The organism is Mesorhizobium metallidurans STM 2683, assembly GCF_000350085.1.
GTDB lineage: Bacteria > Pseudomonadota > Alphaproteobacteria > Rhizobiales > Rhizobiaceae > Mesorhizobium > Mesorhizobium metallidurans.
The window spans coordinates 1-56690 of record NZ_CAUM01000134.1 but is presented as its reverse complement, the minus strand read 5'-3'; the positions used below and the strand labels follow the sequence as shown (position 1 = coordinate 56690).

The 56690-nt window shown below is 63.7% G+C and carries 52 protein-coding genes, 1 other RNA gene and 2 pseudogenes (1 of these 55 running past the window's edge); 41 read left to right on the top strand and 14 right to left on the bottom strand.

Annotated elements, in window-relative coordinates:
* From ettA to MESS2_RS22175, 6 genes are all read left to right on the top strand, one after another.
* Positions 1 to 1639, top strand: the 3' portion of a protein-coding gene (gene ettA / locus MESS2_RS22200) for an energy-dependent translational throttle protein EttA (RefSeq protein ID WP_008876710.1). Its footprint begins 11 nt before the window's first position; only the last 1639 of its 1650 coding nucleotides appear in the window; the start codon falls outside the window, past its left edge; it ends in the stop codon at positions 1637 to 1639.
* Between the two features lie 58 nt (positions 1640 to 1697).
* Positions 1698 to 1934, top strand: a complete 237-nt coding sequence (gene relB / locus MESS2_RS22195; protein WP_008876709.1) for a type II toxin-antitoxin system RelB family antitoxin — start codon at positions 1698 to 1700, stop codon at positions 1932 to 1934.
* A gap of 2 nt (positions 1935 to 1936) precedes the next feature.
* Positions 1937 to 2200 carry a type II toxin-antitoxin system RelE family toxin gene (locus tag MESS2_RS22190; RefSeq protein ID WP_008876707.1) on the top strand — a complete coding sequence of 88 codons (264 nt, stop codon included), beginning with the start codon at positions 1937 to 1939 and terminating at the stop codon, positions 2198 to 2200.
* The gene (gene tam / locus MESS2_RS22185) at positions 2197 to 2988 is read left to right on the top strand and encodes a trans-aconitate 2-methyltransferase (RefSeq protein ID WP_008876706.1); all 792 of its coding nucleotides are present in this window, start codon (positions 2197 to 2199) and stop codon (positions 2986 to 2988) included. Before MESS2_RS22190 ends, tam begins: the two co-directional genes overlap by 4 nt.
* A 40-nt stretch (positions 2989 to 3028) precedes the next feature.
* Positions 3029 to 3439 carry a hypothetical protein gene (locus tag MESS2_RS22180; protein WP_244440045.1) on the top strand — a complete coding sequence of 137 codons (411 nt, stop codon included), beginning with the start codon at positions 3029 to 3031 and terminating at the stop codon, positions 3437 to 3439.
* Between the two features lie 120 nt (positions 3440 to 3559).
* Positions 3560 to 4681: a beta-ketoacyl-ACP synthase III gene (locus MESS2_RS22175; RefSeq protein ID WP_008876704.1), complete on the top strand. Its 1122-nt coding sequence runs from the start codon at positions 3560 to 3562 to the stop codon at positions 4679 to 4681.
* Here the strand turns inward: MESS2_RS22175 and MESS2_RS22170 are convergent.
* Positions 4645 to 4851 (bottom strand): hypothetical protein, encoded by a 207-nt coding sequence (locus MESS2_RS22170; protein ID WP_008876703.1) that lies wholly within the window; start codon positions 4849 to 4851, stop codon positions 4645 to 4647. The genes MESS2_RS22175 and MESS2_RS22170 overlap by 37 nt on opposite strands.
* A gap of 17 nt (positions 4852 to 4868) precedes the next feature.
* Here MESS2_RS22170 and MESS2_RS22165 point away from each other — a divergent pair, with 17 nt between their 5' ends.
* On the top strand, positions 4869 to 5504 hold the full coding sequence (locus MESS2_RS22165; protein ID WP_008876702.1) for an MOSC domain-containing protein: 636 nt from the start codon (positions 4869 to 4871) through the stop codon (positions 5502 to 5504).
* Positions 5505 to 5557: 53 nt separating this feature from the next.
* On the opposite strand, the gene MESS2_RS22160 is transcribed toward MESS2_RS22165, so the two are convergent.
* Positions 5558 to 5869 carry a DUF2293 domain-containing protein gene (locus MESS2_RS22160; RefSeq protein WP_008876701.1) on the bottom strand — a complete coding sequence of 104 codons (312 nt, stop codon included), beginning with the start codon at positions 5867 to 5869 and terminating at the stop codon, positions 5558 to 5560.
* On the bottom strand, positions 5866 to 6408 hold the full coding sequence (gene tsaA / locus MESS2_RS22155) for a tRNA (N6-threonylcarbamoyladenosine(37)-N6)-methyltransferase TrmO (RefSeq protein WP_008876700.1): 543 nt from the start codon (positions 6406 to 6408) through the stop codon (positions 5866 to 5868). Before tsaA ends, MESS2_RS22160 begins: the two co-directional genes overlap by 4 nt.
* A gap of 181 nt (positions 6409 to 6589) precedes the next feature.
* On the opposite strand from tsaA, the gene MESS2_RS22150 reads away from it, so the two are divergent.
* Together MESS2_RS22150 and metF are read left to right on the top strand one after the other, a co-directional pair.
* Complete coding sequence (locus MESS2_RS22150) at positions 6590 to 7612, top strand: ArsR/SmtB family transcription factor (RefSeq protein WP_008876699.1); 1023 nt, start codon at positions 6590 to 6592, stop codon at positions 7610 to 7612.
* On the top strand, positions 7612 to 8529 hold the full coding sequence (gene metF, locus MESS2_RS22145; RefSeq protein WP_008876698.1) for a methylenetetrahydrofolate reductase [NAD(P)H]: 918 nt from the start codon (positions 7612 to 7614) through the stop codon (positions 8527 to 8529). The genes MESS2_RS22150 and metF overlap by 1 nt, the downstream gene beginning before the upstream one ends.
* A 439-nt stretch (positions 8530 to 8968) precedes the next feature.
* Here the strand turns inward: metF and MESS2_RS22140 are convergent, their stop codons facing one another.
* A complete protein-coding gene (locus tag MESS2_RS22140; protein ID WP_008876697.1) occupies positions 8969 to 9907 on the bottom strand; it encodes a DMT family transporter in 939 nt (312 codons plus the stop codon).
* A 198-nt stretch (positions 9908 to 10105) separates the two neighbouring features.
* On the opposite strand from MESS2_RS22140, the gene MESS2_RS22135 reads away from it, so the two are divergent.
* Positions 10106 to 11326 carry an alanine racemase gene (locus tag MESS2_RS22135; protein ID WP_008876696.1) on the top strand — a complete coding sequence of 407 codons (1221 nt, stop codon included), beginning with the start codon at positions 10106 to 10108 and terminating at the stop codon, positions 11324 to 11326.
* Positions 11327 to 11418: 92 nt separating this feature from the next.
* Here the strand turns inward: MESS2_RS22135 and MESS2_RS22130 are convergent, their stop codons facing one another.
* Both MESS2_RS22130 and MESS2_RS22125 read right to left on the bottom strand, forming a co-directional pair.
* A complete protein-coding gene (locus MESS2_RS22130) occupies positions 11419 to 12597 on the bottom strand; it encodes a lytic murein transglycosylase (RefSeq protein ID WP_008876695.1) in 1179 nt (392 codons plus the stop codon).
* Between the two features lie 111 nt (positions 12598 to 12708).
* On the bottom strand, positions 12709 to 13503 hold the full coding sequence (locus MESS2_RS22125; protein ID WP_008876694.1) for a glycoside hydrolase family 25 protein: 795 nt from the start codon (positions 13501 to 13503) through the stop codon (positions 12709 to 12711).
* A gap of 301 nt (positions 13504 to 13804) precedes the next feature.
* On the opposite strand from MESS2_RS22125, the gene MESS2_RS22120 reads away from it, so the two are divergent.
* Positions 13805 to 15184, top strand: coding sequence for a serine hydrolase domain-containing protein (locus tag MESS2_RS22120; RefSeq protein ID WP_008876693.1), 1380 nt, complete (start codon positions 13805 to 13807; stop codon positions 15182 to 15184).
* A gap of 25 nt (positions 15185 to 15209) precedes the next feature.
* On the opposite strand, the pseudogene MESS2_RS33490 reads toward MESS2_RS22120, so the two are convergent.
* The 5 genes and pseudogenes from MESS2_RS33490 to MESS2_RS22105 all read right to left on the bottom strand — a co-directional run.
* Positions 15210 to 15317: pseudogene (locus MESS2_RS33490) on the bottom strand (HigA family addiction module antitoxin); the annotation flags it as partial.
* A gap of 115 nt (positions 15318 to 15432) precedes the next feature.
* Positions 15433 to 15759 carry a GFA family protein gene (locus MESS2_RS33485; RefSeq protein WP_482805270.1) on the bottom strand — a complete coding sequence of 109 codons (327 nt, stop codon included), beginning with the start codon at positions 15757 to 15759 and terminating at the stop codon, positions 15433 to 15435.
* Positions 15760 to 16064: 305 nt separating this feature from the next.
* The gene (locus tag MESS2_RS22115) at positions 16065 to 16751 is read right to left on the bottom strand and encodes a class I SAM-dependent methyltransferase (RefSeq protein ID WP_008876689.1); all 687 of its coding nucleotides are present in this window, start codon (positions 16749 to 16751) and stop codon (positions 16065 to 16067) included.
* On the bottom strand, positions 16748 to 18046 hold the full coding sequence (locus MESS2_RS22110; RefSeq protein WP_008876688.1) for a BtaA family protein: 1299 nt from the start codon (positions 18044 to 18046) through the stop codon (positions 16748 to 16750). Before MESS2_RS22110 ends, MESS2_RS22115 begins: the two co-directional genes overlap by 4 nt.
* Positions 18047 to 18205: 159 nt before the next feature.
* The gene (locus tag MESS2_RS22105) at positions 18206 to 21958 is read right to left on the bottom strand and encodes a hydantoinase B/oxoprolinase family protein (RefSeq protein WP_008876687.1); all 3753 of its coding nucleotides are present in this window, start codon (positions 21956 to 21958) and stop codon (positions 18206 to 18208) included.
* 200 nt (positions 21959 to 22158) lie between these two features.
* Here MESS2_RS22105 and MESS2_RS31345 point away from each other — a divergent pair, with 200 nt between their 5' ends.
* The 7 genes and pseudogenes from MESS2_RS31345 to MESS2_RS33480 all read left to right on the top strand — a co-directional run.
* Positions 22159 to 22359 carry a hypothetical protein gene (locus MESS2_RS31345; protein ID WP_083918660.1) on the top strand — a complete coding sequence of 67 codons (201 nt, stop codon included), beginning with the start codon at positions 22159 to 22161 and terminating at the stop codon, positions 22357 to 22359.
* 245 nt (positions 22360 to 22604) lie between these two features.
* Positions 22605 to 23324 carry a J domain-containing protein gene (locus MESS2_RS22100; protein WP_008876685.1) on the top strand — a complete coding sequence of 240 codons (720 nt, stop codon included), beginning with the start codon at positions 22605 to 22607 and terminating at the stop codon, positions 23322 to 23324.
* Positions 23321 to 24088 carry an N-acetylmuramoyl-L-alanine amidase gene (locus tag MESS2_RS22095; protein ID WP_008876684.1) on the top strand — a complete coding sequence of 256 codons (768 nt, stop codon included), beginning with the start codon at positions 23321 to 23323 and terminating at the stop codon, positions 24086 to 24088. Before MESS2_RS22100 ends, MESS2_RS22095 begins: the two co-directional genes overlap by 4 nt.
* 185 nt (positions 24089 to 24273) lie before the next feature.
* A complete protein-coding gene (locus tag MESS2_RS22090) occupies positions 24274 to 25020 on the top strand; it encodes a lytic transglycosylase domain-containing protein (RefSeq protein ID WP_008876682.1) in 747 nt (248 codons plus the stop codon).
* A 63-nt stretch (positions 25021 to 25083) separates the two neighbouring features.
* Positions 25084 to 25493, top strand: an RNA gene (rnpB, locus tag MESS2_RS30280) — RNase P RNA component class A.
* 153 nt (positions 25494 to 25646) lie between these two features.
* The gene (locus tag MESS2_RS22085; protein ID WP_008876680.1) at positions 25647 to 25922 is read left to right on the top strand and encodes a type II toxin-antitoxin system ParD family antitoxin; all 276 of its coding nucleotides are present in this window, start codon (positions 25647 to 25649) and stop codon (positions 25920 to 25922) included.
* Positions 25919 to 26074, top strand: a pseudogene (locus tag MESS2_RS33480) (type II toxin-antitoxin system RelE/ParE family toxin); the annotation flags it as partial. The gene MESS2_RS22085 and the pseudogene MESS2_RS33480, both read left to right, overlap by 4 nt.
* Positions 26075 to 26232: 158 nt before the next feature.
* Here MESS2_RS33480 and MESS2_RS22080 read toward each other — a convergent pair.
* The gene (locus tag MESS2_RS22080) at positions 26233 to 27345 is read right to left on the bottom strand and encodes a cystathionine gamma-lyase (protein ID WP_040593741.1); all 1113 of its coding nucleotides are present in this window, start codon (positions 27343 to 27345) and stop codon (positions 26233 to 26235) included.
* A gap of 407 nt (positions 27346 to 27752) precedes the next feature.
* On the opposite strand from MESS2_RS22080, the gene mraZ reads away from it, so the two are divergent.
* From mraZ to MESS2_RS21975, 21 genes are all read left to right on the top strand, one after another.
* A complete protein-coding gene (mraZ, locus tag MESS2_RS22075; RefSeq protein WP_008876678.1) occupies positions 27753 to 28211 on the top strand; it encodes a division/cell wall cluster transcriptional repressor MraZ in 459 nt (152 codons plus the stop codon).
* Positions 28208 to 29239 (top strand): 16S rRNA (cytosine(1402)-N(4))-methyltransferase RsmH, encoded by a 1032-nt coding sequence (gene rsmH / locus MESS2_RS22070; RefSeq protein ID WP_008876677.1) that lies wholly within the window; start codon positions 28208 to 28210, stop codon positions 29237 to 29239. Before mraZ ends, rsmH begins: the two co-directional genes overlap by 4 nt.
* Before the next feature lie 4 nt (positions 29240 to 29243).
* Positions 29244 to 29639, top strand: a complete 396-nt coding sequence (gene ftsL / locus MESS2_RS22065; RefSeq protein ID WP_008876676.1) for a cell division protein FtsL — start codon at positions 29244 to 29246, stop codon at positions 29637 to 29639.
* A 35-nt stretch (positions 29640 to 29674) separates the two neighbouring features.
* Positions 29675 to 31399 (top strand): peptidoglycan D,D-transpeptidase FtsI family protein, encoded by a 1725-nt coding sequence (locus MESS2_RS22060; RefSeq protein ID WP_425277759.1) that lies wholly within the window; start codon positions 29675 to 29677, stop codon positions 31397 to 31399.
* Between the two features lie 54 nt (positions 31400 to 31453).
* Positions 31454 to 32908 carry a UDP-N-acetylmuramoyl-L-alanyl-D-glutamate--2,6-diaminopimelate ligase gene (locus MESS2_RS22055; RefSeq protein WP_040593738.1) on the top strand — a complete coding sequence of 485 codons (1455 nt, stop codon included), beginning with the start codon at positions 31454 to 31456 and terminating at the stop codon, positions 32906 to 32908.
* Positions 32905 to 34338, top strand: a complete 1434-nt coding sequence (locus MESS2_RS22050; RefSeq protein WP_008876673.1) for a UDP-N-acetylmuramoylalanyl-D-glutamyl-2,6-diaminopimelate--D-alanyl-D-alanine ligase — start codon at positions 32905 to 32907, stop codon at positions 34336 to 34338. Before MESS2_RS22055 ends, MESS2_RS22050 begins: the two co-directional genes overlap by 4 nt.
* Before the next feature lie 21 nt (positions 34339 to 34359).
* On the top strand, positions 34360 to 35442 hold the full coding sequence (mraY, locus tag MESS2_RS22045) for a phospho-N-acetylmuramoyl-pentapeptide-transferase (protein WP_008876672.1): 1083 nt from the start codon (positions 34360 to 34362) through the stop codon (positions 35440 to 35442).
* A gap of 8 nt (positions 35443 to 35450) precedes the next feature.
* Positions 35451 to 36851: a UDP-N-acetylmuramoyl-L-alanine--D-glutamate ligase gene (gene murD, locus MESS2_RS22040; RefSeq protein WP_008876671.1), complete on the top strand. Its 1401-nt coding sequence runs from the start codon at positions 35451 to 35453 to the stop codon at positions 36849 to 36851.
* The gene (gene ftsW, locus MESS2_RS22035) at positions 36851 to 38002 is read left to right on the top strand and encodes a putative lipid II flippase FtsW (protein WP_008876670.1); all 1152 of its coding nucleotides are present in this window, start codon (positions 36851 to 36853) and stop codon (positions 38000 to 38002) included. The genes murD and ftsW overlap by 1 nt, the downstream gene beginning before the upstream one ends.
* Position 38003: 1 nt before the next feature.
* Positions 38004 to 39128, top strand: a complete 1125-nt coding sequence (gene murG, locus MESS2_RS22030; RefSeq protein WP_008876669.1) for an undecaprenyldiphospho-muramoylpentapeptide beta-N-acetylglucosaminyltransferase — start codon at positions 38004 to 38006, stop codon at positions 39126 to 39128.
* A complete protein-coding gene (murC, locus tag MESS2_RS22025; protein ID WP_008876668.1) occupies positions 39128 to 40534 on the top strand; it encodes a UDP-N-acetylmuramate--L-alanine ligase in 1407 nt (468 codons plus the stop codon). The genes murG and murC overlap by 1 nt, the downstream gene beginning before the upstream one ends.
* Positions 40531 to 41496 carry a UDP-N-acetylmuramate dehydrogenase gene (murB, locus tag MESS2_RS22020; protein ID WP_008876667.1) on the top strand — a complete coding sequence of 322 codons (966 nt, stop codon included), beginning with the start codon at positions 40531 to 40533 and terminating at the stop codon, positions 41494 to 41496. The genes murC and murB overlap by 4 nt, the downstream gene beginning before the upstream one ends.
* A 323-nt stretch (positions 41497 to 41819) precedes the next feature.
* On the top strand, positions 41820 to 42746 hold the full coding sequence (locus MESS2_RS22015) for a D-alanine--D-alanine ligase (protein WP_008876666.1): 927 nt from the start codon (positions 41820 to 41822) through the stop codon (positions 42744 to 42746).
* The gene (locus MESS2_RS22010; protein ID WP_008876665.1) at positions 42734 to 43675 is read left to right on the top strand and encodes a cell division protein FtsQ/DivIB; all 942 of its coding nucleotides are present in this window, start codon (positions 42734 to 42736) and stop codon (positions 43673 to 43675) included. The genes MESS2_RS22015 and MESS2_RS22010 overlap by 13 nt, the downstream gene beginning before the upstream one ends.
* The gene (gene ftsA, locus MESS2_RS22005; RefSeq protein WP_008876664.1) at positions 43672 to 44979 is read left to right on the top strand and encodes a cell division protein FtsA; all 1308 of its coding nucleotides are present in this window, start codon (positions 43672 to 43674) and stop codon (positions 44977 to 44979) included. The genes MESS2_RS22010 and ftsA overlap by 4 nt, the downstream gene beginning before the upstream one ends.
* 66 nt (positions 44980 to 45045) lie before the next feature.
* On the top strand, positions 45046 to 46686 hold the full coding sequence (gene ftsZ / locus MESS2_RS22000) for a cell division protein FtsZ (RefSeq protein ID WP_008876663.1): 1641 nt from the start codon (positions 45046 to 45048) through the stop codon (positions 46684 to 46686).
* Positions 46687 to 46962: 276 nt separating this feature from the next.
* The gene (lpxC, locus tag MESS2_RS21995; RefSeq protein WP_008876662.1) at positions 46963 to 47910 is read left to right on the top strand and encodes a UDP-3-O-acyl-N-acetylglucosamine deacetylase; all 948 of its coding nucleotides are present in this window, start codon (positions 46963 to 46965) and stop codon (positions 47908 to 47910) included.
* Positions 47911 to 48171: 261 nt separating this feature from the next.
* The gene (locus MESS2_RS21990; protein ID WP_008876661.1) at positions 48172 to 49041 is read left to right on the top strand and encodes an outer membrane protein assembly factor BamD; all 870 of its coding nucleotides are present in this window, start codon (positions 48172 to 48174) and stop codon (positions 49039 to 49041) included.
* 13 nt (positions 49042 to 49054) lie between these two features.
* Complete coding sequence (gene recN, locus MESS2_RS21985) at positions 49055 to 50728, top strand: DNA repair protein RecN (RefSeq protein WP_008876660.1); 1674 nt, start codon at positions 49055 to 49057, stop codon at positions 50726 to 50728.
* 150 nt (positions 50729 to 50878) lie between these two features.
* Entirely contained in the window at positions 50879 to 53083 is a 2205-nt protein-coding gene (gene ligA / locus MESS2_RS21980; RefSeq protein ID WP_008876659.1) for an NAD-dependent DNA ligase LigA, read from the top strand.
* The gene (locus MESS2_RS21975; protein WP_040593735.1) at positions 53083 to 53775 is read left to right on the top strand and encodes a DUF2461 domain-containing protein; all 693 of its coding nucleotides are present in this window, start codon (positions 53083 to 53085) and stop codon (positions 53773 to 53775) included. The genes ligA and MESS2_RS21975 overlap by 1 nt, the downstream gene beginning before the upstream one ends.
* Before the next feature lie 30 nt (positions 53776 to 53805).
* Here the strand turns inward: MESS2_RS21975 and MESS2_RS21970 are convergent, their stop codons facing one another.
* Both MESS2_RS21970 and MESS2_RS32425 read right to left on the bottom strand, forming a co-directional pair.
* Entirely contained in the window at positions 53806 to 54564 is a 759-nt protein-coding gene (locus MESS2_RS21970; RefSeq protein ID WP_008876657.1) for an SDR family NAD(P)-dependent oxidoreductase, read from the bottom strand.
* Positions 54551 to 54718, bottom strand: coding sequence for a hypothetical protein (locus MESS2_RS32425; protein ID WP_008876656.1), 168 nt, complete (start codon positions 54716 to 54718; stop codon positions 54551 to 54553). Before MESS2_RS32425 ends, MESS2_RS21970 begins: the two co-directional genes overlap by 14 nt.
* On the opposite strand from MESS2_RS32425, the gene MESS2_RS21965 reads away from it, so the two are divergent.
* Positions 54717 to 56126, top strand: coding sequence for an aldehyde dehydrogenase family protein (locus MESS2_RS21965; protein ID WP_008876655.1), 1410 nt, complete (start codon positions 54717 to 54719; stop codon positions 56124 to 56126). The two genes, MESS2_RS32425 and MESS2_RS21965, sit on opposite strands and share 2 nt — an antisense overlap.
* A 15-nt stretch (positions 56127 to 56141) precedes the next feature.
* A partial coding sequence (locus tag MESS2_RS21960) for an N-formylglutamate amidohydrolase (protein ID WP_209436124.1) occupies positions 56142 to 56690 on the top strand: 549 nt, incomplete at its 3' end.

Sequence of the window (56690 nt, the reverse complement as noted above, 5' to 3'; positions counted from 1 at the left end):
GTTCATCTATCACATGGCCGGCCTCAACAAGGCCTATGGCACCAAGAAGGTGCTCGAGAACATCCATCTGTCCTTCTACCCCGACGCCAAGATCGGCATCCTCGGCCCCAACGGCGCCGGCAAGTCGACGATCCTCAAGATCATGGCCGGCATCGACAAGGACTGGAATGGCGAGGCGTGGCTGGCCGAGGGTGCCACCGTCGGCTACCTGGCGCAGGAGCCGGCGCTCGACCCGAAGAAGACCGTGTTCGAAAACGTCATGGAAGGCGTTGCCGCCAAGACCGCCATCATCGAGCGCTACAACGAATTGATGATGAACTATTCCGATGAGACGGCCGACGAGTCGGCCAAGCTGCAGGACGAGATGGACCGGCTCAACCTGTGGGACCTCGAACAGCAGGTCGAGATGGCCATGGAGGCGCTGGGCTGCCCACCCAAGGATGCCGAGGTGACCAAGCTGTCGGGCGGCGAGCGCCGCCGCGTCGCGCTCTGCCAGCTTCTGCTGCGCCAGCCCGATCTTCTGCTGCTCGACGAGCCGACCAACCACCTCGACGCCGAAACCACGGCGTGGCTGGAAAAGCATCTGCGCGCCTATCCGGGCGCGGTGATGATCATCACCCACGACCGCTACTTCCTCGACAATGTCACCGGCTGGATTCTCGAACTCGACCGCGGCCGCGGCATCCCCTATGAGGGCAACTACACCAAATATCTCGAAGCCAAGGCCAAGCGCCTCAAGCAGGAGGGCCGCGAGGACGACGCCCGCCAGCGCGCGATCGGCCGCGAGCGCGAGTGGATCCAGTCCAGCCCGAAGGCAAGGCAGACCAAGTCGAAGGCCCGTATCCAGGCGTTCCAGGATCTGCTGGACGCGGCAGACAAGCGGCGTCCGACAGACACCCAGATCGTCATTCCGCATGGCGAGCGGCTCGGCAATGTGGTGATCGAGGTCGACGGGTTGTCGAAGGGCTTTGGCGATACGCTGCTGATCGAGGGCCTGGAATTCAAGCTGCCGCCCGGCGGCATCGTCGGCGTCATCGGCCCGAACGGCGCCGGCAAGACGACGCTGTTTCGCATGATCACCGGCCAGGAGAAGCCGGATGCCGGCACGGTCCGCGTCGGCGAGACGGTGAAGCTCGGCTATGTCGATCAGAGCCGCGACGCACTCGATCCGTCAAAGACCGTTTGGGAAGAGATTTCGGGCGGCGCCGAAGTGGTCAAGCTCGGCAAGTTCGAGGCAAATACGCGCGCCTACTGCGCGTCGTTCAACTTCCGTGGCGGCGACCAGCAACAGAAGGTCGGCAATCTGTCCGGCGGCCAGCGCAACCGCGTGCACCTGGCCAAGATGCTGAAGACCGGCGGCAATGTGCTGCTGCTCGACGAACCGACCAACGATCTTGACACGGAAACGCTTGCCGCACTCGAAGACGCGCTGGAAAACTTCGGCGGCTGTGCGGTCATCATCTCGCACGATCGCATGTTCCTCGACCGTCTGGCGACGCACATCCTCGCCTTCGAGGGCGACAGCCATGTCGAATGGTTCGAAGGCAATTTCGAGGATTACGAGCAGGACAAGATCCGTAGGCTCGGGCCGGAAGCGGTCAATCCGCACAGGATGACGTACAAGCGACTGACGCGGTAGGAACGGATTGGTTGCAAGCGTTCCAGGCTGCTCGTACAATCACCGGAAGGAGATAAACATGCTGAATGTGGAGCTTCCTGTCGCGCTGGAAAAACGTCTTGAGATCGTGGCAAGGAAAACAGGCCGGACAAAACACGACGTAGTCGTTGAGGCCATTGTCGAGCAAATCCAGGACTTGGAGGACGGACTAATTGCTCTCGAACGCCTTAACGATAGCGAAGGTGAATGGCTTTCTCTGGACCAAGTTAAGGAACGACTGGGATTGGACGATGCAAGCGACCGCAGTGACGGTTGATCGTGTGGACAATTCGTGTCGAGAAGCGTGCGCTGAAGGATATCTCCAGATTGCAAAGGTCCGATCAGCGTCGGATTTTGGATTTCCTGGAGAACAGGCTCGCCCAGCGCGATAATCCGCGTGAACTCGGCGAAGCGCTAACAGGACCGCTGGCAGGTCTCTGGAAATATCGTGTGGGCTCATTCCGGATTCTGACAAGAATCGACGATAGCGCCATCGCAATTTGGGTGGTTCAAGTGGGCGACCGTCGCGAGGTTTATCGATGAATACGGCCGCAAGAGAAAAGCCCGACTGGTCCGCCGCCCAATATCTGAAATTCGAGGATGAGCGCACGCGGCCGGCGCGTGATCTCGTCGCGCAGGTGCCGGTGGATTTCCCGCGCCGGGTCGTCGACATCGGCTGCGGGCCGGGCAATTCGACCGAGCTTCTGGTCGAGCGCTGGCCTGATGCCGAGGTCAGCGGTTTCGACACCTCGCCCGATATGATCGAGAAGGCGAGGGCGCGGCTGCCCGGCGTCACCTTCGCGCTGGCGGATGCGGCGGCGTGGCAGCCTGAAAAGCCGGTCGACGTCATCTTCGCCAATGCGGTGTTCCAGTGGCTGCCAGAGCATCCGGCGATCTTCCTGCGGTTGATGGGCTTCCTGGCGCCCGGCGGCGCGCTTGCCGTGCAGATGCCCGACAACATGGCCGAGGATTCGCACCGGCTGATGCGCGAGACGGCGGCGGATGCGCCGTTCAAGAAAAAGCTCGAGAGGGCGGCACGCGCACCGCTGCCGCCGGTCTCGTTCTATTACGATCTCCTGTCGCCATTTTCCGACCGGCTCGACATCTGGCATATCATCTACAATCATCCGCTGGCCGATGCCGAAGCTATCGTCGAATGGGTGAAGTCGACCGGGCTGAAGCCGTTCCTCGATCCGCTGGAAGAGGATGAGCGGCAGCTTTTCCTGCGGCGCTACACAGCCGGGATTGCCGAGGCTTATCCGAAGACGGCGAACGGCAAGGTGCTGCTGCGCTTTCCACGCCTCTTCATCGTTGCCAAGCGGGCTGCTTAGAAACTTTTATCCACGCCGACAGGGCAGTGCGCTGCAGCGCTTGACCCGGTTTCTCCACCATGCGCATTTCAGCGGCGCGAGGTTCTTTGGCCGTGACGAGGCCTATGGGGTGGTGATGACACTGAAGAAGATGGTTTTGGGCGTCAGCGTTTGCATGGCTGCCATACTTACCTTCTCGATGGCGGCGGAGGCCAAGCGGGCGCGCTGCTTCACCACCGACGACGGCTATTTCTCCTGCAACTACCGGGCTCTGGACAGCGACGGCACCTTCCGCATATCGGCGCCGGGATATCCCGCCTACGTCCTGGAGGTCGACGGACCGGGCTTTGCCTATGGCTATGTCAATCTCGGGCGCCGCAATGTGCCGCTGCCAGGGCAGTTCGTGCGCAGCCGCGACGATGGCGCGTGCTGGAACAATCCGCAGACCAACACCAAGCTCTGCGCCTGGTAGCGGCCGCCCGGACACTCGATTTAAGCCGGCGTAAACCGACCGGGGACGAAAACTGTTGCGCCGAGCCTTCGCGGCGCCCAAATGAAAGCCGCAAAGCCTGCGCACGGGGACGGACCGGAAATGCATCGCGTCATCATCAGCGGCCTCGGCGTTGAAATCCCCGAGCCTTCGATCACCAATGAAGAATTGGTCGCAAGCTTCAATAGCTGGGTCGATACCGAAAATGTGCGTCGGCAGGCTTCCGGCGAGGCGCCGCTGGCGAAATCGGACAGCGCCTTCATCGTCCATGCCTCGGGCGTGCAGACCCGCCATGTGATCGAGCGGGAAGGCATTCTCGACCCGACCCGCATGGCGCCGCGCATTCCGGCGCGGCCGGACGACGCGCTGTCGCTGCAGGCCGAGTTCGGCATCGCGTCGGCGAGGAAGGCGCTCGACCATGCCGACCTGAAGCCATCCGACATCGACCTGGTGATCTGCTCGTCCTCGCATCAGCAAAGGCCATATCCGGCCATCGCCATTGAAATGCAGCAGGCGCTCGGCACCAAGGGAGCTGGCTTCGACATGGGGCTCGGCTGCTCGTCGGCGGCGGCGGCATTGCACATGGCGGTCAATCTGGTGCGCTCGGGCGCGCACAAGCGCGTCTTGGTGACGACGCCCGAGATCATCACCGGGCATCTGAATTTCCGCGACCGGCAGACGCATTTCATCTTCGGAGATGCTTCGGTGGCGATGGTCGTCGAGGGGCTTGCCCGGGGCGAGAAGCGGCCGGGCCGCTTCGAGGTGCTCGACACCCGGATCTGGACGCAGATGTCCAACAACATCCGCACCAATCTCGGTTACCACACGCGCACCGCTCAGGACGATCCCTACATGATCAACCTCGAAGGCAATCTGATCAAGCAGGTCGGCAACAAGGTGTTCAAGGAAGTCACCGTCGCCGGCCACAAGTTCATCGTCGAATTCCTAGCCGAGCACGGGCTGACGCCGGAAGCGATCCGCCGCTTCTGGCTGCACCAGGCCAATGCGCGCATGAATGCCATGATCCTGAAATTGTCGTTCGGCCATGAGGTCGGCCATGACCGTGCGCCGATGGTGCTGGAACGGCTGGGCAACACCGCCGGCGCCGGCGCCATCGTCGCGCTGTCGGAGAACCACGCCGACATGAAGCCCGGCGACTACGGCCTGCTGTGTGCCTTCGGCGCCGGCTATTCGATCGGCGGCGCCTTGTTGCGGATGCTATAACTGTTGGGTGCGAACGGCACCAGCATCGGAACGCGGCTGGCATAGTCGTCACAGGCGGCGCCCAATTCACCGCGCAGGAACTCTTCCTCCAGTCTGGTCTTGATGCCGATGCCAATTAACCCGGTTGATTGGATCATCAGTGCTTTCGACTGGACCCCGTCCTGCGACATCGGCTAGATCCCAAGGCATGCAACAGACGACAACCACACCGGATCTGTTTCCCGAAGCGGAGACGCCCATCGAAATTATCCCGGCGCGCAAGCTCGCCGCGAAGGTGACGGCGCTTTACGTGGCGCCGTTCGATCACTTCGAGACGCGCGCGGTGGACGAACTGCGGCTCGGGTTCGACGGCATCGACGGTGATTTCCACGCCGGTGCGACACGGCGCTCCGGCGGGCGCGAACCCTGGTATCCGCGCGGCACCGAGATGCGCAACGAGCGGCAATTGTCTGTTGTGGCGGCGGACGAACTGGCGATCGTGGCAGCGCGGATGGGACTGGCGGAAATCAAGCCGGAATGGATCGGCGCCAATCTCCTGATCGAAGGCCTGCCGCATCTCTCCATGCTGCCGTCCGGCACGCTGCTGTTCTTCAGGGGTGGCGTCACCGTCAAGGTCGACGCGCAGAACGGGCCTTGCCGCATCGCCGGTCGATCGGTCGCCGAACATGCAGGGATGGCCGACCAGGAAGCTGGCGCGCTGGCGTTCCCCAAGGCTGCGAAGCGGCTGCGCGGCCTCGTCGCCTGGGTCGAGAAACCAGGCTGCATTGTCGCCGGCGAGGAGATTTCGGTGCGGGTGCCCGAGCAGTGGATTTATCGGGCTTGAGATCCGGATGCCGTGCATGCCCTTGCGGACACGGCAGTTGCAGATGCTTCACCTCACCCGTCATCGTCGTCGTCGAGCAGGCGGGTGGCGCGCCAGCGGGTCAGCACAATGTTGGTCTGTTCGATAACGAAGAAACGCGCCGCGTCGCGGTCATAGCCTTCGGCCAACAGCCTTTCGTAATCGGTGTGGGCGTGGCGGATATGGGCAATGGTCGCCAGCCAGACGGCAATGGTCGGCGGCAAGGTCTTCATATGCACCGCGCCGGCATCGGCGCGGATCCTTTCCATGTCGGCATAAGGGGCCAGCGGCAGAAGCGCGGTCAGCGCCTTGGCGATGGCGCGGCGGCGGCCGGTCGGCGCGCTCATTGTTCGTTTCGTCCGGAGGGTTCGTTCCGCCCGGAGGACTCGTCGCGTCCGGCAATGGTTGCCTCGGCAAAGGCATCGGTCGAGGCGAAATAGGGCTTGATGTCGATGACCGGCGTGCCGTCGAGCACGTCGATGGCGTCGAGATCGATGCGGCCGCTTTCGATATCGACGGCGACGAGCCCGGCGACATGCAGCCCGACCGGGTTCGGCCGGGCAGGGGAGCGCAGCGAAAAAACACCTTTCGGTTCAGCGGCATGGCGCGGTTTCTGGACAATCAGAGTTCGCGGCGCGTGGTGCAGCCAGGACAGGATGACGATGTGGCTGGCGCGCTCCAGCCCGAGCAGGCCGTCGCGGTAGGGCTGGTCGACCATGAGGATCGCCGGCTGGCCGGTTTCCCGCGCCACCCTCATATTCTTCGGACAGGTCTCACGCGTCTGCCACGGCGAGGCGATGCGGCCGATGAAGACGACATGGCCGTCCGGCGGCATATCGGCCGGGTCGGTCTCCAGAAGCTTTTCACCGCCACGCGTCTCGAACATGGTTTTCGCCTCTATCATGTTTCCCGACAATGGTGAGCGAAAACCGGTTCTCCGCTTGGAACCCGGTCCATGCTTAGGATCACGCATGCGCCACTTTTTTGTCCGAAAGCGACATAGTGCTTGCAAGGCGATGAAAATCGACATAAACATATGTTTATATCTTTTTCAAAGAGAATCGCCGATGCATGTCGCGCTCGATACGATGGTGGATACGTTGAAGGCGGCGGCTGAATCCAGCCGGTTGCGCATCCTGGCGCTGCTGTCGCGCGGCGATCTCACCGTTTCCGATCTCACTGAAATCCTCGGCCAGTCGCAGCCGCGTGTGTCGCGCCACCTCAAGCTTTTGCTGGAGGCGGGGCTGATCGGCCGTTACCAGGAGGGCTCATGGGCCTTCTTCCGGCTGTCGGATTCGGATGCGGCGCGCGATTTCGTGCTCAGGCTGGTCTCCGGCATCCGTGGCGCCGACCCGCAGGTCGAGCGCGATCTCGAACGGCTGGCTTCGGTCAAGCGCAAGCGGCAGGACCGCGCCGCCGAATATTTCTCCGAAAACGCCGCAAGCTGGGATCAAATCCGCTCGCTGCATGTGCCGGACCGCGCCGTCGAGACAGCCTTGCTGAAGCTGGTCGGCAAGCGGCCGTTCCAGTCGATGCTCGATCTCGGCACCGGCACCGGGCGGCTGCTCGAAATCTTCTCGCCGCTCTACCGGCGCGGCGTCGGCATCGACATGTCGCGCGAGATGCTGACGGTGGCGCGCGCCAATCTCGACAAGGCCGGCATTTCGAACGCACAGGTGCGGCAGGGCGACATTTTTGCGCCGCCGGTCGAGCGCGACGCCTTCGATCTCGTCACCATCCACCAGGTGCTGCACTATCTCGATGATCCCGCCCGCGCCATTCGCGAGGCGGCAAGGCTGCTGCGCCCGGCCGGCCGGCTGCTGATCGTCGATTTCGCGCCGCACGCACTGGAATTCCTGCGCGACGCGCATGCTCACGTGCGGCTCGGCTTTTCCGACCGGCAGATCGCCGACTGGTTTTCCGAAGCCGGGATCGAGATCGAGGACAGCCAGGAATTCGAACCGCGCGGCGGCAACGAGGCCAGGCTCACGGTGAAACTGTGGCTCGGCCGCGACCGCCGCATGCTGATTGCCGATCCTTCCAACGACCGACAACCGGTCAATGCATATCCAATAGGGGAAACCGCCTGATGAACCAGTTCCGCTTTTCCCGCCGTCCCGACATCGGCGACAAAATCAGGGTCTCGTTCGAGTTCTTCCCGCCGAAGAACGACGAGATGGAAGCAAGGCTGTGGGACACCGTCACCCGGCTGGAGCCGCTCAGGCCGAAATTCGTCTCCGTCACCTATGGCGCCGGCGGCTCGACCCGCGAGCGCACGGCCCGCACGGTCAAGCGCATCCTCAACGAGACGGCACTCACGCCGGCCGCGCACATGACCTGCGTCAACGCCGCGCGTCACGAGGTCGACGCGGTGGTCCAGGAATTCGCCGATATGGGCGTCAAGCGTTTCGTGGCTCTGCGCGGCGACCCGGCCGAGGGCGTCGGCGCGGCCTATCGGCCGCATCCGGACGGCTATGCCAATGGCGCCGAACTGGTCGGGGCGTTGAAGGGGATCGGCGAGTTCGACATCTCGGTCTCCGCCTATCCGGAAAAGCATCCGGAAAGCCCGGACTTCGCCACCGACTTCGACATGCTGAAGCGCAAGGCCGACAATGGCGCGACGCGGGCGATCACCCAGTTCTTCTTCGACAACGATCTGTACGAACGCTATGTCGAGAAGGCGCGGCGGGCCGGCATCTATATCCCCATCGTGCCGGGCATATTGCCGGTGCATAATTTCACCCAGGTCGCCAATTTCTCGTCGCGCTGCGGCGCGCTGGTGCCGGCATGGCTGGCCGAGCGCTTCGACGGGCTGCAGAACGACCCGCAGACGCATGCGCTGGTGGCGTCGGCGGTTGCGGCCGAGCAGGTGCTTGACCTTGTCGAGCGCGGCGTCGGCGATTTCCACTTCTACACCATGAACCGCGCCGACCTGGTCTTTGCCATCTGCCACATGATCGGCATCCGCTCGCATGAGGTGGAGGCGGCGGGCTCAGCGGCGGCATAGATTCTGGCGAAATCCTTGGACACGCAAAAAGGCCGGGTAAAAACCCGGCCTTTTCAATAATTTGGACTATAAGTGCTGGTCTCTCCCCGCTCTGGCGGGTCTACGGAAGAAAGCCCATAATGAGGGCTCCGATGAAGGCAAACGCAGCACAAATCATCAGTGCGTTGATTGGCCTCGTGAGTCCCATTCCATAGCCTCCTCTTAAAGAGCTATGTCCGAGAGTCTAGGTTCATTTGTGCCACAGGCAAGCGGAAAATGTGCTGCAATGCGACGAGATTGTGGAAATTGCGACCCGCTTTCTGCTCTTAATCATTGAAACTCTTCGGCAAAAGCCGGCTTCGGCCTTGTGAATAAATTGTGGCGAAGCCTAGGCCATATTGAGGATGACAACGCCATCGCGGCCCGAAATCAGAATCGATTTTCGGGCCGATGCGACGATTCAAGGTGTTGGAGCAGTTCCAATTCGACGCGCGGCGAACAGGCGCCCGTCGATGGTGACGAGGCCGAATGCGATCAGCGCCATGCCGCCGAGCTCGAACAATTCGAGCCGTTCGCCGAGGAACAGGAAGCCGAGCAGGATGGCGCTGGCCGGCACGATCAGCGTGACCAGCGAGGCGTTGGTGGCGCCGGCCGAGGCAACGAGGTTGAAATAGAGGATGTAGGCGAAGGCGGTGGACAGCAATGCCAGCGCCAGCACCGCCGCCCAGATCGGCGGCGAGGCAGAAAACAGGCCGGTCGGGCCGTAACCGACGAGGACGACCGGGATCATGATGATGGTCGAGGCGGTCAACTGTCCGGTGGCGATGACCGGCGAGGGCACACCCTTGAAGCGGCGGGCGATCATCAGGGCGATCGCATAGGATATCGATGCACCGATCAGCGCGAATTTCGCCCAGACCGGGCCGCCCAGCCCGGCAATCAGGCCGGGGCCGATCATCACCGCGGTGCCGGCGATGCCAAGCGCGATGCCGGCAAGCTTGTTCCACGACAGCTTTTCATCTGATGTCAGCGCGTTGGCAAGGATCAGCGTCCAGAATGGCGTCGTCGAATTGAGCACGGAGGCGACACCGGCGCCAAGCTCGGTCTGGCCGGCGAAGATCAGCGAGAAGGGAATGACATTGTTGGCAAGCGCCAGCAGGAAGAACAGGCCGGCATGCGGCAAGGCAAGGCGGAAGGAGGGACCGCGCAGGGCGAGATAGAGCTGTAGCGCCATTGCCGCGATGGCGACGCGAAACAGCACCAGCACCAGCGGAGGAAGCTCGGCAACCGCAATGCGGGCAAAGAAGAACGAGCCACCCCAGATCGCGCCGAGCAGCAGAAGCTGCCCCCAGTCCTTCAGCACCATGGGGCCGCGTGTCGTGTTGGCAGCTATCGCCATGTGAATTGTCCCTCCAGACGGCTCTGCGGACCAGTCAGGCACCTGTGAAGCCATACCGGTTCCGGCGACAAGAGCCACCCGAAACCTGATCGGTGGGCTAGCCGTCGCTTCTGGCGTCAGGGGTACGAGACACAGAATTGTTTTCATTCGCGCACAGCTTGGATTAATTGTGCGCAGCCTCAGTCAAGGGATTCGTCCATGCAGCGATTCGAAAATGCCCGCGAAGCGGCGCTGGCGCTTCGCCCGGACGATCCGGTCTATTGCTTTCGCCCACAGGTGCTGAAGGCCGACGCCGGGCAGTTCATGGGGATGTTTCCCGGCAAGACCGCCTATGCGGTCAAGACCAATGGCGAGCAGATCGTGCTGAAGGCGCTGGTCGAAGCCGGGGTCGGCGCCTTCGACGTCGCCTCGCCGGGGGAGTTCGCCGCCGTGCGCGCGGTCTCGCCCGATGCCGAAATGCTCTACATGCACCCGGTCAAGGCGCAGTCGGATATCAAGCTGGCGCTGGAGAAATACGCCATCCGCGTCATTTCGGTGGACCATGAGGACGAGATCACCAAGCTGACGCGCGTGGTGCGGGCGCTCGACATCGATCCGGGCGCGATCACCGTGTTCGTGCGCATCCAGACCAAGGGATCGGCGGCGTATGAGCTGTCGAAGAAATTCGGCGCCGGACCGGCCTATGCGGTGGAACTCGCCGAACGGCTGAACCGGACCGGCTACAAGGTCGGCCTGTGCTTCCATGTCGGCAGCCAGATCGAGGATCCAGACACTTATGAGCGGGCGCTGGCCTCGGCCGACTGGGTGCGCAACCGGCTGACCTTCGACATTGCGGGGCTCGACGTCGGCGGCGGCTTTCCGGCCGAATACGGCCATGATCCCAACCGCAAGCAGATCGAGATGCCGTCGCTCGGCCAGATCATGTCGCGGCTTTCCGGCGACCTGAAGGAGTATCAGTTCGACCAGATGCCGCTGGTGGCGGAGCCGGGCAGGGTGATCGTGGCGCGCTGCCTGTCGCTGATCGTGCGCGTGTTGCTGCGCAAGGGCAAGCGGCTCTACATCAATGACGGCATCTGGGCGTCGCTGTCGGATTCATGGACCGGCAAGATCACCCTGCCGGCGCGCTTCATCCCCGACCCCGCGATCCGCTCGCGCAATGGCGAGGAAAAGAACATCGTGCCGTTCAAGGTCTGCGGCGCGACCTGCGATTCCGTCGATATACTGTCGCGGCCATTCTGGCTGCCGGAAACCGTCGACACCGGCGACTGGATCGAGATCGGCCATATCGGCGCCTATTCGCTGTCGCTGAGGACGCGCTTCAACGGCTTTTATCCCGACACATTCGTCGAGGTGGCGACGCCGTTCGACGAAGGAGACGCGCCGCAGGGGTTTGCGAGCCTGGAGACGATGGCGGGGTAGTGAATAGTGAATAGTGAATAGTGAATAGTAGTAACTCTTGCGTTCCGTGCACTTCGGTGAATTTTCACCATTCACCATTCACCATTCACCATTCACAACTTCCCTAAAAGCTCCGGCGTAGGCCAGCCATCGACGGGCAGGCCGAGCCGCTTCTGTTCCTTGCGGATCGCCTCGCGGGTGTTGGTGCCGAGAATGCCGTCGACCGAGCCCACGTCATAGCCTTTGGCCTCGAGCTTGGTCTGCAGCGCCTTCATCTGGTCGCCACTGAGGCCGGGTTCTGGATTGCGTGGGTCGATCTGCGGGGCGCCCGCCAGCCTTGCTGCGAGATTGGCTGCGGTCAGCGCATAGGTGAAAGACTGGTTCCACTCGAGGTAGACGTCGAAATTGTCGTAGGCGAGGAAGGCTGGTCCCTTGCGGCCCATGGGCAGTGCCAGCCCCGCCTTCAGGCCATTGCCGACAAGCGGTGTGCCGTCGGGGTTGGTGACGCCCAACTGCGCCCACTGCGTCAGCGGCAGCTTGTTTGTGCGCCCCGTCTGGTCCCACGGCATGTCGTCGGGCACGCGGACTTCCTCGATCCAGGGCTGGTCGCGTTTCCAGCCGCGCGACATGATCTTGCTGGCCGTGGTCATGATGACATCGGGCGCGCTGCCGCGCAGGTCGACCACTTCGTCGCCGTCGCCATCGACGCCGCGAGTGAGATAGTCGGAAGGCAGCATCTGCGTCTGGCCGATCTCGCCGGCCCAGGCGCCGGTGACGTCGGCCGGCAGGACGCCGCGGTCGATCAGCGTCAGCAGCGGCACGATCTGCGGCCGGAACAGCTGCGGGCGGCGGCAGTCATGCGAGAGGGTCACCAGCGCATTCAGCGTGTGGAAATCGCCCTGCACGGCGCCGAAATCTGTCTCCAGCGCCCAGAAGGCGGCGATGACCGGCGCCTGGACGCCGAATTCGCGATCGGCGCGACCAAAGACATCGGCATATTTCTTCAGATTGATCGCGCCCTGCTTCAGCCGGTGGGACGAGATCATGCGGTTCGAGAATTCGAGGAAGGTCTGGGTGAACACGCCCTGGGAGCGGTCGCGCGCCAGCACCTTATCGTCGATGGTGGCTTTCTCCAGCGCATCGAGGCCGGCGCTGCCGACGCCTGCCGCCCTGGCTTCCGCCGCCACGCCTTGCTTCCAGGCCTCGAAATCGCCGCCGCATTGCTGCGCCGCGGCCGGCAAGGCCGAAGCGGTCAGCAACAGCGCCGCGAGAATTTCAAAGCGCAATCGCATCGCGATCCTTTCGAGACAAGAGCGGGCTTCCGAGACAAGTGCAGTCTTCCAGGACAGGGCGTCGCAGAAATCCGCTAGCGGCAGTGTCGAAAGCAGGCGGCAGGCCCGGTGTCAACGGGTGTTCTGCCGCAGCCATTTGTTCCAGGCTGCTTCGGTGCCGTTGAAGACATTGATGTCGGCCTTGCCCGGCATGCCCGGCACGATGCCGGTTCCCGTGTACTGCCAGAAGGTGAAGGGATGGCTGCCGTATTTCTCGCGCGGGTGGCCTGCCACCGAGCGCAGCCAATAGGGATAACCGCGGAAGGTCGACAGATCGTTGTCGTCGAAGAAATCGATCGAGGTGTAGATGATCGGCTTCTTGCCATAGTGTTTTTCGACGATCCCGAGGAAAATGCTCATCTCGCTGCGCACGGTGGCAGCATCGGGGCGCAGCCTGCAGGTCGGCGATTTCGGATTCCATTCCATGTCGAGAACCGGCGGCATGGCGGAGCGGTCAACAGGCACGTTGGCGATGAACCAGCGCGCCTGCGTGGCGGCAGGCGTGCAGAAATAGTAGAAATGATAGGCCGCGCGCGGGATCCCGGCGGCCTTTGTGCGGCTCCAGTGCTCGTTGAAATACTCGTCGAAACGGTCGCCGCCTTCGGTCGCCTTGATGAAGGCGAAGGAGATGCCGCTGGCCCTGGCCGCCGGCCAATCGATCGAGGTCTGGTATTTGGAGACGTCGGTGCCGTGGACGGCGTAATTCCATGGCGCGCCACTTTCCCATTCATGCGGATCGGAGTCAGCGAAACGGGGCGCGCGCACCGCGACCGTCGGGGCGCTGGATGAGGACAGCGGCGCAAGATCGTCGACCGTCGAGCAGGCGCCCAGCAGCGTCAGCATGATGAGGGCCGCGAAACGGCGCATCGCTAGTTCCCGAGCCGGTTTCAGCCGGCCGCTGATGGGTGATTGCTACGGGCGGCCCCTCGACCGACCCATCGAGCGATCGCCCCACAGGATCGCCCGGTATCTCTGTTTTTATGCATGTCGTTATCCCAAAACCGCCGGGCACTTTTGGGCGACATGCATCAGTGATCGCCGATCATGGTTGATAACAGGTTGACGGCGCTCGACAAGGTCAGGGATTTTGCCGAAGCAATGGCGGCAAATCGATGACATAAATCGAGCCGGAAAATCCCAGGCGGTGCAAAAGGGGGGACGCAAAAAGATGCGGATCGTCGTGAAGATCGTCAAATGGCTGCTCGGCCTTGTTGTGCTGGCAATAGCTGCCCTGTTTGCCTGGCTCTATTTCGCGCCGCCGGAACTGATCCGCGTCGGCTCGGGCTATTCGGCCAAGATCGTCTGCTCGAATGTCTTCATCGCCGGACGCGATGCCGACGACGTGCTCGCCGTCGACGTGCAGGCGCCGGGCCATCCGCTGTTGAGGCTGATGCGGGTGTCGGTGGACAAGGAGAAGGGCACGGTTTCGGCGGGGCTGTTCGGCGTGTTTGGCAGAACTGTCGCGGTGGCCCGCGACGGTCTCGGCTGCGCGGCGGTTCCGGACGGCAACATCGCCGCTGCCAAGACCATCACCGGGGCGGCGCTGACGCCGGCGCCGCCGCCCGAAGCGCTCTGGCCGGAAGGCGACAGGCTCGACCCCTCGCAGAACCCCGAAATCGCTGATATCCTCGACGATGCCGCGCTCACCGGTTCCGGCATGCGCGCCGTGGTGGCGGTCAAGAACGGCCGCATCGTCGCCGAGCGCTATGGCGCCGGCTTTTCCCAGAAGACGCCGCTGCTCGGCTGGTCGATGACCAAGACAGTGAATGCCGCCATCGTCGGCACGGTGGTAAAGGACGGCAAGATGGCGGTGGCCAACCAGGGCCTGTTCGGATCCTGGAAAGCCGATGGCCGTGCGGCCATCAGCCTCGCCGACATGATGGCGATGTCGAGCGGGCTCGAATTCAACGAGGACTATGGCGACGTCGCCGACGTGACGCGCATGCTCTATCTCGAGCCCGACATGGCGGTCTTTGCCGAATCCAAGCCGCTGACCGGCGATGTCGGCAAGGTGTTCTCCTATTCGAGCGGCACGGCGGTGATGCTGTCCAGGCTCTGGCAGGATGCGATCGGCGACAAGGACAAGGCGCTGGCCTGGCCAAGGGTCGCCCTGTTCAATCCGCTTGGCATGCAGAGCGCGGTGCTCGAGGCCGACGAGCACGGCACCTTCGTCGGTTCGTCATATCTCTACGCCACGGCGCGCGACTGGGCGCGCTTCGGCCTGTTCCTGCTGCAGGATGGCGTTTGGAACGGCAAGGAGATCCTGCCAGCCGGCTTCGTCGGCTGGATGCGGGAACAGGCACCCACCACGAAAGTCTACGGCAAGGGCCAATTGTGGATCGAGGCTCCGGGCGACGAGGAGAGCCCCGGCGCCGGCGTCGCTGCTGGCCTGCCCGGGGATACCTACTGGATGGAGGGGCATGACGGGCAGACGGTCGCCATCATTCCCTCAGAGAAGCTGGTGGTGGTGCGGCTCGGCCTGACGCCGGCCAAGCTCGGCTACCGGCCGCAGACGATGGTGGCGGCGCTGGTGAAGGCGCTGCATTAGAGGAACGCGGCGATCGCAGTCTCGTCTATGCGGCTGTCGCCAAAGGCTTGGCACGATCGATACGCGCCCGCTCGTCGGGCGAATTCATAACCCCCCAAAGATCGCTGCGGCGTTGGACGTTCAACCAGAAATCAAGGCAAGCACATCCGACACGTCAAACTTCTGCGCCCAGGAACTATTCTTTCGTATAGTCAGGCCCGAAACGTGTCGGCAGACCATCGGCGAGTTTCAACCAAGGGAGCTTTTCCTCAAAAGCGACATGTAGCGTAGGTGCAAACTTTTCCGGCTCCTCCATCGCTGCGGCAAAAAAAATGCACGACACCGGACATGTTCTTTGAGCGGAAGGACAGCGGCGAGCCACATTTATCGCAAAATGTTCTTTCCACACCGGGAGAAGAGTTGAATACCTTCGGTAGCTGGCCCAGCCATCGCCATTGGCTGTCCAAGACGCCAATGTAGGTGGTCATCGGCGCAGAACATTGCCGCCGACAACTTTCGCAATGACAGACCACGCAGGCCTGTGCCGGGCCATCGACTTCAAAAGCAATAGCGCCACATAAGCAATGACCACGCATGCAAATTCTCCTTGAGTCAACAAGGACAGCTTCATGCCTGGGCGTGCGGGAGGCGCCATGAAATGCGCCGAGCTGGCGCCCAATTCCGACATTCGGCGCTAGCGATTGTCCTCGCGTGCGCGAGGCGTTGCCTCCGAGCTGCCTTCACTACCGCCTTTGCGGCATATTGAAATGTTCGTAGAGTTTCTCCGCCGGACCGCTGGCGCCAAAGCCCATCATACCGATGAAAGTGCCAGCGGCGGCCTCTTGTCGAGCATGGCCTTGGCGGTCATCAGATCGTCGCTTCGCTTTTATGAGTCCGCAGCCTAGATGGCGATCTTGACGACCGCCAACCAGGTGTAGCCGCGATAAAGCGTTCTGAATCGAAGGCTTGCGCCGACTCTTGCGGATTCCGATTCCAGGACATCGCGCAACGCTTCACGCGGCTCGACATGGAATTTTCTCAGCCAGCCGCGCAGCAGCGTGCGGAACCAGCGGGGCAGGGCTTCCTGCTGGCCGAAATCGACGACGTGCAGCGAGCCGTCTGGCGAAAGGGCGGCAAGTGCGGCCGCCACAGTCTTTTCCCAGCCGGGGATCATCGACAGCGAATAGGACACGAAGATGCGGTCGAAGGTAGCCAGGCCGAACAGCGCCTCCGCATCGAAATCCGTGGCGTCGCCGCGCGCCAGCGTGACATGGCCGGACAGGCCTTCGCGATCCATGGCGGCGTTGGCCGTCTCCAGCATTTCGGCCGAAATATCGAGGCCGAAGAAACGGGCGCCGGGATAGCGGCGGGCGGCAAGCACGATGTTGCGGCCGGTGCCGCAGCCGAGTTCGAGCACGGTGCCGCCGGCCGGCACGTCCAGCCCCGATATCAGCCGGTCGCGGCCGAGCAGGTAATATTTGCGGGTCAGGTCGTAGAAATGGCGCTGCCAGCGATAGACGCCGTCCATCAGTTCGGCATGCCCGGCCGGCGGTTCGCCGTGCCTGGCCGGCAGCTCGCTCGTGCTCATGCGGCCCGCCTCACATAGAGGTGGAAGCCGCCATAGATGGCCGAACGGTCGCGGGCCGAAAATTCGCGCGAGGCCTCGTCCTGATAGTTCCACTGGTCGAGCAGCGAATTCGAGACCCGGCCGGGCAGGAGGCTGGGTTCGGCCGCGGTGCGGAAGATGACGCGGGCGCCAGCGGATGCGGTGCGGGTGATCTCGGCCCACAGCGCATTGAGCTGGTCGTCGGTCATCCAGTCCTGCGCGTCGAGCAGCACGAAGCGGTCGACCGAGCCGGCATCCTTGGCGGCGAGGAATTCGATCAGATTGGCGTGGTGGATGGCGACGCGATCGACATTGTCGCGGATCGTCTTGTAGTTGCGCTTTTCGAGATAGGCGGGCAGTGCGGCTTCGCCCGGGTTGGGATAGCGCCGCGCAAAAGCCTGCCAGGCGAAGTAATTGGTCTTCAACGGAAAATCGCAAGCGAGCTTTTCCAGCCGCGCCTTCAGGACGCTGGCCATGGTGCCGTCGCCCGAGGTGATCAGCGAATCATACTGGGCCGGCGGAATGCCGAGGCCGAACAGCGAGGCTTTTCGCGAGGTGGCCCATTTCAGCAGCGGCTTTTCAAAGACGGGCGCCAGTTCCTCATTGAAGAAGCGGCGCTGGTCGGCGATGGTTTTCGCCTTCATGATGCCGGCGGGATCGACACCGAAGAATTTGCCAACGCGGTGACCCATGGCGATGAACAGGCCGAGCAGGCCGGTCTGGTAGAAATTGCGGTCGAAGACGGCGATGCGGCGACGGCCGCGCCAGTTGCGGCGCTCCCAATAGTGGCGGCTGACCGGGTCGAGGCGCGGGGCGATGAAGCGGTCGTAGGCTTCCGAATTGTGGCTGGTGTCGGCGGCGCCGAAGAAGCGGAACAGGTCGCCCTGCGAGGGCAGATGGCGCACCGCCTCCAGCTTCATGCGGTTCAGCGCGATGTGGGCGGCGTTGAGATCGACGGCGTCGATCCTTTCGGGCGAGCGGGTGAGATAGGCCAGGATGTTGCAGCCGCCGGACGCGATGGTGACGATGCGATGGCCCTGGCCAAGCTGCATCGCCTCCATGTCGACATCGGGGTCTTCCCAGATCTGCGGGTAGACGAGGCCGGAAAACAGCAAGGCGAACAGCCGTTCGGAGACACCGGCCTTCGACAGCGGACGGTTCTGGTAGACGGCTTTTCCAACTTCCTTGCCACGTCGAAAAACGAGTTCCCCGGAAAGATCCGTCATGGCAAGGTGATTCCCCATTTGCGTTGGCGCAAGCGGGTAGCGCAGGGTCATGACAAGCCGGTGACAGTCGGAGGCATCCAGAATTCGCTGCGGCGAGTCATATGGCGTGGATTTCGAGAACCGAAGCGGAGCGGACATTTGGGTCCGTGAGCATCGGAGGCGCAGAAAACCGCGTCAGATGACCGCCGCAGTAGAATTATGGATGCCTCCTTACTGCTTGCCAAACCCGCCGGGCGTCGGTGTCGTCAGGATGACGGCCTCGCCGGCGTCGAGCACGGTCTGGTCGCAGGCTTTCAGCACTTCGATCGCACCATTACCACGACGGACTTTGGTCGAGCCCGCCTCGCCGTCGCCGCCGCCGTCCAGCCCTTGCGGCGGACGGTTGCGATGCGAGGACAGGATGGCGCACTCCATCTTTTCGAGGAAGCGGATCGTGCGTTTGGTGCCGTCGCCGGCACTCCATCTGCCCTTGCCGCCAGAACCCTCGCGGATGTGGAAATCCTCGAGCAGTACGGGAAAGCGCAGCTCCAGCACTTCCGGATCGGTGAGGCGTGAATTGGTCATGTGGGTGTGGACACCCGAAGTGCCGGCAAAGCCGCGGCCGGAATTCATCCGGCCGGCCGGCGAGCCCGAGCAGATCGTCTCGTAATACTGGTACTTTCTATTGCCGAAGGTGAGGTTGTTCATCGTGCCTTGCGCGTTGGCCATGGCGCCCATGGCGCCGAACAGCGCGTTGGTGACATGCTGCGAGGTCTCGACATTGCCGGCGACGACGGCGGCGGGGTAGGCGGGTTTCAGCATGCAGCCATCGGGGATGACGATGTTGATGGGGCGCAGACAGCCGGCATTCATCGGGATCATGTCCTCGACCATGACGCGGAAGGCATAGAGCACGGCGGCCCGCGCCACCGGCTCGGGCGCGTTGAAATTGTTCTTCATCACCGGTGACGTGCCGGTGAAGTCAACCGTCGCCTCGCGCTTTTTCCGGTCGACCGATATCTTGACCTTGATCACCTGGCCGGTGTCGGTTGGATATTCGTATACGGAACTGTCGGGCAAGCGCTCCAGCACGCGGCGCACGCTTTCGGCCGCATTGTCCTGGACATGGCCCATATAGGCTTCGACGACATCGAGGCCGAAATGCGCGACCATCTTGCGCAGCTCGGCGACGCCCTTTTCGTTGGCGGCGATCTGCGCCTTGAGGTCGGCGATGTTCTGATGCGGGTTGCGCGCGGGATAGTGGTGGTCGGTGAGCAGCGTCTCCAGTTCCTTCTCGCGGAAGCGGCCGCGATCGACGATGCGGAAATTATCGAACAACACGCCTTCCTCGTCGACCGTGGTGGCGAGCGGCGTCATCGAGCCGGGCGCCGTGCCGCCGATATCGGCATGGTGGCCTCGCGAGGCGACGTAGAAGAGGATATTCTTCTTGGCGTCATCGAACACCGGCGTCACCACCGTGATATCAGGCAAATGCGTGCCGCCATTGTAGGGTGCGTTGAGGGCGAAGACGTCACCGGGGTGGATGTCGCCCGAGTTCAGCCGGATGATGGTTTCGACCGAACGGTCCATGGAGCCGAGATGCACCGGCATGTGCGGCGCGTTGGCGACCAGCGCGCCATGGCGGTCGAAGACGGCGCAGGAGAAGTCCAGCCGTTCCTTGATATTGACGGAATAGGCGGTGTTTTGCAGCGTCACGCCCATCTGCTCGGCGATCGACATGAAGAGGTTGTTGAAAACCTCCAGCATGACCGGATCGGCGACGGTGCCGAGTGCCGCTTGCCGGCGCTTTTTTTCGACGCGGCGCAACAGCACGTGGTTCCTGGCGGTGATTTCGGCCTGCCAACCCGGTTCGACGACGATGGTCTGGTTCGGCTCGATGATCAGGGCGGGGCCGGCAATCCTGTGCCCTGGTTTGAGTGCCTCACGGCGGAAGATGCCGGCATTGCGCCACTCTCCCTCAGTGAAGATTTCGCGGGTCTGCGAAGGGTTTAACGTGAGGTCTTCGGTTTCTGAATCACTTTCCTCGCGGCCGGCGCCGCCGGTGTCGGTGCCTTCGACGCCGACCGTCTCGACGATCATCGGCTTGTCGTCATAAACGAAACCGAACTGCGCCTTATGGGCGGTCTCGAAGTCGCGCCTGGCCTGGAAAATCGAGTCTTCCTCGAAATTCACCGGCAGTGTCGTGTCGGTGCCGTCATAGCGAATGTGCAGCACCGGCTTCGCGGCGACCGCGTCCTCGGCGATGCCTTGCGCCGCGAGCTCGGCGGTGACGGCTGTTCTCAAGCCGGCAATGAGGTTGCCGATCTCGGTTCGGGACTCTTCGGCAAGAGGCTTGAGCAACGCCTGCTGGCGCGAGGCGAAGACCGAGGACAGGCCGATGCCATAGGCCGAAAGCAGGCCGGAAAAAGGATGGATCAGCACCGCCTCCATGCCGAGCGCATCGGCAACGAGGCAAGCGTGCTGGCCGCCGGCGCCGCCGAAGCAGTTCAAAAGATATTCGGTAACGTCGTAGCCGCGCTGTACCGAGATCTTCTTGATGGCGTTGGCCATGTTTTCCACGGCGATGGTGACGAAGCCTTCGGCGACTGCTTCGGGCGCACGGCCATCGCCGATTTCGGCGGCGAGCGCCGCGAATTTCACCCGCACGGTCTCAACATCGAGCGGTTCATTCTGGCCGGGGCCGAAAATCGCCGGGAAGAAATCGGGCTGCAGCTTGCCCAGCATCACATTGGCGTCGGTGACGGCCAATGGCCCGCCGCGCCGGTAGGCGGCAGGGCCCGGGTTCGCGCCGGCGGAGTCCGGGCCGGCGCGGAAGCGGCCAGCCTCGTAATGCAGGACCGAGCCGCCGCCGGCGGCCACGGTGTGGATGCGCATCATCGGCGCGCGGATGCGCACGCCGGCGACCTCGGTGTCGAAGGCGCGCTCGTAGTCGCCGTCATAATGGGCGACGTCGGTCGAGGTACCGCCCATGTCGAAGCCGATGACCTTGTCGAAGCCGGCGAGCTTCGCCGTCTCGACCATGCCGACGACACCGCCGGCCGGGCCGGACAACAGCGCGTCCTTGCCCTGGAACATGTCGGCGGCGGTGAGGCCGCCCGAAGACATCATGAACATGAGGCGGGGGGATTGGCTGATCTCCCCCCTTTTGGGGGAGATGGCAAGTGGCAGCAAAGAGGGCAGGGCAGAGGGGGGCGTGACAGAACGAGACGTTGGCGGGACAGCGCCCCGCTCTGGCCGCTTTGCGGCTATCTCCCCGTCGAGGAGGGAGACGCCCAATTCCTCCGCCACCTTCCGAACATATCTCGACAGGATCGGCGAGAGATAGGCGTCGACCACGGTGGTGTCGCCCCGGCCGACCAGCTTGATCAGCGGCGACACCTCATGGCTGACCGAGACCTGAGAAAACCCGAGCTTGCGGCAGACTTTTGCAACGGCCTTTTCGTGGTCGGGGTATTTCCAGGCATGCATAAAGACGATAGCCACTGCGTCGATGCCGTCGGCCCTGGCCTGCTCGATGGCCGGCCGGCAGGCGGCGATGTCGAGCAATCGTTCGACATTGCCGTCGGCGCGTACGCGTTCGTCGATCTCGATGACGCGCTCATAGAGCTGTTCGGGGAGAATGATCTCCTTGGCGAAGATGTCGGGCCGCGCCTGATAGGCAATCCTCAGCGCGTCGCGAAAACCCTTGGTGATGAGCAGCAGCACCCGGTCGCCCTTGCGCTCCAGAAGCGCGTTGGTAGCCACGGTGGTGCCCATCTTGATGTCGCCGATCAGGTCGGCGGGGATCGGAGCGCCGAATTCCAGCCCGAGCAACTCGCGAATGCCCTGTATGGCGGCGTCGGCATAGGCTTCCGGATTCTCCGACAGGAGTTTTTTTGGATGCAGCCCGCCCTCCGGGTCACGACCGATGATATCGGTAAAGGTGCCGCCGCGGTCGATCCAGAAATCCCATTTTGCGGTCATGACACGGCTCCCGGCATTTTCTATCCAATCAGTTAGTTCGAGATGCTCCGGCTGGTAGTTCAACATGCCCCGGCCGGCAATCACCAAAGGATATGAAGATGTTACAGGTGGAAATGCAACGTTACGAAACTCATATCCGCCTCATGCATTTTGTCCTCGACCGCCGCCGGTAACGGCGGCGTGATTAGAGGAGAGAAGTTATGAAAAAGCTCATTCTTGCGTCGGTTTCGGCGCTTGCACTGCTCGGCGTTGCCGCCTGCAGCGACAGCGGCACCGATAATACCACAACGCAGAGCACCAATCCGCCGGCTGCCGAACAGCCGATGCAGCCGGCCCCTGACGCCACGAAACCAGCTGAGCCGGCTCCAGCTCCGGCAGCACCTGCTGCTCCGGCGCAGTAGTCTATAATTTGGGAAGGCCGGTCAACGCCGGCCTCCCCATGATCTGGTTCACGCGCGCCTTACGGTCGGGCGTGACTGCAATAACGGCCAGCGTTCCAGGTGCTGCGCCTTCTGCTTTGCGCGATACGGCCGGCGCCATAGCCACCATTCGCGGTGCCGCAAGCCTGCCACCTAATCGATAGGGCCGGGCGCTGCGGCATTGTCTTCGCTTGATAGCGATGGCCGGTTGGCTCTATTAAGCCCTCATGTCGATTTGGGACCGCCTCGGCGACTTCATCACCCGCATTTCGTCTTCAACCTCGTCGGGTGTCGCCGATGTCGTCGAAGCCGTGCGCACGGTTTTCTCCGGCGATGCGGATTTGCGCCGGCGCGTCGCCTTCTCGGTGGCGATGATCGCGCTGTCGGCCAAGATGGCCAAGGCCGACGGCATCGTCACCCAGGACGAGGTGCGCGCCTTCCAGGAAATATTCGAAGTGCCGAGAGAGCAGAGGCGCAATGTGGCGCGCCTCTACGATCTGGCCAAGCGCGATATTGCCGGGTTCGAGACCTATGCCGAGCGCATGGCGCAGCTTTGCGGCTCCGGCCATTCGAACTGTGCGATGCTGGAGGACATTCTCGACGGGCTGTTCCACATCGCCAAGGCCGACGGGCTGGTGCATGAGCGCGAGGGCCAGTTCCTGCATCGCATCGCCGAGATCTTCCGGATCGAGGAGGCGCACTACCAGAGCATCCTGGCACGGCATGTCGATCTTGGTGCGGCCGATCCCTATGTCGTGCTCGGCATCGAACGTGGAAAGCCGTTCGAGGAGGTTCGCAAGCGTTATCGCAAGCTGGTCTCGGACAACCACCCCGACCGGCTGATCGCACGCGGCCTGCCGCAGGAATTCATCAAGATCGCGACGACCAGAATTGCCGCGATCAACGCGGCCTATGAGATGATCGAGCGAGGTCTGCGGCACGCATGAGCGGCTTCCTGCCTGACGAGCCGAGCGCCGAGGTTAGGGTATCGCCGAATTTCGGCCCGCGACGCGAAACGACCAGGCCTGACATGATCGTGCTGCATTACACCGGCATGAAGACCGGCGCGGGCGCCGAAGCATTGCTGTGCGATCCGGCCAGCGAGGTCTCGTCGCACTATCTCGTCTATGAGGACGGCCAGATCGTCCAGATGGTGAGGGAAAGCGACCGTGCCTGGCATGCCGGCAAGAGCTCGTGGTTCGGACGCACCGACATAAATTCCTGTTCGATCGGCATCGAGATCGTCAATCCGGGGCATTCGCTGGGCTATCGCAGCTTTCCCAAACGGCAGATCGACTCGATGATCAGGCTGTGCAAGGGGATCGTCCAGCGCCATTCCATTCCAGCTCAACGGGTGCTCGCCCATTCAGACGTGGCGCCGGGACGCAAGATCGATCCGGGCGAGAAATTCCCGTGGAAGGCGCTGTTCGAGGCCGGCGTCGGCCATCTCGTCGAAGCGGCGCCGGTCAGGCGCGGCGCGGTGCTGAGGACCGGCGATGCTGGCGCCGGGGTCGAGGCCTTGCAGTCGATGCTGGCGCTCTACGGTTACGGCGTGGAGATATCGGGGGCTTTCGACCGGCAGACTGAAATCGTGGTCGACGCTTTCCAGCGGCATTTCCGGCAGCGCAAGGTGGATGGCCTCGCCGACGGATCGACGATCCGCACGCTGGAAAGGCTGCTCGCTTCCGCAAGGGCAGTTTCTCCCAAGTAATCTTTTTGCCGCCTAAAAGTTACAGCCTGTCACTCAAAGTGACTTGCATCGCCTTCTTTGATGCCAAATCGGCCGTCAAAGGCGATCCGTGCAAGTTGTCGGAACCTCTAATCCCCAAATGTTCCGATGTTGATTTAGCGTAGCTGCGCGAAGTTCTTCGCGCAGTCCAGACAGAACAGGATCACATGCAGAAATTGACCGTTGTAACGGCAGCTGTTGCTGCCGGCGTAATGACTTTTGCCTTCAGCGCGGCGAATGGCGCGCCACTGAGCCCACGGGCAGACCAGGGCTTCACTGTCGCAGCCGGCAAGACCGCCATGCCGAAAGCCGGCCAGGACGCAAAGGCAAAGAGGACAGTCAGCGCGAAAGTGGAAAAAGCGGCTGGGGTAAAGGCCAAAAAGGCGATTTCAGCAAAAAGGGCGACCTCGGCGAAGAGGGCAGTCTCCAAGCGGCATGTGAAGCGCAACAGGAAGCACCTCGACCGGACGACGACGGCGTCGATCGACCGCAAGAGCAGGGCGGTGCCGGCTGCGGCGGCCGGCGGCAGTGGACAGTATTCGGCGATCATCGCCCGTTACGCCGCCAGCTACGGCGTGCCGGTGTCGCTGGCCAACGCCGTCGTCAAGATCGAGAGCAACTACCAGCCGAACATCGTCGGCGGCGCCGGCGAGATCGGCCTGATGCAGATCAAGCCGGCAACGGCGCGGATGATGGGTTACAGCGGCTCGGTCAAGGGCCTGTTCAACCCCGACACCAACATCAGATACGGCATGAAATACCTCGCCATGGCGCGCGGGCTCGGCGGCGGCACGACCTGCGGCACGATCCTGAAATACAATGCCGGCCATGCCGCCAAGCGCATGAACCCGGTGTCGGCGGCTTATTGCAGCAAGGTCAAGGTGCAGATGGCCGCCCTTGGGGCAGCAGCGTGACGATCTAGGCATAAGCTGCTTTTTTCGTTTGCGTTTTTGGGCGTGAACCCGTTTATACGCTTGCCAGCTGGCCGGGCGGCCGCACTCGCGAAGCCGAAAGGCTGCGGGTGAGGAAAGTCCGGGCTCCATGGAGACACGGTGCCGGTTAATGGCCGGCGGGGGCGACCCCAGGGAAAGTGCCACAGAAAGCAAACCGCCACGATCCGGCTCTGCCGGATTCGGGGCAAGGGTGAAAGGGTGGGGTAAGAGCCCACCGCGCGACTGGCAACAGGAGCGGCACGGTAAACCCCACCGGGAGCAAGACCGAATAGGGACGGTGCGAGGGGAAACCCTCGGGGGCTGTTTCCGACTCACCGTCCGGGTAGGTTGCGTGAGGTGCGTGGCAACATGCGCCCAAGATGAATGGCCGCCACGTTCTCGCGCCGCAAGGGGCGAGGGCCATACAGAACCCGGCTTACAGGCCAGCTGGCAATTTCTTCCCACTATAGCAAGAAATCCCCTGATATCAGCAGGTTGCGCCTTCGGGCGCGCCTGTTGATTCAAGCGTTTTCAGAAATGACGGCATTGTTGAAATTGGTGCGATTAAATCGTACCATAGTCCTTGGGAAGCACCAGGAGCGCGCATCATGGGTCATGTCGACAAACGCAGCATCACGCTTTCGCCGGAATTGGCGGCGGCGGTCGACGACGTGGTCGCCGCCGGAGAATATGCTTCGGCGAGCGAGGTGATCCGCGACGCTCTGCGGCAGTGGAAAGACCGCCGCGACCTGCTTGGCTATACGGTGGAAGAGTTGCGCAAGCTTGTGCAGGAAGGGATCGACAGCGGTCCGGGGCGATTTGGGTCGATCGATGAGATCAAGGCTGAAGCGCGGAGACGATTGAGATCCGATAGCGCGGCATGAATTTGCTGCCGATCAAGAGAACTGCACGTGCAGAAGAGGATCTGATCGCGATCTGGCGTCATGTCGCGCAAGATAGCGAGGCTGCGGCGGATCGATTGCTCGATCGGATCGAAGCCCGTTGGCAGCAACTGGCGACCTATCCGTACTCGGGTGCGCCGCGCGACGACATTGCGCCCGGCATCCGTCATCTGATCGTTGGCGAATATCTCTTGCCTTCTATCGTGTCGCCGACGAGGCAATCGAAATCGTCCGCGTATTGCATGGCCATCGCAACATCGAAGCCGACGACCTCAGTACGTGATCAACCCGCTCACGCCAGCCTATCCAGCGATGCTGCGATCGCCTGCCAAAGCTCTTCCACCGGCTCGCAGCCGACCGACAGGCGGACGAAGCCCGGCGGTACCGCATCGCTTCTCTTTGCCCGCCGCTCGGCGGAGGTGTGAACGCCGCCGAAGGAGGTCGCGGCCTGCATCAGCGCGCAGTTGTTGATGAAATCCTCGGCCTTGTCCTCCGAATCCAGCACGAAGGAGATGAGGAAGCCGAAGCGTTCCATCTGGGCGCGGGCGAGATTGTGCGACGGATCGCCTTCCAGCCCGGGATAGCGCAGGCCGCTGATAGCGGGGTGGCCTTGCAGCCGCCGCGCCAGCACTTCCGCGGAAGAGCACATGCGGTCGAAGCGCACGTCGAGCGTTTCCAGGCCGCGATGCACCAGCCACGCCTCGAATGGGCCGGGAATGGCGCCCGACACCTCGCGCCAACCGGAAACCGCGGCGATGATGTCCGCATTGCGGCTGGCGACATGGCCGAACAGCACATCGGAATGGCCATTGGGCGCCTTGGTGTCGGCGGCAATGACGATATCGGCGCCGAAATCGAGCGGGCGCTGGCCGAAAGGCGTCATCGTCGTGTTATCGACCGCGAGGATCGCGCCCGCTCTGTGCGCTGCTTCGGCGACGGCCGCAATGTCGCAGATGTCCAGTCCCGGATTGGCCGGTGTCTCGACGAAGGCGAGGCGATAGCCGTCGAAGCCGCCGTCGAGGAAGCTCGATGTCGGGCGGACATCGTAGGTGATGCCGAAAGGCTTTAGGAAGCGATCCGCCAGCGCTCTCGTGGCGTGGTAGCCGTCCGCAGGCAGCAGGATCCGGTCGCCGGCTTTCAGCAGCGCAAAAAACACCGCCGAGATCGCAGCCATTCCGGAGGGAAAGCCGACGCATGGCGCGCCTTCCAGATGCGCCAGCATGTGCTCGACGGCCCTCCAGGTTGGATTGTCGTATCGGCCGTATTCGTCGGAGCCCGCAGCATCGCCCGGTGTGTGAAAAATGGCGGCCATGGTCAGGGGCAAGGGAATTGGATCGCCCTTGGCGAGCATGCCATGACGCAGGTGGGGAAGGGTCGCAGCGCGTGACCTGGCTGTTTCAGACATCGATTCAAACCTTGTTGCCGACCGAGAAAAGACCAGTTGACGCTATGCTTGGGAGCGATCTGCAGCAAGCGGCGTCAAGTTGGGCCAAGCGGCTCTAAACGCTTCGTTAGGCTTAATGGAGGATAAACACGGGAGTGCCGTCAAAGTCGCTCTCACCGGTTGTGGCGCGCGCGTTTGTGAAGCCTGTTCCCGTTGACGCCCATAGTGCCCCATGATATCCCATCCAGATACCAAAGCCTTCGTTCCGCGTCAGGGTGAAGCGTACGCCAATCGGGCAGCCGCGGCGGCTGCGCGTTTGCCTGCTTTCACCCCTCGGAACGACGTGGATTTCGGGCAGGGACCGCGCTGCGGCGGCGCGGACGGCAAAATGCAGAGGGATGCGGCGGCGCAAGCGGCTGCAACGCGTAATGGATCGGTTTCTGTCGAGCGCGGTGAACAGGATCGATGCGAAGGGGCGGGTGTCCGTTCCGGCGCATTTCCGCGCAGTCGTGCAGAAGCGCGGCTACTCCGAACTCTATGCACTGCGCTGCCTCGACCGTCCGGCGATGGATGTCGGCGGACTAGACCTGCTCGACCGCTACGAGCAGCGCATCGCGCAGGAAGATCCGTTCCTGCGGACGGCGGACGATATGTCGTTCTTCTGCCATGGCGACGGGACGTTCCTGAAGCTCGATCAGGACGGCCGCATCACGATGAGCGATTTCATTCGCGAACACACCGGCTTATCGGCGGAAGTGGCCTTTGTCGGCCGTGGCAGTTTCTTTCAGATATGGGAGCCTGGACGGCTTGCCGCCTACGGGGCGGAAGCACGTGCCCGGCTTTTGCAGCTTCGGCAGGGGACGAAGCCCGGGGAGCGACCGGAATGATGGCGGGCCACGGCGATGACCTTCACGCCGTTGGCGGACCGGCCCGCCACATTCCGGTCCTCCTTGCCGAAGTGCTGAAGGCGCTTTCGCCCAAGGCCGGCGAGGTGATCGTCGATGGCACGTTTGGCGCCGGCGGTTACACCAGGGCCATTCTGGCGAGCGGCGCCGCGGTTGTGGCCATCGACCGCGATCCGGATGCGATCGCAGCGGGGCGAGACCTCGAAGCACAGTCGGAGGGCAAGCTCAGGGTTGTCCAGGCGCCATTCTCGACGCTGGACGAGCAGGTCGAAAGCGCCGACGGAGTGGTGCTCGATATCGGCGTCTCCTCGATGCAGATCGATCAGGCGGAGCGCGGCTTTTCGTTCCGCGCCGATGGGCCGCTCGACATGCGCATGGCGCAAGCGGGCCTGAGTGCCGCCGATGTCGTCAATTCCTTCAAGGCGGGCGATCTTGCCCGCATCTTCGGTTTCCTCGGCGAGGAGCGCCATGCCGGCCGCATCGCCCGCATGATCGAGAGCCGCCGCGAAAAAAATCCGTTCGAGCGCACGCTCGACCTTGCCGATGCCATCGAGACGCATATCGGCCGCGCCCCCAAGGACAAGATCCATCCGGCGACCCGCGTCTTCCAGGCGTTGCGCATCTTCGTCAATGACGAACTCGGCGAATTGGCCAAGGCGCTGTTTGCGGCCGAGCGCGTGCTGAAGCCGGGCGGACGGCTGGCCGTGGTGACGTTTCACTCGCTGGAAGATCGCATCGTCAAGCGCTTCATTGCCGACCGCGCCGATCAGGTGACCGGATCGCGGCATATGCCCGAGGCGCAGACACGCCTGGCCACCTTCCGCAAGGCTGGCGGCGGCGTGACGCCTGACGATGCCGAGATATCGGCCAATCCGCGGGCGCGTTCGGCAAGGCTGCGCGCTGCCATCCGCACCGAGGCGCCGGCGCGCGCCGGCGACTTTGCGATTTTCGGCCTGCCAAAACTTCCCAGCCCAAAACTTCCCGGCGCCAACCGGCCGGGAGAGAGGTGAGCACGTGTTTCGTACCAGCGACATAGTCCTGATCGCCGTCATGGTCTCGGCCGCGGCCCTGACCTACAAGACCAAGCGCGAGGCCGAGGAGCAATTGGCGGCGGTGCAGAAGATCCAGGCGCAGATCCGCTACGAGGAGGACACGATCGACCTGCTCAAGGCGGACTGGAGTCTGCTGACCCAGCCGGCGCGCCTGCAGAAGCTGACCGAGATCTACAAGTCGCAGCTCGACCTCGAACCGGTCAATGCGCGCCAGATCGTCGGCCTGGACGATCTGCCGGCAAAGCCGGTCAACATAGAGGACCTTTCGTCCCAGCGCCTGGGCGGCATGGCCGACAATTCCGGCAAAGGATCCTCCGACGGCAAGGACCCCGTCGTCACCGGAGGCATCGTGCAATGATCGCCAGATTTCCACTGATGGCAAGACTTGCAACAATGGCAAGACTTCCGCTGATCGGGAGACTGATCGGCCGCCGCCCGAAATCCGGCGAAGACGGCTCGATCGTCGTCGAAGGCGCCCGCAAGGCGACCGGCGGCAAGGGCCAGGCCCGCGTCGTGATGACGATGGCGGTGTTCTTCGGCATCTATGCGGCCATTGCCGGGCGGCTGGTCTATCTCGGTTTCCAGAATCCCGATCTGTCCGGCGGTCCGCAGAGCCGGGTGACGGCGTCGCGGCCCGATATCGTCGACCGCAATGGCGAGGTTCTGGCGACGGACATCAAGACGGCATCGCTGTTTGCCGAGCCGCGCCGCATCGTCGACGCCGACGAGGCGATCGAGAAGCTGTCGACCGTGCTTCCCGAGATCGACTACGAACAGACCTATCGCAAGCTGAAGAGCGGCGCCGGCTTCGTCTGGCTGCAGCGGCAGCTGACGCCGAAGCAGCAGGCCGATATCATGCAGCTCGGCATCCCCGGCTTCGGCTTCCGCACCGAAAAGCGCCGTTTCTACCCGAGCGGCGAAACCTCGTCCTATATTGTCGGCCTCACCAACATCGACAATCAGGGCATCTCCGGCATGGAGAAGTACATCGACACCCAGGGCCTGACCGACCTGCAGGCGTCTGGCCTTGCCGTGGCCAGGGACCTGAAGCCGGTGCAGCTGTCGATCGACCTGCGCGTCCAGAACGTCGTTCGAGACGAAATCTTCGCCGGCATGGAAAGGTATCGCGCGATCGCCGCCGGCGCCGTGGTGCTCAACGTCAAGACCGGCGAAGTGCTGGCGATGGCCTCGGTGCCGGACTTCGACCCGAACAATCCCTACAACGCACAGGACAAGGACCGGCTGAACCGCATGTCGGCCGGCCTTTACGAAATGGGTTCGACCTTCAAGAGCTTCACCACCGCCATGGCGCTGGATTCCGGCAAGGTGACGATGAACAGCCGTTTCGATGCCTCGCGCCCGATCAGGATCGGCAACCAGACCATCAACGATTTCCACGGCAAGGGCCGGGTGCTCTCGGTGCCGGAAGTGTTCATCTATTCGTCCAACATCGGCTCGGCCAAGGAAGCCGAAGCGGTGGGCATCGACGGGCATCGCGAATTCCTCTATCGCCTGGGCATCCTCGAAAAGATGCAGACGGAACTGCCGGAAGTCGCCCGTCCGACCGAGCCCAAGGTCTGGAAGCAGGTCAATTCGATCACCATCGCTTTCGGCCACGGCGTGTCGACGACGCCGCTGCAGACGGCGGTCGGCTGCGCCGCGCTGATGAATGGCGGTTATCTGATCGAGCCGACTTTCCTGACGCGCACGCAGGAGCAGGCGATGTCGGTGGCCAAGAAGGTGGTCAGCGACAAGACTTCAGAGAGCATGCGCTATCTCTACGCGCTCAATGCCGAGAAGGGGTCGGGCAGGAATGCCAGGGTTCCGGGCTACCGCGTCGGCGGCAAGACGGGAACGGCCGAGAAGGTCGTCAACGGCCGCTACTCCAAGGACAAGAATTTCAACGCCTTCGTCGCGGCTTTCCCGATGGACGATCCGCAATATATCGTGCTGACGATCGCCGACGAACCGAAGCCTGAAAAGCCCGGCATGGGCGCAACGGCCGCCTCGAATGCAGGCGTCATGGCCGCAAACATCATCCGGCGTTCGGCTTCCATGCTTGGCGTGAAGCCAGATTTCAGCCATGAAAATGGTGCAACGCTGGTTTCCTATCAGTGATTCTTGGGGCGCGCCGGCAACAGCGCGCTATTTTGTTGAGATGAACGGGGTTCGATGAAGCTGAAAGATCTAGCCGGTATCCTGCCTGTCGAGGGGATAGCTTCCCCCGATATGGAGGTTACCGGGATTTCGTCGGATTCCCGCGAGGTCAAGACCGGCGTCGTCTTTTTCGCGCTCGCCGGCACCAAGGCGGACGGCGCAGCCTATGCCGCCGATGCCGCCAGGCGCGGCGCTGCCGCGATCGTGGCGGGCAAGGGCAGCGCCATTGCCGGACTGCCGGTGCCGGTTCTTGCCGTCGGCGATCCGCGCCTGGCGCTCGCGCTGAGTGCCGCCCGTTATTTCGGCAAGCAGCCGCAGACCATTGTCGCGGTGACCGGCACCAGCGGCAAGACATCGGTCGCCGCCTTCACCAGGCAGGTCTGGGAGCAGGCGGGCTTTGCCGCCGCTTCGATCGGCACCACCGGCGTGGTGGCGCCGGGCCGCAATGAGTATGGCTCGCTGACCACGCCCGACCCGGTCGCCCTGCACCTTCTGCTCAAGGAATTGGCGGAGGCCGGCGTCACCCACGCGTCGATGGAAGCCTCCAGCCACGGGCTTGACCAGCGCCGGCTCGACGGCGTGAAGCTTGCCGCCGGCGGCTTCACCAATCTCGGCCGCGATCATATGGATTACCATCCCACGGTCGAGGACTATCATCGCGCCAAGCTGCGCCTGTTCGACGCGCTGCTGCCGAAGGGTGCGCCTGCCGTCATCTTTGCCGACGATCCGTGGTCCGAGCCAACGATCAAGGCGGCACAGGCGGCGGGGCTTGATGTGCTGACGGTCGGCCGCCATGGCGAATTCCTGCGGCTGAAGCGGGTCGAGCACGAGCGCCACCGCCAGCGCGCCGAGGTGGAAGTCGATGGCGTTCTGCACGAAGTCGACCTGCCGCTGGCCGGCGATTTCCAGATCGCCAATGCGCTGGTTTCGGCGGGTCTCGCCATCTCCACCGGAACAACTGCCGCCAAGGCCTTGATGGCGCTGGAGAAATTGAAGGGTGCGCCGGGCCGGCTGGATCTTGTCGGCACCACGGCCAGTGGCGCGCCGGTCTATGTCGACTATGCGCACAAGCCGGATGCGCTGGAAAACGTGCTGGCCTCGGTGCGGCCCTTCACCACGGGCCGCGTCATCGTCGTGTTCGGTTGCGGCGGCGACCGCGACCGTGGCAAGCGGCCGATCATGGGCGAGATCGCGACGCGGCTCGCCGACGTCGTCATCGTCACCGACGACAATCCACGCTCGGAAGTGCCCGAAACGATCCGCGCCGCCATCCTTGCAGCCGCGCCCGGCGCCATCGAGATCGGCGACCGGCGCAAGGCGATCCACGACGCGGTCGCCATGCTTCATGCGGGCGATACGCTGATAGTGGCCGGCAAGGGCCATGAGGAAGGCCAGACCATCGGCACCGAGACGCTGCATTTTTCCGACCATGAGGAAGTCCGCTCGGCGCTTCGGGAACGCGCCGCATGAGTTTCCTGTGGACCTCCGCGGATATGGTTGCCGCCATGGATGGGCGGCCGCTCGGCCCGATGCCGGAAGGTGTCACCGGCATCTCGATCGACAGCCGCAGCCTTGCGGCGGGCGAGGCCTTCTTCGCCATCAAGGGCGAGGCGATGGACGGCCATGACTTCGCGACCGCCGCCATCAAGGCCGGCGCCGGCGTCCTGGTCGTCGCCGAGGGCAAATTGCCGGCGCTCGGGCGGCTGACGGCGCCGATGATCGTCGTGCCGGACGTGCTGGCCGCACTTGAAAAGCTTGGGGTTGCCGCCCGTGCGCGTTCCAACGCCAAGATAATCGCGGTGACCGGTTCGGCGGGCAAGACCACCACCAAGGAGGCGCTGCGCCATGCGCTGTCGGCTGTCGGCAAGGTGCATGCCTCGGCTCAATCGTTCAACAACCACTGGGGCGTGCCGCTGACGCTGGCGCGGATGCCCACCGACTGCGACTATGCCGTCTTCGAAATCGGCATGAACCATCCGGACGAGATCCGGCCGCTGGTCAAGATGGTCCGGCCGCATGTCGCCATCATCACCTTGATCGCGGCGGCGCATCTCGGCTTCTTCCGCAACCTCGATGAGATCGCCAAGGCCAAGGCCGAGATTTTCGAAGGTCTGGAGCCGGGCGGCGCGGCGCTGCTTAACCGCGACGATCCGCGCTCGAAGCTCTTGGGCAAGATGGCGAAAGACGCAGGCATCGAGCATGTCTACGGCTTCGGCGAAAATGCCCGCGCGACCTTCAAGCTGGTCAAATGCGTGCTCTATGCCGATCATTCGGTCATCACCGCCAAGATCGGCGGGCAGGAGGTCACGGCACGTATCGGCGCGCCCGGCCGGCATATGGTGCAGAATGTGCTGGCGGTGCTTGGCGCCGCGCATCTGGTCGGCGCCGATATCACCCGGGTGGCGATGGCGCTGGCCGATCTTTCAGCCGAACGCGGACGCGGCAAGCGTCATGTGCTGCGCCACCCCAAGGGGTCGATCACGCTGATCGACGAGAGCTACAACGCCAATCCGGCGTCGATGGGCGCGGCAATGGCGCTGCTCAATGCGACGCCGGTGTCGGGCGAAGGCAGGCGCATCGCCGTGCTTGGCGACATGCTGGAACTCGGCGACCACTCGGCGAAGCTGCATGCCGCGCTCGCCGATCTCATCGTCGGCACCGACACCCGCACGGTCTTTCTCGGCGGCCCGGAGATGCGGGCGCTGGCCGACATCCTGCCTGACGAGATCAAGACGGAATATCGCGCCGGCGCCGAGGACCTGAAGCCGGTGCTGCTGTCGACATTGAAGCCGGGCGACGTGGTGATGATCAAATCGTCGAAAGGCATCGGGTTTTCAAAGCTGGTCGAGGCGTTGCTCGGCAAATTTCCGGCGCAAGCCGCAACCAGTAAACAGACCTAGGGTCAACTCCCGGGGGAACGCATGCTTACACTGCTCGTCGATTTCGCGGACAAGATCTCGGTCTTCAACGTCTTTCGCTACATAACCTTCCGCACCGGCGGGGCGCTGATCACCGCCGCGTTGATCGTCTTCATCTTCGGACCGGCCATCATCAATTCGCTGCGGCTCAGGCAAGGCAAGGGCCAGCCGATCCGCGCCGACGGGCCGCAGACGCATTTCAAGAAGGCCGGCACGCCGACGATGGGCGGACTGATGATCCTGTGCGGCATCGTCGGCTCCTCGCTTCTGTGGGCCAACCTTTCCAGCATCTATGTCTGGGTGGTGCTGCTGGTGACGCTCGGTTTCGGCTCGATCGGCTTTTATGACGACTATCTCAAGGTGACCAAGCAATCGCATCTCGGCTTTTCCGGCAAGGCGCGGCTCGGGCTCGAATTCGTCATCGCCGGCATTGCCGCCTGGGTGATCATGCACAACGGCCAGGCGCCGTTCTCGTCGTCGCTGACTTTTCCCTTCGCCAAGGAATTTCTCGTCAATCTCGGCTGGTTCTTCATCCCGTTCTCCTGCTTCGTCATTGTTGGCGCCGGCAATGCTGTCAACCTGACCGATGGTCTCGACGGCCTGGCGATCGTACCGATCATGATCGCGGCGGCGTCCTTCGGCGTCATCGCCTACCTCTCCGGCAACGCGGTGTTCGCCGAATATCTGCAGATCCATTTCGTGCCCGGCACCGGCGAACTGGCGGTGGTTCTCGGCGCGGTCATCGGCGCCGGCCTCGGCTTCCTGTGGTTCAACGCACCGCCGGCGGCGATCTTCATGGGCGATACCGGCTCGCTGGCGCTGGGCGGCCTGATCGGCACGGTCGCGGTCGCCACCAAGCATGAGATCGTGCTGGTCATCGTCGGCGGGCTGTTCGTGGTGGAGATCCTGTCGGTCATCATCCAGGTCGGCTATTTCAAGATGACCGGCAAGCGCGTGTTCCTGATGGCGCCGATCCATCATCACTTCGAAAAGCTCGGCTGGACCGAGAGCCAGGTGGTGATCCGCTTCTGGATCATCGCCGTCATCCTGGCATTGGTCGGCCTGTCGACCCTGAAGCTCAGATAGGAGGCCGCTTGATCCCCGCAGCAGCCTTCGCCGGCAAACGCGTTTCGCTCTTCGGGCTCGGCGGCTCGGGGATCGCCACGGCGCGCGCGCTGATCGAGGGCGGGGCGGACGTGCTGGCCTGGGACGACAATCCCGACAGCGTCGCCAAGGCGGGCGCCGTCGGCATTGCGACCGGCGACCTGCGCGGCGCCGACTGGGCGAAATTCTCGGCTTTCGTGCTGTCGCCCGGCGTGCCGCTGACGCATCCGAAGCCGCATTGGAGCGTGGAGCTGGCGCGCGGCTCGGGCGTCGAGATCATCGGCGACATCGAGCTTTTCTGCCGCGAGCGGACCTTGCTGTCGCCGGCAGCGCCCTTCATCGCCATCACCGGCACCAACGGCAAATCGACGACCACGGCGCTGACGGCGCATATCCTGAAATCGGCCGGACGCGACACCCAGATGGGCGGCAATATCGGCCGCGCGGTGATGACGCTCGATCCGCCGGAGCCGGCGCGGCATTATGTCGTGGAATGTTCGTCCTATCAGATCGACCTGGCGCCCTCGATCAATCCGACCGCCGGCATCCTGCTCAATCTGACGCCCGATCATCTCGACCGTCACGGCACCATGCAGCGCTACGCCGCGATCAAGGAGCGGCTGGTGGCGGGCAGCGAGGTGGCGATCGTCGGCATCGACGATTCCTGGTGCGCCCAGATCGCCGACCGGCTGGAGCGGGCGGGGCGGCACGTCATCCGCATTTCCAAGCGCCTGCCGCTGACCGACGGCTATTTCGCCAGCGGCACCGATCTGATGGAGGCCGTGCATGGACGCTTCAGCCGCGTTGCCTTTCTCGAAGGCGTCGGCTCGCTGCGCGGCCAGCACAATGCGCAGAACGCGCTGGCCGCCGTCGCCGCCTGCCTCAAGGTCGGGCTGGAGCTTGGTGAGATCCAGTCGGGCCTGGAAAGCTTCCCCGGCCTGGCGCACCGCATGGAGCAGGTCGGCCGCAAGGGCCATGTGCTGTTCATCAACGATTCCAAGGCGACCAATGCCGACGCGGCGGCACCCGCTTTGTCGAGCTTCAACCGCATCTACTGGATCGCCGGCGGATTGGCCAAGGAAGGCGGCATCGAGCCGTTGCGCGGCTTCTTCCCGCGCGTCGCCAAGGCCTATCTGATCGGCGAGGCCGCGCCCGCCTTTTCGGCGACGCTGGGGGAGGCGGTGCCCTACGAGATATCGGGCACGCTTGCCGCGGCGGTCGAACATGCCGCCAGGGACGCGGCCGGGGATGACGGCGGCGAGGCAGTGGTGCTGCTTTCGCCGGCCTGCGCCAGTTTCGACCAGTTCAAGAATTTCGAAGTTCGCGGCGAAGCCTTCCGGCAAGCCGCGAACGCTGTTGATGGCGTCAAGCCCATCGGAGGGACACGATAATGCAAAGCCGTCTCGACAAAAGCCCGGTCGCCACCTGGTGGTGGACGGTCGATCGCTGGTTCCTGGCAGCGTTCCTGTCGCTGATGGGGCTTGGCATCGTGCTGTCCTTCGCGGCCAGCCCGGCGGTGGCCGAGCGCATCGGCCTCGGCAGCTTCCACTTCGCCACACGGCAGATCATCTTCACCATTCCAGCGCTTGGCGTGATGCTGGCGGTCTCCTTCCTTGAATCGCGGCAGATCAGGCGCATGGCGCTGGTCATGCTGTGCATCACGCTGGTCCTGATGGTGGCGGTGCTTTACATCGGCGTCGAGGTGAAGGGCGCGCGGCGCTGGGTGTCGCTTGCCGGCCTGTCGATCCAGCCATCGGAATTCCTGAAGCCGGCCTTCGTCATCATCTGCGCCTGGCTGTTTGCCGAGCACAAGCGCCAGCCCGACATTCCAGGCAATCTGTTCGCCATGCTGCTGCTGGCCCTTGTCATCTCGCTGTTGGTGGCGCAGCCGGATTTCGGCCAGACCATGCTGGTGCTCGGCACCTGGGGGGTGATGTTCTTCATGGCCGGATTGCCATGGCTGTGGATCATCGCGCTGGGCGCGGCCGGCATTGGCGGCGTGTTCGCCGCCTATACGGTGTTCCCGCACGTCGCCGGCCGCATCGACCGCTTCATGACCGGCGAGGGCGACACGTTCCAGGTCGACATGGGCCGCGAGGCGCTGATCAATGGCGGATGGTTCGGCGTCGGGCCGGGCGAGGGCACCGTCAAGCGTTTGATACCGGACAGCCACGCCGACTTCGTCTTTTCGGTCGCCGGCGAGGAATTCGGGCTGATCATGTGCTTCTTCATCATGTCCATCTTCGCCTTCATCGTGTTGCGCGGCCTCAACACGGCGCTGAAGGAGCAGGATGATTTCACGCGCTATGCGGTTGGCGGCCTGGTCACCGTCTTCGGCCTGCAGTCGGTCATCAACATGGCCGTCAATCTGCAGCTGATGCCGGCCAAGGGCATGACCCTGCCGTTCATCTCCTATGGCGGCTCCTCGCAGATCGCCATCGCCATTTCCATGGGCATGGTGCTGGCGCTGACGCGCAAACGGCCGGAACGGCGCAAGCAGATGGGCTTTGCACCGGCGGCGCGCGCCATGCCGGCGGAATGAAATGGCGAAGGGGGTCATTCTTCTGACGGCAGGCGGCACCGGCGGGCATCTGTTCCCGGCCGAGGCGCTGGCGCATGAACTGAACCGGCGCGGCTGGACGGTGCATCTGGCAACCGATGATCGTGCCGAGCGTTTTGCCGGCCAGTTCCCGGCGGCCAGCATCCATCCGATCCAGTCGGCGACGATGGGTTCGAAAAGTCCTTTCGCCGTGCTTGCCGCCTTCTGGAAGATCTGGCGCGGGGTGCGCCAGGCCTCCGCCGTGATCGGCCGGATCAAGCCCGCCGTGGTCGTCGGCTTCGGCGGTTATCCGACGCTGCCGCCGCTCTATGCGGCGACGCGGCGCAAGGTGCCGACGCTGATCCACGAGCAGAACGCGGTGATGGGGCGCGCCAACCGGGCGCTGGCAGGCCGCGTCGACGCCATCGCCGGCGGGTTCCTGCCACAGGATGCCAGTGCGGCGGGCGTCAAGACGGTGACGACAGGCAATCCGGTCAGGCCGCAAGTGCTGGAGGCGGCAAGGACGCCCTACAGCGCGTCCACAGGCAAGCAGCCGTTCCGGTTCCTGGTGTTCGGCGGCAGCCAGGGCGCACAGTTCTTTTCCGATGCGGTGCCGCCGGCGATCGCGCTGCTTTCCGACGCACAGCGCAAGCGGCTTGGTATCACGCAGCAGGCACGCGCCGAGGATGTGGAGAAGGTGAAGGCTGCCTATGCCGCTCTTGGCATAGAGGCCGAGGTGTCGCCGTTCTTCACCGACATGGCGGCGCGTATGGCTGCGGCGCATCTGGTGATGTCGCGATCCGGCGCGTCGACCGTGTCGGAAATCGCAGTGGTCGGCCGCCCGGCGCTGCTGGTGCCCTATCCGCATGCGCTCGACCACGACCAGGCGGCCAACGCCGCGGCCCTTGCCGCGGCAGGAGGTGCGGAGGTACATGCGCAATCCTCGCTCTCGCCCGAACGCATCGCCGCACTGGTCGGTGGGCTGATAGACGATCCGGAGCGGCTCGCCACGATGGCGGCGGCGGCGAAATCGGCCGGAAAACCGGATGCGGCGCGGTTGCTCGCCGATCTGACAGAGGCTATTGCGTCGAGGAAAACCGTTTCGGAATTCAGGAAGGAGACGCATTGATGAAGATGCCGCAGACGATCGGCCTTGTGCATTTCATCGGCATTGGCGGTATCGGCATGAGCGGCATCGCCGAGGTGCTGCACAATCTCGGCTATAAGGTGCAGGGGTCAGACCAGGCCGACAGCGCCAATGTGCACCGGCTGCGCGACAAGGGCATCGAATGCTTCGTCGGCCATCAGGCCGACAATATCGGCGACGCCGAGGTGATCGTCGTCTCGACCGCGATCAAGAAATCCAATCCGGAACTGAAGGCCGCGCGCGAAAAGCTGCTGCCCATCGTGCGGCGCGCGGAAATGCTGGCCGAATTGATGCGCTTCCGCCAGGCGGTGGCGATCGGCGGCACGCATGGCAAGACGACCACGACCTCGATGGTGGCGACGCTGCTCGAAGCAGGCGGGCTCGATCCGACCGTCATCAACGGCGGCATCATCAATGCGTATGGCACCAACGCCCGCATGGGCGATGGCGAATGGATGGTGGTCGAGGCCGACGAGAGCGACGGCACCTTCCTGAAGCTGCCGGCCGACATCGCCGTCGTCACCAACATCGATCCCGAGCATCTCGACCATTACGGCTCGTTCGACAATGTGCGCGAGGCGTTCCGCCAGTTCGTCGAGAACGTGCCGTTCTACGGCTTCGGCGTGATGTGCACCGACCATCCGGAAGTGCAGGCGCTGGTCGGCCGCATCGAGGACCGGCGCGTCATCACCTATGGCGAGAATGCGCAGGCCGATGTGCGCTTCACCAACCACCGCATGGCGGGTGCGACCTCGGAGTTCGACGTGGTGATCCGCGACCGCAAGACGCGCGGCCAGACGACGATATCAGACCTGCGCCTGCCGATGCCTGGCCGCCACAACGTCTCCAATGCGACGGCGGCGATTGCCGTGGCGCATGAGCTTGGCCTTTCCGCGGAGGCGATCAAGAAGGGCCTGTCGTCCTTCGCCGGCGTCAAGCGCCGCTTCACCCATACCGGCTCGTGGAACGGCGTCGACGTCTACGACGATTACGGCCACCATCCGGTCGAGATCTCGGCGGTGCTGAAGGCGGCGCGCAGCGCCACCAAGGGCCGCGTCATCGCCATTGCCCAGCCGCATCGCTACACCCGGCTGCATGATCTGTTCAACGAGTTTTCCGCCTGCTTCAACGACGCCGACACCGTGATGGTGGCGCCGGTCTACGCGGCGGGCGAAGAGCCGATCGACGGGGTGACATCGGATGCGCTGGTGTCGCGCATCCGCGCCGGCGGCCATCGCGACGCCCGCTACATCGAAGGCCCGGCGGCAATCGCGCCGGTTATCCGCGATCTGGCCAAACCAGGCGATTTCGTCATCTTCCTCGGCGCCGGCAACATCACCCAATGGGCCTATGCGCTGCCCAGGGAACTCGGCGGAAGCGTGTCATGATGCGCGGCCAGGCATTGATCGACAAGCTTGGCGACCGGCTTGCCGGCCTGCGCGGCCGCATCACGCCCAATGCCGAGATGGACAAGATCACCTGGTTCCGCGCCGGCGGGCTTGCCGACGCGCTGTTCCAGCCGGCGGACGAGGAAGATCTCGCCGCGTTCCTGAAGGCGGTTCCCGAAGAGATCCCGCTGACCATCGTCGGTGTCGGCTCGAACCTTCTGGTGCGTGATGGCGGCGTGGCGGGCTTCGTCATCCGGCTTTCGGCCAAGGGTTTTGGCGAGGCCGAGACGATCGGCCCGACGAGGATCAAGGCGGGCGCCGCCACGCCCGACAAGCGCCTTGCCGCAGCGGCCTACGAGGCGGGCATCGGCGGATTCCATTTCTACCACGGCATTCCAGGCGCCATCGGCGGGGCGCTGCGGATGAACGCCGGCGCCAATGGCGTCGAGACGCGCGAGCGCGTCGTCGAGGTGCGGGCGCTCGACCGCAAAGGCAATGCGCATACGCTGAGCAATGCCGACATGGGCTACGCCTATCGCCATTCGGCAGCACCTTCCGGGCTGATCTTCACCTCGGCCTTGTTCGAAGGCGCGCTGGAAGACAAGGCCACGATCAAGGCGGCGATGGATGCCGTCCAGCATCATCGCGAGACAGTGCAGCCGATCCGGGAAAAGACCGGCGGCTCGACCTTCAAGAATCCTGAAGGCACCTCGGCCTGGAAGGAGATCGACAAGGCGGGGTGCCGGGGGCTGATGATCGGCGGCGCGCAGATGTCGCCAATGCATTGCAACTTCATGATCAACACCGGAACCGCGACCGGCTACGACCTCGAATATCTCGGCGAGACGGTGCGCACGCGCGTGCTCGAGAATTCAGGAATCCGGCTACAATGGGAAATCAAGCGCGTCGGCGAGTTCCGGCCGGGGCATGCGGTGCAGGAGTTTCTCGGGCAATTGCTTTAGCGCGATCTGATGTTCATGTAATGCTTGAACTTCAAACGATGTGAATCACCGCGCGACCGTTGCGCCAAAGACTCACAACGCAATTTTTATGGCCGTTTTTACGGAAAGTGAATCTCTCGGAATCGTAAGGACTTGCCAGTGAATCAACTCTCTGATTCTCTGCCTGAAAGCGTTTCCTGATTTGAGTCGTTCGACGCGTTCCCGCGTTTTCCGTCTGGGGGGCAACCTGCCGGGAGACTCGGACTCAAGGTCGCGGAAATCGTGAGAGCAAGGACCGCTCTGATCGAGAGTTGCCGGCCCGCCGTGAGAGGGGATGACGGGAAATGAAAAGCAAGCATGTGGCCGTTCTGCTGGGGGGATTCTCGTCCGAGCGGCCCGTGTCTCTGTCCTCGGGGAAAGCGTGTGCCGATGCGCTCGAGAATGAAGGCTACCGGGTCACTCGCGTCGATGTCTCGCGCGATGTCGGATCGGTGCTGGGTGAACTCAAGCCCGACGTCGCCTTCAATGCGCTGCATGGCCCATTCGGCGAGGACGGCACCATCCAGGGCATCCTTGAATATCTGGGGATCGCCTATACACATTCCGGCGTGCTGGCTTCGGCGCTGGCCATGAACAAGGAGCAGGCCAAGAAGATCGCCAAGGCTTCCGGCATTCCGGTGGCGGAATCGAAGGTGACCGATCGCTTCGCCATCCAGAACAAGCATCCGATGAAGCCGCCCTATGTGGTCAAGCCGGTCAGCGAAGGGTCGAGCTTCGGCGTCGTCATCGTGCATGAGGGTCAGTCGCATCCGCCGCAGGTCATCGGCTCGTCCGACTGGAAATATGGCGATACCGTCATGGTGGAGCGCTACATTCACGGCCGCGAGCTGACCTGCGCGGTGATGGGCGATGTCGCGCTCGGCGTCTGTGAGGTCATACCGACCGGCCATTCCTTCTACGACTATGATTCAAAATACGTCGCGGGCGGATCAAAACACGAATGCCCGGCAAAAATTTCACCGAATATTTACCAAAAAATACAGACACTGGCGCTCAAGGCTCACCAAGCTGTCGGTTGCCGGGGCGTTTCCCGGTCGGACTTCCGCTATGACGATCGTCACTCCGAAAACGGCGAAATTGTCTGGCTCGAGATCAACACTCAGCCTGGCATGACGCCGACATCCTTGGTGCCCGAAATCGCCGCGCAAGCGGGACACTCGTTCGGCGATTTGTTGAGTTGGATGGTGGAGGACGCTTCGTGTTTGCGTTGAGGTGGGGACAGGGCAAGGAGAGGGGCGCGGCCGGGCCGACGCTGTTCGGCATGCCGTTGTCGTTCGACCATTTCGTATTGCCGCGCCTGCTTCGCCGGCCGGTGCGCGTTTTGGCGCGCCTGGGCGAGGGTGACTTTGAGGCGCCGCCTTTCTCCGCCGCAATCCTGTCGGCGGTGCTTCTGGCGTCGAGTGGCGCCTATGGCGCCTATCTCGGCGGACATGTCGACAGCATCGTCCAGAGCATCACTGCCCGCACCGGCTTTGCCGTCGACCAGATCAAGGTGGTCGGCAATCGCGAAACCTCCGAGATCGATATTCTCGAGGGGCTGGAGCTTGACGGCTGGACTTCGCTGATCGGGTTCGACGCCGAGGCCGCGCGGGAGCGCATTGCCACGCTGCCGTGGATCGAGGTCGCGGCGGTGCGCAAGGTCTATCCGCACACGCTGGAGGTGCGCGTCGAGGAGCGCGAGCCCTTCGCGCTCTGGCAGCAAGGCAGCGAGCTTTCCGTCATCGAGAAGTCCGGCAATGTGATCGCGCCGTTCTCCGGCGGCAAGCAGGCATTGCTGCCGCTGATCGTCGGCGCCGGAGCGCCGGCCAAAGCGCCCGATTTCATCTCCAGGATCAAGAAATATCCGGAGCTTGCCGCGCGGATCAAAGGCTATATCCGCATCGGCGAACGGCGCTGGGACCTGAAGCTGGAAAACGGCATCACCGTCAAGCTTCCCGAGGATGGCGAGGATCAGGCGATCGCCGACCTGGTCAGGATGGATTATGAGAACGGGCTTTTGACGCGCGACATCGCCGCCGTCGACATGCGCCTTTCCGATCGTCTCGTCGTCCAGCTGACGCCGGAAGCGGCGACGCAGCGCGAGGCCGCGCTCAACGAAAAGCCTAAAATACTGAAGCGCAAGCCGGAGACGAAGATATGAGCTGGCTTGGCGGCAACAGCGATGCCTCGTCGCGCCGGTCCGGCACCATGACGGTGCTGGATGTCGGCTCGAGCAAGGTGTGCTGCGTGGTGGCGAAGCTCAAGCCGCGCGAGGACGGCAAGCTGTTGCGCGGGCGCTCGCATCGCATCCAGGTGATCGGCATCGGCCATCAGAAGTCGCAAGGCGTGAAATCGGGCGTCGTCATCGATCTCGACAGGGCCGAGCACGCCATCCGCCTTGCCGTCGACGCCGCCGAGCGCATGGCCGGCCTGACGGTGGATTCGCTGATCGTCAACATGACGGCCGGCCGGCTGAAGAGCGAGACATTCTCGGCCACCATCAACCTTGGCGGCCATGAGGCCGACGAGGCCGACATCAAGCGCGTGCTTGCCGCCGGCGCCAAACAGGCGCTCCGGGCCGAGCGGGAGGTGATCCATTCGCTTCCCGTCGGATTTTCGCTGGACGGCGAGCGCGGGGTGCGCGATCCGCGCGGCATGGTCGGCGATCGGCTCGGCGTCGACATGCATGTGCTGACGGGCGACGCTGCTCCGTTGCGCAACCTGGAGCTCTGCATCAACCGCTCGCATCTGTCGGTCGAGCGCATGGTGGCGACGCCCTATGCCAGCGGGCTGGCCGCACTGGTCGACGACGAACTCGAAATGGGCGCTGCCTGCATCGACATGGGCGGCGGCACGACGACGATCTCGGTGTTTTCGGAAGGCAAGTTCGTGCATGGCGACGCCATCGCCATCGGCGGCAACCACGTCACGCTGGACATGGCCAAGGGCCTGTCGACCTCGCTCGACGCCGCCGAGAGGCTGAAGGTGATGCATGGCTCCGCGCTGCCCGGCAGCGCCGACGACCGCGACCTGGTGTCGATCCAGCCGATCGGCGAGGAAGGCGAGGTGCCGTTGCAGATACCGCGTTCGGTGATGACGCGCATCATCCGCGCGCGCATCGACGAGACGCTCGAACTGTTGCGCGACCGGCTGAACAAGTCCGGCTACGGCAATGCCGTCGGCAAGCGCGTGGTGCTGACAGGCGGCGCCAGCCAGCTTTCCGGCCTGCCGGAGGCGGCGCGCCGGATTCTCGGACGCAATGTGCGCATCGGCCGGCCGCTCGGCGTGGCGGGCCTGCCGGAGGCGGCCAAGGGACCGGCTTTCTCGACGCCGGTCGGGCTTTTGATCTACCCGCAGATGGCGAGCTTCGAGAGCCATCCGGCGAAAGGCATTTCCGGTCTGAGAATGACCGGAACGGGCGGAAAACTGCATCGAATGAGTCAGTGGTTGAGAGACAGTTTCTAATTGACGGGGGCAGCCCCATAGGCGGCCGCGGCGGCGAAGCGGCGTGAAAGGCAAAGGACGGAGACAATGACCATCAATCTGCAAAAGCCGGACATCACCGAGCTCAAGCCGCGGATCACCGTGTTCGGTGTCGGCGGTGGCGGCGGCAATGCTGTCAACAACATGATCACCGCGGGCTTGCGCGGTGTCGAGTTCGTCGTGGCCAACACCGACGCACAGGCGCTGACCATGTCCAAGGCGGAGCGGTTGATCCAGCTCGGCGCGCATGTGACCGAAGGTCTGGGCGCGGGATCGCAGCCGGAAGTCGGCCGCGCGGCGGCGGAAGAATGCATCGACGAGATCATCGATCATCTGTCGAACACCCATATGTGCTTCGTCACGGCCGGCATGGGCGGCGGCACCGGCACGGGAGCGGCTCCGGTTGTCGCGCGGGCTGCCCGTGAAAAGGGCATCCTCACGGTGGGCGTCGTCACCAAGCCGTTCCATTTCGAAGGCCAGCGCCGCATGAAGACGGCGGATTTCGGCATCGAGGAATTGCAGAAATGCGTCGACACCCTGATCGTCATCCCCAACCAGAACCTGTTCCGGCTGGCCAATGACAAGACGACCTTCGCCGACGCCTTCGCCATGGCCGACCAGGTGCTCTATTCGGGTGTCGCCTGCATCACCGACCTGATGGTCAAGGAAGGCCTGATCAATCTCGACTTCGCCGACGTCCGCTCGGTGATGCGCGAAATGGGCAAGGCAATGATGGGCACGGGCGAGGCCTCGGGCGAGGGACGCGCCATGGCCGCCGCCGAAGCCGCGATCGCCAACCCGCTGCTCGACGAGACCTCGATGAAGGGCGCCAAAGGTCTGCTGATCTCGATCACCGGCGGTCGTGACCTCACCCTGTTCGAAGTCGACGAGGCGGCTACCCGCATCCGCGAGGAGGTCGACCAGGACGCCAACATCATCCTCGGCGCGACGTTCGACGAGGATCTCGAAGGCGTCATCCGCGTCTCGGTGGTCGCCACCGGCATCGACAAATCGGCGGCTGAAATCGCCGCCGCGCCAATCGCCATCCGCGCGGCGCCGCCAAAGCCGGTTAACCGCCCGGCGGTCCCGGTCGCGGAAAGCCGTCCGGCGCCTGTCCAGAACGTCTATGAGCCACGCGCGGCCGACCCGGTTGCCGAGGCGATCCAGCTTGCCGAGGCCAACGCCGCGGCGATGGCGCGTCCCGCACCGGTTGCCCAGGCGGAAGACTTCCGCCCGCAGAGCAAGATCTTCCAGGCGCCGCCTGCCCAGCCGCAGCCGGTGGTCCAGCAGGCGATGCCGCAGCGTGAAGTGCTTCAGCCGGTGGCCGCCGCACCCCAGCGCATGCCGCGCGTCGAGGATTTCCCGCCTGTGGTGAAGGCTGAGGTGGAAGCCAAGAGCCGTCCGGCCGATCATGAAAACAGCGGGCCGATGGGGCTGATCAAGCGCCTGACAAGCGGTCTGACCCGCCGCGAAGAGGAACCCGCACGGCTGCAGCCGGCACTGCCGCGTGAACCGAAGCTGCGCCAGGCGGCCCCAGAGGTGCGTCGCCTTGCCAGCCAGGATCCGCAGCTTTACGCGCCGCGCCGCGGCCAGTTGGACGATCAGGGCCGGCTGACGCCGCAGGCCAGGACCATGCAGGAAGACGATCAGCTGGAGATTCCGGCATTCCTGCGCCGCCAGGCCAACTGACCTGTTAACAGTCCGTAACAATTGTTAACAGGCAAGCAAGAGATCGTTTGCCTGTTAACTTAAAAAGCCCTTGTAAAACAGAGCGTTATGGCGCTCAACTCACTTCTGGCCGTGGTTACAAAGAGTAAGAAACCGTGATTTGGAGTCTCCCTGCCGGATCACTATCTTCCCGCGACTAACATCGGTTTGCCGGGATTCGGGGAAGTGGCCCTGCCTGCCGATCAATCAAGTGCCGCGCCCTTTGGGCCGACAGAGCGGACTTGGGCAGCATGGGCTATGGGGTTTGTCTTGCAGGACTACCAGACGACACTTAAATCGCGTGCGACGCTGACGGGTACCGGCGTTCACAGCGGCAAACCCGTTACCGTTCATTTCCTGCCGGCGGATGCCGACACGGGCGTGGTGTTCCAGCTTTCAAATGGAAGCGAGAGCCGCGAATTCCGTGCGCTTGTCGCCGAAGTCGGCGCCACCGATCTCTGCACCATGCTCGGCGACCCCGGAGGCGAGCATATTGCCACCGTCGAACATCTGATGGCCACTGTCTTCGGCCTTGGCATCGACAACATCGTCATCGAAATCGACGGTCACGAGGTTCCGATCCTCGACGGCAGCGCCATGCCGTTCGTCGAGGCCGTGGACCAGGCCGGCATCGACACGCTGCCGGTCAAGCGCCGGTATATAAGAGTGGTCAAGCCGGTTCGTATCGAGAACGGCGCGTCCTGGGCGGAGTTCAGGCCCTATGACGGCACGCGCTTCGAAATCGAGATCGATTTCGAAAGCCCGGCGATCGGCCGTCAGCTCTTCGCGTCCGACATCAACCCCGATATTTTTCGTCGCGACGTCGCGCGGGCCCGCACCTTTGGCTTCATGAAGGATGTGGAGCGGCTGTGGGCCGCCGGCTACGCGCTTGGCTCGTCGCTGGAGAACTCGCTGGTGATCGGCGACGACAACCGCGTGATCAACATGGGAGGCCTGCGCTTTCCCAACGAATTTGCCCGCCACAAGACGCTGGACGCCATGGGCGATCTGGCGCTGGCCGGCGCCCGGTTCATCGGCTGCTTCCGGTCGTATCGCGGCGGCCACAGGCTGAACGCGGCGGCGTTGCGCCGCCTGTTGTCGGACCGTTCGGCCTTCGAGATCGTCGAGACGACGCGCCGCGAGCGTGGCCGTGCGGCCGAGATGAGCGCTGTCTACGCGCCCGTCTACGCCCCTTGGATGATCTGATTTTTAACGTTTTTCAGGCCTTATGAGGGTCGACCTGTGTTGCATGAATGCACCATAGGTCGCTGAAAAGGCATAGGCGTTCAGGCGACGCCAAACCGCCACAAAAATGTGCGATTGGCCGGCGATAGCGTTGCCGGGCAAGGCGGTTATGGTTTATGGCTGCTGCCGACGACTGGTGCATGTCGCTCAAAAGTGGGTGCCGGTTGGGGACAACGACATGCGAAGTGCATCAAAATAACGCCGAAAGGGCGGAATCCAATCATGGTCTTCAAGCGAGTTGGTCAATCGAAAGCGCCGCAACGGGCTGTTTTCCTGGCGCTTTCGGTGGTTGTTCCATCGCTCTTCCTGTCTGCCTGCATGTCGTCCGAGAAAGATGTCGATCTGTCGACCTATGTCGAGCAGACCGAACCGGCCGACGTTCTCTACAATCAGGGACTCGCCAATCTGAACGCCGGTCGTCTGGACGAGGCGAGCAAGAAGTTCGACGCGGTCGACCGCCAGCACCCCTATTCGGAATTCGCCCGCAAATCGATGGTGATGGGCGCCTTCGCCGACTATCGCAAGGGGAGCTATGACGAGGCGATCGGTTCGGCCAAGCGCTATCTTACCCTCTATCCATCGACCGAGGACGCCGCCTATGCCCAGTACATCATCGGGCTCAGTTACTACCGGCAGATCAAGGACGTCACCCAGGACCAGAAGGAAGCGCGCCAGACCGTGCAGACCATGCAGGATCTGGTGACGCGCTGGCCCGATTCGGAATATGTCGACGACGCCAAGGAAAAGATCCGCTTCGCCAACGACCAGCTTGCCGGCAAGGAGATGCAGATCGGCCGCTACTATCTCGAGCGGCGCGAATATATCGCGTCCGTCAAGCGGTTCCGCAATGTGGTGGAAAACTATTCCAATACGCGCCATGTCGAGGAAGCGCTCGCGCGTCTGACCGAAAGCTACTACGCGATGGGCCTGACATCGGAAGCGCAGACCGCCGCTGCCGTGCTCGGCACCAACTACCCCGACAGCCAGTGGTACAAGGATTCCTACAAGCTCCTGCAGAGTGGTGGGCTCGAACCGCGCGAGAATGCCGGGTCGTGGATATCCAAGGCCGGGAAGCTGATCACCGGCGCCTGATGCAGGCGTAGCGATGCTTTCCAGATTGTCGATCCGCGATATCGTTCTGATCGAGAAGCTGGACATCGACTTCTCGTCCGGCCTTTCGGTGCTGACCGGCGAAACCGGAGCCGGGAAATCCATCCTGCTCGACGCACTGTCGCTGGCGCTCGGCGCCCGCGGCGATGCCTCGCTGGTCCGCCATGGCGCGGCGCAAGGCCAGGTGATTGCCGTGTTCGACGTGCCGCGCAACCATCCTGCCCGAACGCTGCTTGCCGACAACGCCATCGAGGATGACGGCGACGTCATCCTGCGCCGCGTGCAGACGGCGGACGGCCGCACCCGCGTCTTCGTCAACGACCAGCCTTCCAGCGTGACGCTGATGCGCGATGTCGGCCACGCTCTGGTCGAGATTCACGGCCAGCACGACGAGCGCGCCCTGGTCGACCCTGGCGCGCATCGCGACTTGCTGGACAGTTTTGGCGGCCATCTCGGCGCGGTGCGTGCGACAGGTGAGGCGTGGCGCTACTGGCGCAGCTGCGAGCAGGACCTGGCCAAGCACCGCGCCAAGGTTGAGGCGGCGGCGCGCGAGGCCGACTATCTGCGCGCCGCGGTCGCCGAATTGACGAAGCTCGATCCCCAGCCCGGTGAAGAGACCGAGCTGGCGGAATTGCGCGCCACGATGATGCGGGCGGAAAAGATCGCCTCGGAAATCCATGACGCGCAGGATGTGCTTTCCGGTCCATCCTCGCCCCTGCCGCAGCTCGCCAGCCTGTTGCGGCGTCTGCAGCGCAAGGTAACGGAAGCGCCGGGCTTGCTCGACGATGTGGTCAAGTCGCTTGACGAGGCGATGCTGTCGCTCGACGCGGCGCAATCGGGCGTCGAAGCCGCACTTCGCGCCACTGAGTATGATCCGCAACGGCTGGAAAAGGCGGAAGAGCGGCTGTTTTCGCTGCGCGCCGCCTCGCGCAAGCACAGCGTGGCGGTCGACGACCTGGCGCAGCTGCGCGACACGATGGTGGCCGATCTTGCCGATCTCGATGCCGGCGAGGAGCGTCTGCATGGGTTGGAAAAGCAGGCCGCGGCCGCGCGCGAGGCCTACGACATTTCCGCCGCACAGCTATCGTCGCTTCGCCATGCGGCGGCCGTGGGGCTGACCAAGGCCGTCATGGCCGAATTGCCGGCGCTGAAGCTCGAACGGGCCGAATTCATCGTCGAAATGACGAGCGCGGCCGAAAACCGCATGGAAGAAGGCATCGACCAGGTCGAATTCTGGGTGCGCACCAATCCCGGCACCAGGCCCGGCCCAATGATGAAGGTCGCTTCCGGCGGCGAGCTGTCGCGCTTCCTGCTGGCGCTGAAAGTGGCGCTGGCCGACCGCGGCTCGGCGCCAACCCTGGTCTTCGACGAGATCGACACCGGCGTTGGCGGCGCCGTGGCGGACGCCATCGGCCAAAGGCTGGCGCGACTGTCGAAGCGCGTGCAGGTGCTTTCGGTTACGCACGCGCCGCAAGTCGCGGCGCGGGCGGCGACGCATTTCCTGATCTCCAAGTCCGGCGGCGCCGACAGGGTTGCAACAGGCATCGCCGAGATGGACCGAGCGGCGCGCCAGGAAGAGATCGCGCGCATGCTGGCCGGCGCGACCATCACCGACGAAGCCCGCGCGGCGGCCGAGCGACTGTTGCGCGAGAATACGGCCGCGGCATAGAAACGGCGGTCTATCTCCGAAATCCAGGCTTTCGGACGGAGCAGGATATGGCTCCATCCCGCTGTTCAGGAATGATTTTCGAGGGCCTGGTCTCTCCCTCATGGGAGAATCCTGTTCTATTGTGTCGCGCCACGTTCAGGGAAGAAAAGCATGTCGGAAAAGCCAGTCGATTCGCTGAGCGAAAGCGAAGCCGCCAGCGAGCTGAAGCGGCTGGCGGAGGAGATTGCCGAGCACGACCGGCGCTACCATACCGAGGACGCGCCGACAATCACGGACGCGGAATATGACGCGCTGACGCGGCGCAATCTCGCCATCGAAGACCGCTTCCCCAGCCTGGTGCGCGAGGATTCGCCATCGCGCCGGGTCGGCTCGCCGCCGGCGGAAGGCTTTGCCAAGGTGCGCCACGCGGTGCCGATGCTCAGCCTCGCCAAGGCCTATACCGACCAGGACGTCACCGATTTCATCGAACGCGGCCGGCGGTTCTTCGACCGCGACAAGGATCTCGACATCGCCTTCACTGCCGAGCCGAAGATCGACGGGCTGTCGGCTTCGCTGCGTTATGAAGGCGGCGTGTTCGTCCAGGGCGCAACACGTGGCGACGGCGCTGTCGGCGAGGACATCACCGCCAATCTCAGGACGATCGCCGATATTCCCAAGCACCTGAAAGGCTCAGGCTGGCCCGATGTCATCGAGATACGCGGCGAAGTCTACATGACCTATGCGGAATTCGAGGCATTGAAGCAACGGTCGGCGGCGGCCGGCGGCCAGGACTACGTCAATCCGCGCAATACGGCGGCCGGGTCGCTGCGCCAGAAGGATCCGTCGGTCACCGCCAGCCGCAACCTCAAATTCTTCGCCTATGCCTGGGGCTACACGACGTCGGATCCCGCTCCGACTCAATACGGTTCAGTGCAAAAGTTCGCGGAGTGGGGGTTCAAGATCAGCCCGCTGATGGTGCGGGCCAAGTCCGTCGAGGAACTGGTCGCGCACTACCACCTGATCGAGGAGCAGCGCTCATCGCTGGGCTACGACATCGACGGCGTCGTCTACAAGGTCGACCAGTTGGAGCTGCAGCGCCGATGGGGTTTCGTCACCGGCGAACCGCGCTGGGCCGTCGCCCATAAATTTCCGGCCGAACAGGCGATGACGACCGTGCAGAGGATCGACATCCAGGTTGGCCGCACCGGCACGCTGGCGCCTGTTGCACGGCTGGCGCCCGTCACGGTCGGCGGCGTGGTGGTCGAAAACGTCACGCTTCACAATGAAGACTACATCAAGGGCCTGGACAGCACCGGCCAGCCGATCCGCGACGGCATCGATGTACGCATCGGCGACACGGTGGTGATCCAGCGGGCAGGGGACGTCATTCCGCAGATCGTCAGCGTCGTCATCGACAAGCGGCCGGCCGATGCAGTGCCGTACGAATTTCCGCACTCTTGCCCGATCTGCGGTTCGCCCGCGACGCGCGAGATCAACGAGAAGACCGGCAAGGAAGATTCCCGCCGGCGTTGCACCGGCGAACTGATCTGTCCCGCGCAGGCCGTGGAAGGCTTGCGCCACTTCGTGTCGCGCGGCGCCCTGGATATCGAGGGGCTCGGCGCCGAAAACATCGACCTGTTCTTCAATGCGGGTTTGATCAAGACAGCCGCCGATATCTTCACGCTCAGGGATCGCCGTCCGGCGGTGACCAAGGCGCTGGCCGAGCGGCGCGAGGAGCAGGCCAGGCAGCGCGAGGCCGCATCGGGCAAGACGCGCAAGAATGTGCGCAGTGTCGAGGAACGCAATTATGAAGGCCTCGACAAGCTCTTCGCAGCCATCGACTCTCGCCGGGAACCCGAACTGGACCGTTTCATCTTCGCGCTGGGCATCCGCCATATCGGCGAAACGACGGCGGCCGTGCTTGCCCGGACCTTCTCGACCATCGAGGAGCTGATCCGCGTCGGCAAGGAGACGGCAAAGGCGGCCGATCCGCACATTGTCTTCCCATCGATCAACGGCATTGGCGACACGGTGATCGGCGCGCTTCGCGATTTCTTCGGCAATGAACGGAATGACGACGTGCTCGATGCGCTGCTCGCGCAGGTCCACCCGAAGCCGTACATCGTGGACGTCTCCGCCGACAGCGAGGTCGCCGGCAAGACGATCGTGTTCACCGGCACGCTGGAAAAGATGACACGTCCGGAAGCCAAGGCGATGGCGGAACGTCTCGGCGCCAAGGTCGCGGGCTCGGTTTCCGCCAAGACCGATCTGGTGGTTGCCGGACCGGGCGCCGGGTCCAAGCTCAAGCTCGCCACCGAACTCGGTATCGAGGTGATCGACGAGGACGCCTGGCTCGTGCGGATCGGCAAGGCGTGATGGCCGGCACGTTCGAGGGTTTCGGCCAGAAGGCCATTCCATTTCTCAAGGCGCTCGATTTCCACCAGAGCCGGGAGTGGTTTCAGGAGAACCGAGACCTCTACGAGCGGGAACTCTATGAGCCGTTCGGGGATCTGGTCGAAACGCTTTCCCAACGCTTCGCAGCGGCGGGACTGGGCTTGCGGGGCGATCGCAAGAGGTCACTGTTCCGCATCAACCGCGACGTGCGCTTTGCCAAGGACAAGCGGCCCTACAACAGCCATCTGTCGGCTATCCTGTCGCCGGACGGCAGCAAAATGGAGCAGGGCGTGTTCTTCGTTTACATCGGGCTCGACCGTTGCTTTGCCGGCGTTGCCTGGTGGCAGCCCGGTCCGGAGCTGCTGCAGGCCATGCGAAAGGCGATCGCGACGAAACCGGCGGAATTCCGCGGCCTGATCGGGAAACTGAAGAAAGCCGGGCTCGACCTCGACACGGAAGGATGCATGAAGCGCGCGCCACGCGGCTTCGAGCATGTCACGGAAGCCGATCTCGCCCAAGCTGTCCGCAACCGGCATTTCGCCGTCCGGCAGACGATCGATCCGGCCGCAATCCACACGCCGGCCCTGGTCGACGAACTCGTCGATTTCACGGTGCGCGCCAGGCCGCTGCTCGACTGGGGCAGGGCGATCCAGGGCAAGGTTTCGGCGGGTTAGGTTCTCTGGCCGCGGATGCGGCTATCGCGGTTACATCCGCATCAAAAGACCGCCATCGACGGGAAGTTCGATTCCGGTGATGTAGCTTGCTTCGTCGGAGAGCAGGAAAAGTGCTGCGTTGGCCATGTCCTGCGGCGTGCCGATCCGGCCGAGCGGCGCGTAACTGGCGACCGCCGAGCGCTTTTCCTCGGTGTCCCAGCGTGCCTGCAGCGGCGTCAGCGCCATGCCCGGACAGATGGCGTTGGACCGGATGCGGTCGCCGGCAAGCTGCATGGCTAGCGATTTGGAGAGCGCGCAGACGCCAGCCTTCGATGCCTGGTAGGCATCCTGCGGGTTCGCGTCGCCACGATACCACTGGATGGTCGAGAAATGGACCATGGCCCCGCCGCGTCCGCCGGAGCGCATGTAGGGAACGACCGATCGTGCCGTGTGCACGAAGGACTTCAGGTTGATGTTGAAGACCTGGTCCCAGACGTCGAGATCCATGTCGAGAGCCGATTTGTCGCGACCGAACCAGAGCACGCCGGCGACATTGGCGAGATAGTCGATGCCGCCGCGCTCGCGGCCCGCCGTGCCGACGACCTGTTCGACAAAGGCGGCGTCGGTGAGATCGCCCTGTGCGAAAGTGAGCCTGTCGTCATAGGAGGCGAGGGACGCTGGACGAGCCTTCACGTCGATAGCGGTAACGGATGCTCCCGCTTCGAGCAGCGCGAGCGTGATCGCTTCGCCCATGCCGCCACCGGCGCCAGCGACAACCGCGTGCCTGCCGGTGAAATCATAAACGATCATCTGTCTGCCCCTCATCTGCTTCGCCACGCGCGATCGCCGGACAATAGGGGCGGATAAAAATTCCATCAAGCCGTATTAGAAAAAATTTGCCAAAATGGAAAATCGCGATATCGTACCCTGATGACTTCCCAGTTCGAACGGATTTCACAACCATGAATTTGCATCCCGGCGCGCGGACCTTCTCCGTGACCTCTCCCGTCGACGGTTCGACCTATGCGACGCGCTTCTATGCCGACGGCACGGCAATCGAGGCCGCGCTGACGCGGGCCCGGGCGGCATTGCCCTCCTGGCGGCGGATGCCGGTGGCCGAGCGGCTGGCGATCCTGCAGCGCTTCGGCGAAGAGATGAAAGCTCGGGCCGCCCCGCTTGCCGAGATGGTCGCATGGCAGATAGGCCGACCGCTGTGGCAGGCCGACGAGACGCCGCGCTTGGCGCTGATCGGACAGCTGCTTTCCGACATTGCTCCGCAAACGCTGGCGGACGTGCCTTATCCCTCCGACGAGACCATCCGCCGCTATGCCCGGCCGGTGGCGGGCGGCCTTCATCTGTCGATCTGTGCCTGGAACTACCCGACCGCCATGCTGGGCTATCTGGTGACGTCGCCGCTTGCGGCCGGCAATGTCGTGATCTTCAAGCATTCGCCGCAGACACCTCTGATCGCGGAGGTGGCCGAGGAGGCTTTCCGCGCCGCCGGCGGGCCCGAAGGCGTGTTCCAAAGCTTGCATCTCGACCATGCCGATGCGGAGCGACTGATCGCGTCCGGCACCTTCAATGCGGTGAACTTCATCGGTTCGGTCAATGGCGGGCGGCGCGTCCATGCCGCCGCCGCCGGCACGTTCACGCAAGTGCATCTCGAGCTCGGCGGCAAGGATCCGACCTATGTGCGCGCCGATGCCGACCTCGAGGCGGCGATACCGCAGATCGCCGAAGGCACATACTCCAATGCCGGCCAGTCCTGCTGTTCGGTGGAGCGCATCTATGTCGACCGGGCGATCCATGACCGCTTCGTCGACGCCCTTGTCGTCGAGACGGCGAAATGGACCATCGGACATCCGATCGGCGAGAAGCCGATGGTCGGCCCAGTGGTGCGGGCGAGCGCCGCCGACACGATTCGCGATCTCACCGAAAGGGCGGTGCGGGCAGGGGCGCGGCGGCTGATGCCGCAGGACGGCGCCCTAGTGGCCGAGGGGCTTGGCGCTGCTTACGTGGCTCCGGAAGTCCTGGTCGGGGTCGATCACGGCATGCAGATCATGCGCTACGAGCTGTTCGGGCCGGTGGCCTGTATCCAGCCCGTCAGCAGCGACGACGAGGCGCTTCGGTTGATGAACGACAGCGATTTCGGCCTGAGCGCCTCGATCTGGACGCAGGACATCGATCGCGGCGTGGCGCTGCTCGACGAGGTCGAGGCCGGCACCGTCTATCTCAACCGCTGCGACCACGCCGATCTGCATCTGCCCTGGGGCGGGGTCAAGAATTCAGGCCTCGGCCGCACCAATGGCCGTGCGGGCCTGACAGAAGCAACGGCGGCGAAGGCCTATCACATCCGCTCCGTCATCGGTTGAACTGGAGGTCGTCCGGTGAACGCTGGGGGCCTTGCAGGGCTTGACGATGCGACCGTCGAGAGGCTGGCCGCAGCCAGTGTCGAGCGGCTGTCGCCCGACGCGGCGAGCCCCTATCTGCTGATCGCCGAGCACGCCGGCAATCTCGTACCGGCGCCATGGCGTGATCTTGGCCTGGCGGCGCCCTATCTCGGCACGCATTTCGCCGTCGATATCGGCATCGACGCCTTGACGCGCCAGCTCTCGCGGACATTGCGGACGCCGGCCGTGGTTACGCATTATTCGCGGCTGTTCCTCGACTACAACCGCCCGGCGGCTGAGTGGGATTTCATGCGCCCGGATCTTGGCGGCATTCCGGTGCCCGGCAATCTCGCGGTCGATGCGGCGGACGCCAGGCTGCGCAAGCGCATCGCCTGGGCGCCGATCGAACAGGCGATCACCGAGACCGCGGCGGGCCGGCAGGCGCTCGTCTCGATACACTCCTTCACCCCGGTGATGGGTGGCATCAGGCGCGCCGTCGATATCGGCGTGCTGTGGCGCGAGCCGTCGCCCTTCGTCACGTCGGTG

Bases quoted from the DNA above. Each gene is read 5' to 3' on its own strand.
- relB (WP_008876709.1), top strand. From the start codon at position 1,698: ATGCTGAATGTGGAGCTTCCTGTCGCGCTGGAAAAACGTCTTGAGATC.
- tam (WP_008876706.1), top strand. From the start codon at position 2,197: ATGAATACGGCCGCAAGAGAAAAGCCCGACTGGTCCGCCGCCCAATAT.
- MESS2_RS22175 (WP_008876704.1), top strand. From the start codon at position 3,560: ATGCATCGCGTCATCATCAGCGGCCTCGGCGTTGAAATCCCCGAGCCT.
- MESS2_RS22170 (WP_008876703.1), bottom strand. From the start codon at position 4,851: ATGTCGCAGGACGGGGTCCAGTCGAAAGCACTGATGATCCAATCAACC.
- MESS2_RS22165 (WP_008876702.1), top strand. From the start codon at position 4,869: ATGCAACAGACGACAACCACACCGGATCTGTTTCCCGAAGCGGAGACG.
- MESS2_RS22160 (WP_008876701.1), bottom strand. From the start codon at position 5,869: ATGAGCGCGCCGACCGGCCGCCGCCGCGCCATCGCCAAGGCGCTGACC.
- tsaA (WP_008876700.1), bottom strand. From the start codon at position 6,408: ATGTTCGAGACGCGTGGCGGTGAAAAGCTTCTGGAGACCGACCCGGCC.
- MESS2_RS22150 (WP_008876699.1), top strand. From the start codon at position 6,590: ATGCATGTCGCGCTCGATACGATGGTGGATACGTTGAAGGCGGCGGCT.
- metF (WP_008876698.1), top strand. From the start codon at position 7,612: ATGAACCAGTTCCGCTTTTCCCGCCGTCCCGACATCGGCGACAAAATC.
- MESS2_RS22140 (WP_008876697.1), bottom strand. From the start codon at position 9,907: ATGGCGATAGCTGCCAACACGACACGCGGCCCCATGGTGCTGAAGGAC.
- MESS2_RS22135 (WP_008876696.1), top strand. From the start codon at position 10,106: ATGCAGCGATTCGAAAATGCCCGCGAAGCGGCGCTGGCGCTTCGCCCG.
- MESS2_RS22130 (WP_008876695.1), bottom strand. From the start codon at position 12,597: ATGCGATTGCGCTTTGAAATTCTCGCGGCGCTGTTGCTGACCGCTTCG.
- MESS2_RS22125 (WP_008876694.1), bottom strand. From the start codon at position 13,503: ATGCGCCGTTTCGCGGCCCTCATCATGCTGACGCTGCTGGGCGCCTGC.
- MESS2_RS22120 (WP_008876693.1), top strand. From the start codon at position 13,805: ATGCGGATCGTCGTGAAGATCGTCAAATGGCTGCTCGGCCTTGTTGTG.
- MESS2_RS33485 (WP_482805270.1), bottom strand. From the start codon at position 15,759: ATGCGTGGTCATTGCTTATGTGGCGCTATTGCTTTTGAAGTCGATGGC.
- MESS2_RS22115 (WP_008876689.1), bottom strand. From the start codon at position 16,751: ATGAGCACGAGCGAGCTGCCGGCCAGGCACGGCGAACCGCCGGCCGGG.
- MESS2_RS22110 (WP_008876688.1), bottom strand. From the start codon at position 18,046: ATGACCCTGCGCTACCCGCTTGCGCCAACGCAAATGGGGAATCACCTT.
- MESS2_RS22105 (WP_008876687.1), bottom strand. From the start codon at position 21,958: ATGACCGCAAAATGGGATTTCTGGATCGACCGCGGCGGCACCTTTACC.
- MESS2_RS31345 (WP_083918660.1), top strand. From the start codon at position 22,159: ATGAAAAAGCTCATTCTTGCGTCGGTTTCGGCGCTTGCACTGCTCGGC.
- MESS2_RS22100 (WP_008876685.1), top strand. From the start codon at position 22,605: ATGTCGATTTGGGACCGCCTCGGCGACTTCATCACCCGCATTTCGTCT.
- MESS2_RS22095 (WP_008876684.1), top strand. From the start codon at position 23,321: ATGAGCGGCTTCCTGCCTGACGAGCCGAGCGCCGAGGTTAGGGTATCG.
- MESS2_RS22090 (WP_008876682.1), top strand. From the start codon at position 24,274: ATGCAGAAATTGACCGTTGTAACGGCAGCTGTTGCTGCCGGCGTAATG.
- MESS2_RS22085 (WP_008876680.1), top strand. From the start codon at position 25,647: ATGGGTCATGTCGACAAACGCAGCATCACGCTTTCGCCGGAATTGGCG.
- MESS2_RS22080 (WP_040593741.1), bottom strand. From the start codon at position 27,345: ATGTCTGAAACAGCCAGGTCACGCGCTGCGACCCTTCCCCACCTGCGT.
- mraZ (WP_008876678.1), top strand. From the start codon at position 27,753: ATGGATCGGTTTCTGTCGAGCGCGGTGAACAGGATCGATGCGAAGGGG.
- rsmH (WP_008876677.1), top strand. From the start codon at position 28,208: ATGATGGCGGGCCACGGCGATGACCTTCACGCCGTTGGCGGACCGGCC.
- MESS2_RS22060 (WP_425277759.1), top strand. From the start codon at position 29,675: ATGGCAAGACTTCCGCTGATCGGGAGACTGATCGGCCGCCGCCCGAAA.
- MESS2_RS22055 (WP_040593738.1), top strand. From the start codon at position 31,454: ATGAAGCTGAAAGATCTAGCCGGTATCCTGCCTGTCGAGGGGATAGCT.
- MESS2_RS22050 (WP_008876673.1), top strand. From the start codon at position 32,905: ATGAGTTTCCTGTGGACCTCCGCGGATATGGTTGCCGCCATGGATGGG.
- mraY (WP_008876672.1), top strand. From the start codon at position 34,360: ATGCTTACACTGCTCGTCGATTTCGCGGACAAGATCTCGGTCTTCAAC.
- ftsW (WP_008876670.1), top strand. From the start codon at position 36,851: ATGCAAAGCCGTCTCGACAAAAGCCCGGTCGCCACCTGGTGGTGGACG.
- murG (WP_008876669.1), top strand. From the start codon at position 38,004: ATGGCGAAGGGGGTCATTCTTCTGACGGCAGGCGGCACCGGCGGGCAT.
- murC (WP_008876668.1), top strand. From the start codon at position 39,128: ATGAAGATGCCGCAGACGATCGGCCTTGTGCATTTCATCGGCATTGGC.
- murB (WP_008876667.1), top strand. From the start codon at position 40,531: ATGATGCGCGGCCAGGCATTGATCGACAAGCTTGGCGACCGGCTTGCC.
- MESS2_RS22015 (WP_008876666.1), top strand. From the start codon at position 41,820: ATGAAAAGCAAGCATGTGGCCGTTCTGCTGGGGGGATTCTCGTCCGAG.
- ftsA (WP_008876664.1), top strand. From the start codon at position 43,672: ATGAGCTGGCTTGGCGGCAACAGCGATGCCTCGTCGCGCCGGTCCGGC.
- ftsZ (WP_008876663.1), top strand. From the start codon at position 45,046: ATGACCATCAATCTGCAAAAGCCGGACATCACCGAGCTCAAGCCGCGG.
- lpxC (WP_008876662.1), top strand. From the start codon at position 46,963: ATGGGGTTTGTCTTGCAGGACTACCAGACGACACTTAAATCGCGTGCG.
- MESS2_RS21990 (WP_008876661.1), top strand. From the start codon at position 48,172: ATGGTCTTCAAGCGAGTTGGTCAATCGAAAGCGCCGCAACGGGCTGTT.
- recN (WP_008876660.1), top strand. From the start codon at position 49,055: ATGCTTTCCAGATTGTCGATCCGCGATATCGTTCTGATCGAGAAGCTG.
- ligA (WP_008876659.1), top strand. From the start codon at position 50,879: ATGTCGGAAAAGCCAGTCGATTCGCTGAGCGAAAGCGAAGCCGCCAGC.
- MESS2_RS21975 (WP_040593735.1), top strand. From the start codon at position 53,083: ATGGCCGGCACGTTCGAGGGTTTCGGCCAGAAGGCCATTCCATTTCTC.
- MESS2_RS21970 (WP_008876657.1), bottom strand. From the start codon at position 54,564: ATGATCGTTTATGATTTCACCGGCAGGCACGCGGTTGTCGCTGGCGCC.
- MESS2_RS21965 (WP_008876655.1), top strand. From the start codon at position 54,717: ATGAATTTGCATCCCGGCGCGCGGACCTTCTCCGTGACCTCTCCCGTC.
- MESS2_RS32425 (WP_008876656.1), bottom strand. From the start codon at position 54,718: ATGGTTGTGAAATCCGTTCGAACTGGGAAGTCATCAGGGTACGATATC.